The sequence below is a fragment of the Haloferax litoreum genome (assembly GCF_009674605.1).
GTDB classification, from domain to species: domain Archaea; phylum Halobacteriota; class Halobacteria; order Halobacteriales; family Haloferacaceae; genus Haloferax; species Haloferax litoreum.
In genome coordinates, this window is sequence record NZ_WKJO01000001.1 from 831,469 (window position 1) to 886,912 (window position 55,444).

A 55,444-nucleotide genomic window follows, 5' to 3' on the forward strand; every position below is an offset into this window, starting at 1 on the left:
AAGTCGGGAGACGGTTCGTACGCCGAGAACGTGGAGATGTTGACGACGCTTCCGCCGTCGCCCTCGCGCAAGAGCGGTGTCGTGAGTCGGGCCATGCGGACGACGTTGAGCAGGACGAGGTCCATCCCCTCGCGCCACTCTTCGTCGGTGATGTCGAGGAGGTCGCCGGTCGGTGGGTGACCGGTGTTGTTGACGACGGCGTCGAGTCGGCCGTACGTCTCCGAGGCGGCCTCGACCATCGCCGCGAGGTCGTCGGGGTCGGTCACTGAGCCTTCGAACCCGACGCCGCCGAGGTCCTCTGCGAGGTCGACGGCGGCACCGGATGTTGACAAGAGAACCGGCGTGTAGCCGTCGTCCGCGAGTCGACGGGCACACGCCGCGCCCATGCCGCGACTACTTGCAGTGACGAGTGCGACGGGAGAATCGTGCATACAGTGGCGTCACGCCGAGGTTGCAAAACGATTCGTGATGCAGAACTCGCTCGGAGTCGATTCTGGCCGGAACCGTGGGTCCCACCGCCACGATACGGTGGGAAGTGACGAGTCGGTACGTCACCTACTGAGAGAGTATATCTGGTGCGCCGCGATGAGTGCGACGAGGAACCCGACACCCCCGACGCCGAGGACGAACGGGTTGGTCCCGCCCGACGCGAGTTCTCCGAGTGCGGGGAACACGAGTCCGAGAAGCGTGATTCCGAGCGCGAAGACGAGAAACAGCAGGTACACCGCGGTTCCGAGTACGTCCCAGATGGCGTTCTTTGTGGCGTGATAGACGACGTCGTACTGTCGCCGTTCTTCTGGGGAGAGCGAGTCGGAGGGCATGGGCGGAGTTGTCGGCGTGGAATAATAAACGAGGGCGGTGAGTTCCATCCATGCCCGGTGCACGTATCACGAGTGGTGAGCGAATCACGCTCCGGACGGCCGAGACGGAGGATATCCCGTTTCTTCAGCGCGGTGGGGCCACCCCGGAGATACGGTTCCCACTCGGCAACCCGGTGATGAACCGCGAGCAGTACGAGATATCGGACGACAGAAACGCGCCAGACCGATTTCTCGTCTGTCTCGAAGACGACGACACGCCCCCAATCGAACCGGGCGAAGACGACGTGACGCCGATTGGATTCGTCGGCGTGAGCGACGCGCACTTCAAGCGCCCGGAACTCGGGTACTGGCTGATTCCAGAGGTACACGGCGAAGGCTACGGGAAAGCGGCCGTCTCGCTCGCCATCGACTACGTGTTTCGACAGTACGACACGCCCGCCGTGGAAGCAGAGGCCTTCGACTTCAACGACGCGTCGCGCGGACTCTTGGAGTCACTCGGGTTCACCGAAGAGGGCCGGAAACGCAAGTTCATGTTCGTCGATGGCGAGTACCGCGACATGATTCAGTACGGGTTGCTTCGAGAGGAGTGGGAGAGTGAGACGTAAATCGTCAGGAGAAGACACAACACGCCGGATGCTGACAGTCCGACGAGACACCACACACCCGCGTCACCCGGTTTGGACCCGCGTACCCGCTGTGCCCCGAAGACGAGTCTAAAAGTCGCCACGCCGGCGGATAATATCCGCTTAATTGAACGGTTGGGTGAGTAACTTTCCATCAAGCCATCGACAGGACACAGTATTCCTCGCGAGGCGAGGCGCGCGTCACGAGACGCCGTGTGGGGTGGCCATCGAGACGCGACGTATCCACCGCAACTCCGCATGTCCACGCAACTCTGCGGGTGAGCGTACGACTTCACAGAGGAGAATCAGGATTTCACCTGCTATGGCCCACGTAAGAGACATCCGTGACTTGGTCGGCTCAGCATTGAAGGTGTATAGCGAGGGCATCCGATGACCCTCGTCATCTCCATCGTGGTAGTCGTGACGCTCCTCGGACTGTCTGCAGTCCTCTATTCGAGTCGCGTCCAGAACTCGGAACAGTATCAGGCGACGGTCGTCCCGCTCGCCAACATCATGGACATCGGGTTCGTCGCGATGACGCCGATTATCGTGTTCATCATCGGACTCGAATCGCCCCTCATCATGTTCGGGCTCTGCGCGCTCGGGTACACCATGGGGTGGGTCATGCGATACAACATCCGAAAATACGAACCGATAGCCGGCGGGAAAGGCGCACTACACAACGTCGCGCGCCTCGGGCAGGCTTCGTTACTCGTCGCGTCGCTCGTGAACGTCGCCTACTACTTGCAGCTAATGGGTGGTGTCATCGTCCTCCTCATCGCAGTACCACTCGGCATCAGTCTCGACCCCGGCGTCTCACAGGGGTCAGGAATCGCGGTCCTCTCGCTCGTCGCCCTCGGGTTGATTGGCCTCACCAGAGGGCTGGACCAACTCAACAACCTGGGCGAAAAGACGACAGCGTTCAACCTCGCGGCCATCACGGCAATCATCGTCGGGTTCCTCGCGTACAACGTCGACGCCGTCCTGGCAGGGAGTTGGGCGCTCCCCAATTACAACCCACCTGTGGGCACCGAAGGACTCCGGAAGATTCTCGGCCTGTTCGCCATCGTTCAGGGGTTCGAAGCATCTCGGTACATCGGGTCGCAGTACAGTGCTGACCTCCGTATCAAGACGATGCGAATCGCGCAAATCATCGCCACGATTGCCTTCGTCCTCTTCCCGTTGACGGCTCTCCTCCTCTTTGCGGATTACCGCCCAGACACGGCCGACCCAATCTCGGTCGTTCTCATCGCGACGGTGGCGAGCCCCATCCTTCCGTGGCTCATCTTGCTCCTCGCGGTCGGGAGTCAGGCATCGGCAGCAGTCAACGCAATCTCCTCGCGGTCGGCGGTCCTGCTGGAACTCACCGAAGGGGGTGTCGAGCAGCGCTTCACCTATCCCATCCTCGCTATCGGGGCCATCGCCGTCGTTCTCGTCACCGACGTACTCTCGGCCGTCGCAATTGCCTCGCGGGTGTTCGCGGCGTTCTTCACCATCCAATGTGTCATCGCGCTCGTCATGGCTTCGCGCAACAACCAGTGGACGCGGTTCGTGGGCATCGGTCTGGTCGGTCTGGCGATGCTAACTATCGCCATCTTCGGACTTCCCACGTGACCACGAGGACGAGTTGAACCGCGAGCCTCGACCGTTAGCCTCGCTCGCGGGTTTCCCCTCCAGATTTTTACGCTGAGTGGGTCGCATCCGGCGACCCCGAACCGTAAAAAGTGGGGTTAGAACTTCTCCAGCAACCGCCCGTAGAAACTCGTCTCACTCTCGCCGGCCAACTTCTCGACAATCAACTCGGGCGTCGAACGCGCCAAGTGGTCCTTCACGGGCGACCGGTTGACGACGAGCTCGCCGTCTTCGAGGCCGACTGCTTCGATGCCGTCTACAGCGACATCGACGTCCGCGGCCTCCCGAATCCCGCCGGCGAGGTGGGAGACGAACACCGCCGCCGCACCCTGCTCGGAGAGTTCTTCGAGGATGCCGGCGATAATCTTGGCCGACGCGCCGGGTTCGGTGATGCTCTCTAACTCGTCGACGAGGACGAGGCGGTCCGCCGCACCGTCGGTGAGTGCGGCGAAGTCCCGGAGCGTGCTCTCGAACGCCCCGGCGTCGAGCGTCCCCTGCGACTTGGCGTAGTAGTGGAGTTCGGAGAACCGCGAGAGGCGGACCGACTCGGCCGGGACGGGCAGTCCCATGTGGGCGAGGACGACGACCAGTGCCACGAGGTCCAGCGTCGACGTCTTCCCACCGCTGTTGACACCCGAGAGGAGCGTGACACCCGACACCTCGTAGTCGACGGGGTCTACGTCCTCGAAGTCCACGTCGAGGAGCGGCGAGCGTCCTGCCTCGATGGTGAACGACCCGGTGCCGTCGTCGCCGGCCGCGCCGGTGAACTCGGGGAAGACGCAGTCGAAGTCGCGGGCGAACCGCGAGACTGCGAGGCGCACGTCGAGTTCGAGGGCGTCGCGAACGAGCGTCTCCACCGGGTCGCGGAGTTCGCCGAGGTCCGACGCGAGGTCGGCTTTCAGTTTGGCGGCCCTGCGGTCACGTGCGGCCTTCAGTTCAGTCCGTAGGCGGCCCACTGCCTCCTCGTCGTGACCGAGTGGGAACGACGGGTCCTCGGGGAAGATGCGTTCGGTCAGGTCGGCCTCGCCGGGGTGGAGCGCCAGTGCGTCGACGAAGTGGTCGCGGGCGGCGGCGAGTGCTTCGTCGAACTCGTCTTCGAGTTCCCGCGAGAGCAACGAATCGACGCGTGCGCCCTGTTCGACGAGCGAAAGGAAGTCGGTCCCCTCGATGGTCACGTCGCGTTCCCGAATCACGTCGCGGAGGTGGTCGTTGGCGACCGATTCGGCAGTCGAGACGGCGGTGTCGATGTCGTCGACGGCGTTCGAGAGTCGCTGGAGTTCGTCGTCGCCGACGATAGTGCCGTCGTCGTCGAGTCGAGAGAGTGCATCGCGCAGGGCGTCCACGTCGCACGGCGGGTCGATGTCAGCGACTTCGTGGACCTCGGCCGCGGCCTCCAACGCCTCGCGGTTCTCGGCGAAGAACGCGAGCAATCGCTCGGGAACGACTTCGTCGGTTCGCTCTGCGGCGTCCGGGAGGACGCGCACGTCGCCTTCGACGTCGATGCCGGCGAACGACTCGTCGAGGACGACGACTGTCGAGTACGAACGGGCGAGTTCACCGATGCCGCGCGCGTCTTCGACGACTTCGATAGAGAGTTCGGGAAACACCGCCTTCGCCTCGGCGTAACGCTCGGCGTCGGCAGTGGCGATACACCGCTCGCGGACCCGGCGCGTCCGCGGGTCGGTCAGTGGTTCGACACCCGAGAGTGCCGCGAGTACGTCCGGGTCTGGGTTGAGGTCCGTCGCGCTGGCGGCGAAGTCGCGGACTTCCTCGATGCGTGACTCCGACCCAGTCGGGAACAGCGTCTCCAACCGCTTTTCGGCGTACGTGGTGACGGTGCGCGACTGCAAGAGGCCGAGTGCGTCGCGGTAAATCTCCCGCGCACGGTCGGTGGCGAGGAAGTCACCAGTGTCGTCGTGGTCACGCCGAATCGCCCCGCGGGCGATGGCCGCGGCCCTGCCCTCCGTGAGACCCGGCGCTCGCGCGAGTGCGACTACGTCCCCCTCTGTGAGCGCTCGTTCGGCGTCGTCGAGTTCCGAGAGTGCGGCCGCCGTCTTCTCGCCGACGCCGGGGATGGTCTCGAAGTCCATTCGGCCGGACCTATCGCGGCATAGGACAAAAAGTCGCGGGGTCAAACCGGGGGACAAAGAGAGAATCCACACTTCGCGGTCGTTCGCGCCGGGGACGAGGGGCTTTTGACGGTCCACCGGGAAGAGAGGCCATGAGCGAGCGAGACGTCACGGCGAAGGCAGACGCGGCGCGCGAGGCACTCGCAGAGCGTGAGAGCGTCCTCGTCGCCTTCTCCGGTGGCGTAGACTCCAGTGTGGTCGCCGCACTCGCCCACGACGCCCTCGGGGACGACGCGGTCGCCTGCACGGCAAAGAGCGAGACGCTCCCCGAAGCGGAGTTGGACGACGCCAAACGCGTCGCCGACGAAATCGGCATCCAACACATCGTCGTCGAGTTCTCGGAACTCGACAACCCGGACTTCGTCGTCAACGACGACGACAGGTGTTACCACTGCCGGACGATGCGCCTCGGTCGAATGTACGAGGCCGCACGTGAGCGCGGTATCGAGACAGTCTGCGATGGAACCAACGCGTCGGACCCCGGCGAAGGCCACCGCCCCGGCCTCCGCGCAGTCGAGGAGTTGGAGGTCATCTCTCCACTACTCGCACACGGCATCACGAAAGACGAGGTCCGAGCCATCGCCGACGAGTACGACCTCTCTGTCGCCGATAAACCCTCGATGGCGTGTCTCTCGTCGCGTATCCCGACCGGCCTCGAAGTCACCGAGGCGCGTCTCTCTCGCGTCGAACAGGCGGAGAACGTCCTCCGAACGTGGGGCTTCGAGCAGTTCCGCGTCCGCGACCACAACGGCCTCGCCCGTATCGAAGTCGCCCCCGAAGAGTTAGAACGCGCACTCGACCCAGACTTCGTCCGCGCGGCCCGTGACCACATCAAAGACGTCGGCTTCGACCACGTCACGCTCGACTTACACGGCTACCGCACGGGAAGCGTCAGCCCCGCGGCCGAAGGTGACGACGACGAAGACGAGTTCCTCGTCGACGACGTGTTCGCACAGGACTACCCGATGCGGAAGTAAGCAGTCGGCGCGTTCGGACCGTCAGCTGATTTTGGTGCCGACGACGAGAACCCGAACACTCGTGAGCGCTGTCGCTCTCGCTGCCAGAACGGCCAGTGACGGACCGACAGGTCGAGTCGGTTACGCCGTCAGAAAGCGCGTCTCGTTCTCGACGACGACGTGAACCAACGGGTCGTCACCGTCGTCGCTGCGTTCGACTTCGAGTTCGCACAGGCCCCCGTTGTCGAGTGGTTGTGACTGCATCGCTTCGACGATGTCGAGTCCTCTCAGGTCACCGAGTGTGAGCCGAATCGGCGTCCCGTGTGTGACGACGAGGACAGTTTCGTCGGGTTCCATCGACGCAGTGAGTCCTTCGTGTGCGGTGAGGACACGGCGGCGAACCTCGACGAGGCTCTCACCGCTCGGCGGACGCTCACGCGCCGCGGGGGTTCCGACTGCCGAGAGGACGTACTGCGGGTACCGTTCGACGAGTTCGTCGAACTCGAACCCCTGGAGCGACCCGACGTCGCGTTCGCGCCACGACGGGTCGAGGACCGGTTCGACGCCGGCTTCGCGGGCGATTGGACGGGCAGTCTCTTGGGCGCGTTCGATATCCGATGTGACGAGGCGGTCGACCTCGTACGAGTCTGCGACGTGTCGAGCAAGCGCGTGCGCTTGGGTGCGACCACGGTCAGTGAGCGAGGTTGGGGCCCACCCCTGCACACGTCCTGCGTGGTTCCACGTCGTCTCGCCGTGACGGGCGAGAAGGAGGGTTGCCATACGTCCGTGTGTTCGTCACCAGCAATGAACGTTCCGCGCCGAGTACCACACGCGAGATTCACGGTCTTCGCCCGCGAATAGACGTGTATGGCACGTGAAATCACGACGAGCATCGAAATCGACGCCCCACCGGAACGAGTGTGGGACACACTCGTCGACTTCGACACCTACGACGAGTGGAACCCCTTCATGCGAATCGCTGGGCGGGCGAACGTCGGCGCGACACTCGTCGTCCACCTCAGACCACCTGGTGGACGCGAGTCCGTGTTCGAACCGGACGTGACGAAGTGCGAGAAGCATCGAGAGTTCCGATGGCTCGGCCACCTGTTCGTGCCCGGACTCTTCGACGGCGAACACCAGTTCCGCCTCGAACCACTCGACGGCGGGACGAAAACCCGCTTCGTCCACGCCGAGACGTTCTCCGGAATCCTCGCGGGCCTCGTCTTGCGGTTCATCGGCGACAAGACGAAGGCAGGATTCGAGGCGATGAACGAAGCGTTGAAGGTCCGTGTGGAGAGTCTCGTCGCCGCAGAGGAGCGAGAAGAAGCAGAGTCGGCGTAAGCGACTCACACTGGCAGTGTGTCCGATGCAATCGGGTCGGAGCAGCGTCGTCACAGCGGTTCGCCACAGACACGGCAGACCTCACGCTCGGTGTCCTCTAACGACTGACAGTTTGGACACGTGGTCAGCCCTCGCTGGGTGGGGAGGTCACTCGCCGCAGTGGTCTCTTCTCCGTACTGGTCCCTCCCGAGGTTGATGTAGAGAAGCAACCCGAGGATTCCACCGACGAAGACAGAGAGCGCCCAGATAAAGGCATTCTGTGAACTGTTCTTTCCCGCGTCGATGCCAGCCAAGACACTCACGATGAGCCAAATCGGGACGAACAACCAGAGCCACGCGGCGACTTCGACCATCGTATCAGAAAATTTACTTGTGTGGGATAAGCGTTCCGTACTCGGGTGAACGACGCCCACCGGTGGGTGTCCCCCAAACGACTAAATGAAACCTTGCCGACTGATTTGTCAGTATGCGCCGTCCCACCGAACCCCCGAGGTGTTGCGATGTCCGGTGACGAGAACGGTGTGTTCGTTCGCGGTGTGCGCCACGCAATCGAGTATCCGAACCTCACGTACCGATTACTGTTCTACCCGCTCGTCGGGTTCGTCTGTCTCGTGTTTCTGTTTCCCCTGTACTGGCTCATCGTCCTCTCGGTCACGCCGGACGCCGCAGTTGCCGAACTCGGCGTCTTGCCAACCGAGGTGACACTGAACAACTACCTCGTCGTCCTCTTCGGAACGTCCTTCCTCAGGCACCTGTTCAACGGCCTCGTCATCGCCGGTGGGACGACAGTCTTCGTCGTCTTCGTCGGGAGTCTCGCAGGGTACGCCTTCGGGAGACTCGACTTCCCCGGACGGCGACTCGTGATGTTGTTCACGCTCGGGCTGGCGTACGTGCCGCCGGTCGCGTTCTTCTTGCCAGTCTATCGCCTCTTGACGGGGAACGTCTCGGTGTCACTCGGCACTATCGCCGTCTCCAGTCCAAACCTCTACAACACTCCCTTTTCGGTGGGACTCCCGCTGAGTGCGTTGACGATGCCACTCGCCATCTTCATCCTCACTGCCTTCTTTCGGCAGATTCCAGACACACTGGAAGACGCCGCGCGAGTCGAAGGAGCGACCCGACTCGGCGCGCTCGTTCGGGTGGTGATGCCGTTATCGAAGCCCGGCATCGCAACCGCGGGCGTCTTTACGTTCATTCAGGTGTACAACGAGTTCTTCTACTCGTTTCTCATGACCGACGGCGACGCGTCGAGTTGGGCACCGCTCATCTGGGCGCTGTACGAACTGCGCCTCTCGCTGGCAGTCTTCGGTGCCGCGGGTTCCATACTCGGGTTGCTTCCGGTCGTAGTGATACTTCTCCTCGCAAACGAACGGTTCATCGAGAGCGCAGAAGCAGGGGTTGCGACGAGGCTCGAGTGACGGCAAAAAACGCGCGACTGCCGCTCAGTTCCCAGTCCACCGCAACACGGCGAGTGTCCCCTCGAAGAGGGTAATCATCGTCGCCGCGATGATGATGGGTGCCATCCCCGTCGGGTCGGGGCTGACGAGGAACGCGAGGCCGAGGAACGCGCCCCAGAACAGCAGGCGGCGGTTCTCAAGCCACTCGCGCGTGACCAGTTTCATCATGATGGCCAACTCCACGAACAGTGGAATCTGGAAGACGATGGCCATGTAGCCCATCAAGATGAGGATGAGGTTGAACGTCTCTTTGAGGCCGAACGCGATGACTGCCGTCCCTTCGGTGTACGAGGTGAAGTACGCGAAGATGGCCGGCAGGACCACGAAGTGAGCGAAGGTGACGCCGATGAGCGCGAGGATGAGACTCGTCGGCACCGCCGCGAGGTAGTACTTGCGCTCTTTGGGGTACAGGCCGGGGCGCATGAACAGGTACGTCTCGTAGACGAACACCGGAAGCCCGATGACCGTCCCGGCGAGGCCGGCGACTTTGAGTTTCGTCAAGATGAGTTCGAGCGGGCCGTAGAGGCGCGGACGACGGTCGGCAATCGCGTCGGCCGCCGGGATGTGCGTGTTCCAGAGGAAGTTGATGACGTCCGTCGCACTCGGAAGTCCCGTGTTCACGTACGCGTTGAGGATGTCGGCACCGGGGAAGAGAGTGAGCGTGATGAGGCCAGCGACGCCGAAGACGACGGCCAACCGACGAATCATCTCCTCGATGTGGTCGGTCAGCGGCATCTCCTGGTCGCTTTCGGGCGCGCTACCGGCGATGTCGTCGTCTAGCAGGTCGTCGCCACCGGGTGCCGTGTCGGCGTCGATAGCGCCAGTCGAGTCGCTCGTGGCGACGGGGGCGTCTTCTCCGTCGGTACTTTCGTCGGGGCCACCGTCGATATCTTCGTCGCGGTCACCGCCGTCTTCGGACTCGGCGTCTCCGTCCGCATCGTCGTCGTACGTGCCTTCCGGGACGTGCGAGAAGTGTTTGTCCTCCTCGAACGGAGCGTCAGGGTCGTCTTCGAAGTCGTCGTCGAAGATATCGTCAGCCGTGTCGACTTCCTCGTCGCCAGCGTCGTCGGATTCCGCGTCCGACGCCTCGTTCTCGTTGGCATCGACAGGTTCGTCGGAGACGGTTTCTTCGCGTGGCGTCACGCGACCGTACACGGGTTCTGTCGTCGCCGTCTGCGCGTCGTCGCCGCCGGAATCGCCTTCGTGAGACTCCTCACTGGTAGGTTCGCCGTCGGAGTCGTCACCGCGCGAGACCGAATCGGTGTCACCCGCGTCGTCCGAGACGTGCGTCTCGTCGGGTGGAGATGACTCCGCGTCGCGCTCCTCGTCCGCCATTCAGGTGACTTAGGCTTCCGGCCAGTTATAGGTCTTTTCGCATCGCTCCGGCGAACCGGGGTCCCCCACCCGAAAATACGGATGCGGTGAAAAAGATTGATAACCGCCAGACTGCTTTCCCCGCATACGTATGTCCAGCGCCCTCGACGAGGACACCCAAGAGACACTCGCGGCAGGCCGTGAAACCGCGGGCGCGATGCTCCGAGCGGCGCAAAAAGACCTCCAGAAGGTCTTCATCGTGTTCCTCGTCGGGTTCCTCGGGTCGTTCTACGCCCTCAGACTCTACATCTGGGACTTCTTCAAAGGCGTCACCGTCGCACAGATGGACGCCTCCGTCGAAGGCGTCCTCGAGATTATCGCTCAGACGCCCTTCGACGTCATCCTCCTCCAAGCGAAAATCGGTCTCGTCGTCGGGATACTCATGGCTATCCCACCGTTCATCTACTACGCGCGAGACGCGCTGAAAGCGCGCGGTGCGTGGCCACAGGCACCGATTGCACTGTGGAAACTGGCGCTCATCTTGGTCACGATGGTGGTGTTGTTCGCCGCCGGCGTCGCCTACGGATACTTCGTCTTCTTCCCGTTCACCTTCGCGTTCCTCGCGCAGAACGCAGACGCCGCCGGGTTCGCGCCGACGTACTCCATCGTGAAGTGGGCACAGTTCATCTTCCTGCTCACGCTCTCGTTCGGTCTCGCAAGCCAACTTCCGCTGGCGATGACCGGTCTCTCGTACGCGGAAATCGTCCCGTACGAGACGTTCCGAGACAAGTGGCGTCACGCTGTGGTCGGTATCTTCGCGTTCGGTGCGCTGTTCACCCCGCCGGACCCGTTCACGCAGATTATGTGGGCCGTACCGGTCATCTCGCTGTACGGGTTCAGTCTCTACCTCGCAAAGGTGGTCGTCACGGCCAAGCGCGGCAGCGCGAAGATGGATATCAAGGCCACGGCGACGGCCCACTGGAACGTCCTCGCGGGAACCGGCGTCGTCGCCGGACTGCTCGTCTACGCCTTCTACGAGTACGGCGGTCTCGCACTGGCGAACGCCGGCCTCGACGCCGTCGGCAGCGACTACGCCTTCCTCGTACCCGGGTCGCAGGCCGTCCTCGGCGCGTTCGTCGTCGCCGGTGGACTCGTCGGCGTCGTCCTCGGCGTCGCGTACTTCGTCTACCGGGACATCGAACGCCTCGAACGAACCGAAGTGGGCGTCGGCGACCCGTCGAAACTCGACCTCGGTGCACTCGACGTAGACGGCATCCGCGCCGCCCCGCCAGAGGCGTTCGCCGACCTCGACGAAGACGAAGCGATGGGCCTCGCGTCCACCGCAATCGACGACGGCGATACGGAGAAAGCACAGGCAATCCTCGACCGCTTCGACGAGGCAGAGGCGGACCGCGAGGCCGCCGCCGAAGCGAGCGACGACCAACCCGACGAACTCGAAGACCGGGCGACTCGCGCCGGCGGCGCGTTCTTCGACGAACTCACCGGCGGTGAGACGGACGAAGACGACATCGGTGGCTACTACAAAGATATCGCGTTCATCGTGGACTCGCTCACCTCACGGGCGTTCTGGCTCGTCGGGTGGTTCATGGCCGTGCTCGCGATTACGTTCGGGTGGCTCTACACTGGCGGTATCAAGGAAGTGTACGACGACTTCCTCCGTCGGTTGCCCGACGCAGTGACACCCGACGACGTGCTGAACGTCGTCGCCCTCCACCCGATGGAGGCGCTCATCTTCGAGGTGAAGTTCTCGACTATCTTGGCCGCCCTCGCGACGATTCCGCTCCTCGCGTTCTTCGCGTGGCCCGCACTCCGCGAACGGAACGTCGTTCGACAGCGTCGTCGGACTGTGTTCCTGTGGACCGGCGCACTCGCCGGTGGTCTCCTCGGTGGATTCGCACTCGGGTACAGTTACGTCGCCCCGACGGTCATCACGTTCCTCGTCGAGGATGCCATCGCGGCGAACATGATTATCGCCTACCGCATCACCAACTTCTTCTGGCTCATCTTCTTCACGACGGCCGGAATCGGCCTCCTCGCCGACGTACCCATCCTGATGGTGCTCCTCAACACGGCGGGTATCACCTACGACACGATGCGGAGTCGCTGGCGCGAGGTGACGGTGCTCATCCTCGCACTCTCTGCCATCTTCACGCCGGCGAGCATCACGACGATGTTCATGGTGACGATTCCACTGATGGCCGCCTACGGCATCGGACTCGGCGTCTTATTCGTGATAACGTTCGGCGGCCGACGCAACCTCGCACCCGCTCGCGGGGCCGCAGAATAGGCCGTACGACGGTCGTTCGCCCACATTTTGCCGCAGCAGACTGTTGAAAAGGCGTAAGTATTCTCGTGATAATCGCCCAGTATGGCCAAGATTAGTGTCGAGATTCCCGACGAACTGCTCGCCGACTTAGACGAGCACGTCGGCGACGACAAGAAGTTCGTGAATCGGAGCGACGCAGTCCGCTCGTCGATTCGCAAGAATTTGGACATCCTCGACGAGATAGACAAACGACACAATCGACTGGTCGACGATGAGTGAGGGGCACTCGAACGTCGGCCAAGTCGTCCTCGTCGGCCTGTTCGTCACCGCGCTGGCGACGGCGCAGTTGACGGCGTCGAAGTTGCTGGCGATTCCGGTCCCGTCCGCACTTGGCGAACTCCCACTCGTCGGCGCGACGATTATTCTCCCGGGCGCAGCGCTGGCGTACGCACTCACCTTCTTCGCGTCTGACTGTTACTCCGAACTGTACGGCCGGCGTCCAGCGCAGGTAATGGTGAACGTCGGGTTCGCGATGAACTTCGTCCTGCTCGGACTCGTCTGGAGTACCATCGCCGCACCCGCAGCGAACCCCGAATTCGCGGCCAATTTCGCAGACGTGCTCGCCTCGGGGACAAACATCGTCGCCGGCAGTCTCCTCGCCTACCTCGTGAGTCAGAACTGGGACGTCATCGTCTTCCACGGCATCCGCGACCTGACCGACGGCGCGTTCCTCTGGCTTCGCAACATCGTCTCGACGGCGACGAGTCAGGCTATCGACACGGTCATCTTCGTCGGCGTCGCGTTCTACGTCGCACCGACGGTGCTCGGCATCGGGCAAGCACTGCCACGGAACGTCCTCGTCGGACTCATCGCCGGACAGTACCTGTTGAAGCTTCTTATCGCGATTATCGATACCCCGCTCGTCTACGGCGTCGTCGCACTCTTCGGGAGCGAATCCTCGTCGTCCGACGACGGGTGGGTCGCCGACTGAAAACTGCATTTCGTCGCGCGGCTTATCTCTTTTGGTAGCATATCACACACGCGATGAGCGTTGAGCGCCGCGTCCGCCTCACCGAGCGCGACGGGATGGAGATGGGGGTTCGATGTCCGAACTGCGAGACGTACACATCGTTCGGCGACATCCTCGCGACAGGACACTGTCGCGGTGGGTGGAAGGGATGTCAGACCGAACTCCGAATCGACCTCGTGATACTGGACTAATCGAGTGGTGTAGACCGACAGTGCCGAATGGTTCTCCGTCGAGCGGAGCGTCCGAGCGTGGCGGCGCAGTCTGTGAGAGAACGGAGAGAGAATCGAGTACCGCAGCAGAGACGCGAGCGAGGCGCGTTCAGTCGTCTAGCGGTTCGGCGAACGCGAACCGTGGTTTCACGTCAGTGATGCGGACGCGCGGCGTGTCGCCAGCGTCGACGCCCGAGACGAATACGGTGAAGTCTTCCACCTTGGCGATACCGTCGCCTTCGCTGCCGACGTCGACGATTTCCACGTCGAGTTCGTCGCCTTTGCGGACCGGGGCGGTGAGGAAGTGCTTGCCGACGAGGTACTGCTCTGACGAACTGTCGCGCGACGCCTTCGGGCGAATCGACCGCACGTACTGGAACTCTTTTTCCATGTCGGCGCGGAAGTCCGCGAGGTCCTGTCCGTCGAACACCTTGACGGCGAAGTCCCCGCCAGTGGCGAGGAGTTCCTGTGCGACTTCGAACGCCTGTCGAGCGAGGTAGACGGACCGAGCGTGGTCCAGCGAGTACTCGCCGGTCATGTTCGGTGCCATGTCCGAGACGACAGCGTCTGCGCCGCGTTCACCGATTATCGCGGTCAGTTTCTCCTTCGTCTCGTCTTCGGTCATGTCGCCGCGGATGGTCTCGACGTTGTCGAGGTCGAGGCTGCGGATTCGCTGGAGGTCGACACCGACGACTTTGCCGTTGGCTTTGACTCGCTCGGAGGCGACCTGTAGCCACCCACCGGGGGCGGCACCGAGGTCGACCACCGTGTTCCCGGGGCCGAACAACCCGACTTCCTCGTCGAGTTGTTTCAGTTTGTAGGCCGAACGGGCGCGGTAGCCCTCCTGTTTGGCCTTGTTGTAGTAGTGGTCTTTGCGCGCCATGATTCGTTGCGCGTCAGTAGCGTATCAGGCCGTATACCGCCTTCGGCTTGCCGTGCAGGCCGTGCGGTTGTCTACCACGCTGTCGCGGGTGAGTCGCGTCAGGCCTCACCCACGAGTTCGTCGAACAGTGCCGAGACGCGGGCCTCGATGTCGTCGCGAATCTCGCGAACTTCGTCGAACGGTCGGCCGTCGGGGTCGTCGAGGTCCCAGTCACGGGCGTCGCCGCGCCACGTCATAGGACAGATGCCCTCCGCCGAACAGCCCATCGTGATGACGATATCCACGTCCATAATCTCGTCTTGACTGATGGCGCGCGGTGTATTCCCCGCTAGTTCGAATCCCTTCTCTCCCATCACCTCGACCACTTCGTCGTGGACGTGGTCTGCGGGGTCGGTACCGCCCGTGACGATGTCGATTTCCTCGCCGACGCCGCGTTCGTCGCGTTCGCGTCGGGCGAACGCCGTCGCCATCTGGCTTCGACCGGCGTTCTGGACACAGACGAACGCGACACGAGTCTGCTCGTTTCGGGCCATATCTACCCAATTATGCAATCACTCATATGAACGCATCGAAGCCTTAGGCACCCGAATTCGGGAGTTTCGGTATTTTGTGATACCATGTCAAGAGTAGTCATTGTGAGGCGTCGGGAGACGAATTACCGACCAGAGATTGGGTCGGGTGTCGGTCACTCGTTTCGGGTCGCGCACGCGAGAGGGCGTGCGGGAACATCATATGGTTAGTCCAAATCAGGAGTATTTTTAAGACGCCTGTCGTACGACGGCACATATGTTCAAGGCCATCGTGAGTGCCGCGACGCTCCGGGACGCGCTCGACTCAGTGAGCGTTCTCGTCGACGAGTGTAAAATTCGACTCAACGAGGAGGACCTCGCCATCCGCGCAGTCGACCCCGCGAACGTCGGCATGGTGGACCTCACGCTCGACGCTGCAGCATTCGAATCCTACGAGGCTGACGGCGGCGTCATCGGTGTCAACCTCTCGCGACTCGAAGAAGTCGCCGGCATGGCGGGTTCGGGCGACCTCATCCACCTCACGCTCGACGAGGAGACGCGTAAACTCAACATCCGCATCGACGGACTGTCGTACACGCTCGCGCTCATCGACCCCGACTCGATTCGACAGGAACCGGACATCCCGGACCTCGACCTGCCCGCGAACATCGTCCTCGAAGGCAACCACCTCGACCGGGGTATCAAGGCGGCCGACATGGTCTCCGACCACATCCGCCTCCGCGTCGACAGCGCCGAAGAGACGTTCCACGTCGAAGCAGAAGGCGACACCGACGACGTGGACCTCTCGCTTCCCCCGGCGGACCTCATCAGCATCGAGGCAGGGGACGCCGACTCGCTGTTCTCGCTCGACTACCTGAAGGACATGAACAAGGCGATTCCGTCGGACGCCGAAGTGACCATCGAACTCGGCGAAGAGTTCCCGGTCAAACTCCACTACCAGATTGCCGAGGGCATGGGCACCATCACGTACATGCTCGCCCCGCGCATCCAGAGCGACTAACGACGCGTTCCCACCTCTTTCAGCACTCGGACGCCGGTGAGCGGCGGCGCTCTCGCATCTCGGTCTCTCTATCGAGATGGTATCGAGGTAAACGTCAGGATGACGCCGAATCGGCGTGTCGAACGCCGTCGTCATCGTCGCCGCCGTCGTCGTCATCACCGTCGAACCGACACCAGTGCGGCAGTCGGACCGTGGCCGTCGTCCCCGAGTCGACGTCGAACGTCAGTCGGCCACCGAGTGCGTCGACGGTCCAGCGAACTGCCCACAGGCCGAGTCCGCTGCCGTGTTTGAGCGGAGACTCGCCGCCCGTCTCGACGACTGTTCGTTCGTAGTCTGGGACGCCGGGGCCGTCGTCGCTGACGCTGACGACTAAATCTGCGTTCTCCTCGCGGAGTGTGACGCGCACTGTCGGGTCGTCGCCGCCGTGTTCGAGCGCGTTCTCTACGAGTTCGCGCACGACGAGTTTGGCCGCAGGTTCACTGCCGGAGACCAGAAGCGAATCTGGGGCATCCACCGACACGGACCCACTGTCGAACTCGGACCGAACCGGTGTGATACACGACCGGACCGTCTCAGCGGCGTCGAAGCGTGCGCTGGCGTCGATGCCGGCCATGACACGTTCGACTGTCCGGGCCTTCTCTCCGAGCGAGAGCAAGGCGTTCGACCGCGTCCGAATCGTCTCGGTGATGTCCTGTTCGCCCGGTGGGAGTCTGTCTGAGACCATGTCTGCGTATCCCATCACGACGGTCATGTCGTTTCGGAGGTTGTGCCGGAGGACGCGGTTCAACACCTCCAGACGCTGTCGGCGACGCACCCTCCCCGTCACATCAGAGATACTGACGGTTCGACCGAGGCGACGGTCGTGTTGGTCTGTGACCGGCGACATCGTCACCTCGTACGTCCGGCGTCGACGGTCCACGGTCACGTCGACGAGTTGTCGGTCCTCGTCTGGGTCGACGCCGGGGAGGACCGTCGGGAGTGGGTCGAACAGGGCCGACCCGATGTCGAACCCGAGGAGCGAGGTTGCGGCGGCGTTGGCGTCCACGATACGGTTCTTCCGGTCGAGGACCAAGATGCCGATGGCCACGTCGTCGATGGCGGCACGTCGCCCCAGTCGCCCCGTCGCTGGCGAGAGGCCGAACAGTTGGAAGCGATAGAGTGCGTATCCGAACGTCACACCCGTCACCGAGAGGGCGATTGGCGTGAAGTTCACCATGGGAAACGGACCGAGTCCGAGCGTGTGTGCGACGTGGGCGACAGTCGGTGCAGTGGACCCGATGGCGAGTGCGACGGCTTGCTCACGATACCGAGAGAGTCGCTCGAGAAGCATCCCCACGACGAGGACGATTCCGGCACCGATGATGACGTATCCGTAGACTGCGTGGACGTAGTACCAGAGGTTCGGGTCGAACTGGACCGTCGCCGCGTCGAACACGGGAACGAGTCGGTAGTTCGACCACAGGAGGCCGTGTATCGGATTCGTCACGAGTGCGACCACAGTGACCGCCGGGAACAAGAACAACCCGACGACGAGGCGACGCGACGCGAGTTCGCCGCGACCGGTGTACGCCAGCGAGAAGGCGAGCCACGCCGGCGCGATGATTCCCTGTGCGATTTCGATAGGCACCTGAAACCAGATACGGAGGGCCGGGTCGAACGTGACCAGCGCGAGCGCGTAGGACCCCGCCCACAGCGTCGCGGCGAGCAACAGCACCGAGAACCACCTCGACCCGGGTTCGGTCCCCTCCCACCACGCAACCGTCGCGATAGACCCAGAGACGCTGGCCGCGATGATACAGAGTATCACCAGGGGTGAGACCGAAAGCACGGGTAGGTCTCAGTCTGCGCCAGCCTAACGTTTACGGGACTCGGTGGGCCGCACACGTCACCTGCCGACCACTCGGGGGCGTCGGGCCACCGACGCCAAGACGTAGATGACAGGCACGATGAGGACCGCCCCGACGACGAACGGTGACCAGTAGGTGAGGACGTACAGGGCGGCCATCGCAGGCGGGCCAATCGTCCGCCCGAGACTGCCAGCGCCCTGCGTGACGCCGAACGCGTTCCCCTGTTTCTCGGCCGACGCGGACGTCGAGACGAGCGTCGAGAGCGAGACGTTCAACATCCCGTTACCGAACGACAACAGTGCGCCGACGAGCAAGAGCGCCAACAGTTCGGGTGTGAACCACGCCGGGCCGTCGATTGTCGGGAGGTACTGCCCGATTTCCGGCGAGAACGGGAGCAGTGCCAACGAGAGCATGAGGCCAGTCGCGCCGACGACTGCCAGTTTCGCCTCCGAGTAGCGCCGCGCGAGTTGTCCGACGACGACTCCCTGATTCAGCGTGCCGAGCAGGCCGATGTACGTCAGAAACAGCGCCGTCTCGGTTTCGCCGTAGCCGTAGATGTCCGCCGCGAAGGGGATGAACATGACCTGAATGCCCGAGAACGCCACCGACACGACGAAGAAGGAGACGACCAGTCCGCGCAGGTTGTCGTCGGAGAGAGCGTCACGGAACTGCGTCACGAGCGTCGTCGTCGACGACCCGGCGGGCGCGCGCTGTCGGTCAGGTTCGCGGAGGAAGACGAACGCGAACACGAGGCTGACGAGACTCAACGCCGCCGCCGTGAAACTCGGCAACGAGAAACGCGTCGCCGGCACGACTGTTGGAAGTACGTCGCGGGCGGCGGTGACCACCGGGTCAGAGGCCATGAGGCCGCCGATTGCCGGGCCGAAGATGAACCCGAGGCTGAACGACGCACCGATGAGTCCGAGCGCTCCAGCACGGCGTTCTGCCGGTGTAATGTCGGCGATGTACGCCTGTGCCGTGGCGATGTTGCCACCCATCGCGCCCGCGAGCATCCGCGACGTGAAGAGCGTCGCCACCGCGAGCGTCGTTCCGAAGAGGAGGTCGATTTCGCCCGCGAGGCCGAAGACGGTCCACGCGAGGACACTCCCGACCAGCGAGAGCATGATGACGGGGCGACGGCCACGCTGGTCGGAGATTCGACCGAGGATAGGCGCGAAGAGGAACTGCATGATTGAGTACGACGCCGCGAGGAAACCGATGAACACGTCACTGACACCGAAACTGCGGACGTAGAACGGGAGAATCGGAATGACCACGCCGAACCCGAGGAGGTCGATGAAGACGATGGCGATGACGACGGCGAGGGCGCGTCGCGTGCCCTTCGCTGTCGCGTCAGGTGGGACAGACGCGTCAGAAACCGGTGCCGACTCGGGTGCACTCACGACTCACCAGACGCGCGACAAATCCCTAACCATTACGCCCGGGGCGCGGTGAAAATCGAGTGTCGTAAGCAGCAGGGACGAGTGCAGTCGAACGATTCAGGCCCGGTACCGGTCGATGATTCGCTTCGCCGAGGTGGCTTTCTCTTTCCACCCGTACCCGGCGTCGTAGACGTGGCGCTTCTTCTCGACGAGTTCCTGTGGCGTCGCCTCTTCGAACCCGCCGCGGTCCCACGTCCCAGTCTCGCGCAACCAGTTCACCACGTTCTCGCGCGTCTCTGGCCACGACAGGCCGACCATCTCGTACCACGCAATCATGGCGAAGACGGCGTTGTCGTGACATCCCGGGACGCTCCCGTAGCGGAAGAGCGTCCGCATCGGTTCGTGGGTCGGTTCGGACACTTCCTCTCTGAACTCTTCGGCGGTGAGGAGACGGAGGACGCCGGAGTTCGCCTCGGAGATTCGGTCGTCGCGCTTGAGTCGCGTGAGCGCAGATTGCTGAAGCGCACCCCACTCGCCCGGTGCCTCGCGGCGAAGCGTCTCCTCGTCGCACGGTCCGCCGGTGAGGACGGACACGATATCGACGTAGGCGCGTTCGACGTCCACCCACGGCGTCCCCTCGAACTGACAGTCGGCGTCGTGGAGGCTCGTCGTCGCGCGGCAGTCCGGGCACGGATAGTCGAAGTGCGGCACGTGAGAGGGTGAAGAAGCGGTCCGTAATAGGTTGTGTGATGCGTCGCCGCCGCGAGACTCATCGGCGCACCGACTCGGCAGCGACGACCCGACATCCGACCCACCGGGAGATTCGTCGCGTTTATCGGGTGGCACCCGGAACGTGGCGGTATGCGGATGCGCCCGCTCCACGCTCGATACCCGTTCTTCGCCACCGCCCGAGAGGCGGTCGAATCGGCAGACGTGGCTATCGCGACGCTCGTCGCCGAAGACGCCCCAGCAGTCGAGCGTGGGGTCGAGCGCGTCGAACGCGCTCTCATGGAGGGCACCGTCGAAGCCGAGTCCCCCTACTCGTGGGACACGAAGTCCGAACTCCTGTCGTACCCCATCGCCCGCATCATCGTCTCGCTGGTCGAGACACCGGCGGCGGTGGACAAGTACGCCCGCGCAGAGGCGGAGACGGCCTACGAACGCATGCTCGCCGACTTCGAGTCCGGCGACGACGACATCAACAGCGACGCTCGCGCGAGTCTCGACGACGTGCTCCGTGAGTTCGACTTGACCGACGCGGTACGAGCCGAACCGGCCGAGAGCGCCCATCGTGGCCCAGACCACTACTGGGTCGACGTCGGCCCGTACCTCACCTACTGTGACCCCGATTGGGGCGACGACTGGCGACTCGTCAACCGCGCACTCGCCGACGGCGCAGTTCGCGTCGCTCGCGAGGAACTCTACGACCTGCTCCGAGAGGCCACCCGCCGCCGCGTCGCCGAGGGCCTTCCGTTCACGGTCCGTGGAAGCGACGCGGGCGACCAACTCGCGTCTGCCCTCCAACCACACGTCGAGCGACTCCGAAACCTGCTGTCGGACCGAGGTTCGGTCAACGTCGTCTACACAGACTCGGTCGAACCCGACTTGTTCCCGCCGTGCATCCAGGCGCTCCTGACCCAGACGAGAGACGGCGACGACGTGCCGAACGAGGCGGCGTTCACGCTCGCGGCGTTCCTCGTCGGCGTCGGTCTCGACCCCCAAGCGGTCGGTAGCGTCGTCGGCGACGAACACGCCGAGTCGCTGGAAGCGCGCGCGACCATCCTCGCAGACTCCAGCGGGTCGCAGTACGCCCCACCGACCTGTGAGACGATGCAGGCGTACGACCTCTGTGTGAACCGCGACGACCGCTGCGACACGATTTCGCATCCGATGAAATACTACGAGACGGCGACCCGGGACGCGGCGGCGAACGACGCAGCAGCGAGCGACGACGACTGAGACACCCCGGGTGGCGACGGTCGAGAACGACCGAGAGCGACTGCTGTTGCTCAGAACCAGCGTGGAACGTGGTGGCGAGGACGCGGGTGACAGCAGTCACCTGAACCGTCGCCGAGAGACTTCAGGACGAACGAGAGAGCCAGACGCCGATACCTGCCATCACGAGGACGAACGCCGTGATAGCACCCACGAGAGCGAGGCCGCCCATCTCGACCAAGCCGCTCTGGTTGTAGGTCGCACCGATGCCGACGATGAGGGCGATGAACACCCCAACCGCGACCATGGAGACGACAATCTTCCGACGCATCTCCGCTTCGATAGCCATGCGACGACGTATCCGCGGCCGTTCTAAAAGGTCTTCGATGGGTCGATGACCGACGAGAGCCACTCACACGGTCGATTTCCCCACAGAACGAGGGTTTAGGTCGCTTCGGCACCTATATTCGCTGATGGAGACGGCTCCCGAATCGCCGTGCGACGAGGGGGTCGCCACCGCACCACCATGACGCACATTGCACACACACCCGCGTCGACTCGCCGCCCGGTGCGCCGGAAGACCACGCTCCCCCCAGATGGGTTGACTGGACGCGCACGCCGCGCGCGAGTCGAACCGATGGCCGTTCGCCCCCTCCGCGACGGCCGGTACGTCGTCGAGACGGACGGCGGCACCTACGTCGTCGACGTGGAGGCCAGAACCTGCACTTGCCCCGACAACGCCATCCGGCACGCTCGCTGTAAACACCTCCGCCGAGTCGCTATCGAGATTACGACTGGGTTGGTCCCGCCGCCAGGTCGCCGGCGCGCCACCTGTGCCGTCTGTGGCGACGAGACGTTCGTCCCGATGGACGCCCGTGGCCCGCAACTCTGTCACGAACACGAACACCACGCCGGTGACCTCGTCCACGACAGGGAGACGGGGAGTCTCCTCGTCGTCACGCGCGCACTCCACACCCGCGCCGACGAGACGCCGACAGACGTGGGGAGACTCGTCTCCGAGTTCGAGACCAACGCCGAGTACGGCGACCACGAACCGGTCTTCGAAGCGGTCTATCTCGGGTCGCTCCCCGTTGATATCGGTCTCTCCGAACTCGGTGGCTTGCAGGCGTACCGCTTCCCGGCGTCGCGACTCAGTCGCGTCGAACGAGGGTTCGTCGGCACGCGTTCGCTCGGCGAGCGACTCGCTCGGGCCTGAGCGGCGAGTCGCAGAGAAACAGCAGAAGACGGCCAGCGAGCAGTCGTCTCAGTCAGTCGTCCGCGTCGCCGAGTTTCGTCTGTGTCGGGCCGCCGACGAAGGAGTCGAAGTCTTCGCCGTCCGCCAGCGCCGTCTCTTTCTTCACGCGGTAGTTGCCGCCGTCGGTCACGTAGAGGTCGCCGGGGTGGAAGAAGTACCAGTCTTCACGGTCGAATCGAACCGCGATTCGCGCCTTGGCACCGAAGTTTCGAGAGAAGTAGACGAGTGCTTCGACCTCTTCGCCGCTGAGGTAAATCGGTCGGCCACTGGAGGCCTTCGCTTCGATTGCGTAGAACACGTCACCGTTGCCCGCGAGCACGTCCGGGAGTTCGCGCGTCGTCGCGCTTCCTGAGGCAGGGGCACGCATGACGGCGAACCCGGCCTCGTCCAGTTTGTTGACGAGTTCGCGTTCGCGTCGGTCGCCCTTCCTGTTCGAAGACATGCTCGTGACTCGGCCGTGGCCCTTCTTAAATGGGACGACCGGAGAACACTCTCCACAGTCCTCCACTGATTCGAGCCCGGTAACGTGGTTGTCACCAAAAGAATAAGTCTCGTCTCGAAGAACGTGAACCAGTTACATGGGTCGTCTCCGAGGGCACGGTGTCAAATACGGCGGGTTCGTCGTCGCTGCTATCGGCTTCTTCGCGACACGATACACGGTCCTCGAATCGATAGACGCCGGCGCGAGTCTCGGAGAGTTCCTCCTCGGGCAGGCGACGTTCCTCACGCTGGGACTCGGATTGACCGTCTTCGGAATCGGCTTGGCCGTGAGTTCCTACGAGGAGTCGTTCGTCGACACCGTCGCCGCGTGGAGCGTCCTCGGGACCATCTCGATGGTCCTCGTCCTCGGTTTGACGTTCGTCGGTATCGGGGACACCGGCGAGGTGAGCGCAGTCACGCAATCGACACTCGTCGCGAACGTCCTCATCGGCGGGTCTATCGGTGGCGTCCTGACCGGGGTTCGGGCAGCGATGAACAGTCGCCACCGCCGTGAACTCTCGAAGCAAGCAGACCGACTGACAGTACTCAATCGTATCCTCCGACACGAAGTCCTGAACAAAGTCAACGTCATCAGAGGGTACGCGGACCTCGAATCCGGGGAGACAGCGTCGGGCGCGTCGAGTCTGCAGGTCATCCAGCGAAACGCCGACCGTATCGACGACTCCATCACCGAGTTGCGGGCCATCGTCGGTCCGGCCGGTGAACGCCCGGTGCCGACAGACGTCCCCGCGGCCCTTCGGACTGCCATCGACGACGTTCGCTCGACCCACGAGACGGCGACAGTGTCACTCGATATCGACGCCCCCGAGGGTGTGCAAGCGCTGGCCGACGCGCACGTCGACACTGCACTCCAGCACTTGATAGAGAATGCGGTGGTCCACGCCGGCACGGCGGCTCCGCACGTCTCGGTCCGTCTCGAAGCGCGGGCAGACCGGGTCGTGGTCCACGTCGAGGACGAAGGCCCCGGCATCCCCAACGACGTTGCAGCAGTCGTCGAAGAACGACACCTCCCCGAGTACGACGACCCGACGACCGGATTTGGCCTCACGCTCGTTCGCCTCCTCGTCGTCGACAAGTACGGCGGCGTCATCGACGTCGAGGCCGGTGACAGCGGGTCCGTCGTGTCCGTCACCCTCGCACGGCCGAACGACGATGGCGTCGACGACACGACTGGGTACGGTGTGCCACCGTGGGTGCTCGGCGTCACCGTTATCGCGGCAGTCGTCGCTGGCGTCGTGATGGGCCTCGTGTCGCAAGCACTCACGGGGTCACTCGCCATCATCGGCGCACTCTACGGCGTGATGAACGGCGGCGTCGGGTGGGTCCTCCACATCTTCCACAGCGTCGTCTTCGGTATCCTCTTCGCCGTCGTCGTCACCCGTCGTAATCCGTGGCAGGTTCTCCAACGACCCAGTGCAATGACGGGCCTCGGCGTGGGGTATGGCCTGTTCCTGTGGGTCTTCGCCTCCGGGTTCGTCATGCCAATTTGGCTCAACGCCGTCGGCATCCCCGCACCCGTCCCGAACCTCTCGACACCAATCTTGGTCTCCCACGGCGTCTGGGGCGCCGTGTTCGGGGCGTTGTTCGCGGCGGGGGTCGGACGCCGTCGGTAGCCCGAGGCCACCACCTATTTGCCAACATGGCAGATTTGAAACCATATGAACCGCCAGAACTGGCGTGGGTTCGTCCTCCTCCTCCTCGGAGTCGCGCTTCTGGCTAACCCGCTGTACCTCTACCCCGAGAACGTCTCCTACGAGACGGAGTACACCTACGAAGCATCGACAATCGACCACCTTCCGCACACCAGTCACGTCACCTACCGCTTCACGTCGTGCGGCTGGAACCCTCTCCAATCGGCCGAGTGTGCCGTCGTCAACGATATGGCACGCGGCGACGCTGTCGAACTCCGTCTCGACCCAGACAGGGGCGTAGATGACGAACTCTGGTCGTTCGAGTACGTCCGGGCGGATGGTCGGTACTTCGAACCGAACGCCACGCTCGACGGACGCACGCTCACCCTCTCACTCGACCCGGTATCGGAAGAGACGGTCAAACGCGCCCTATCCCAGGACATCGACGAGGTGCCACAGCACGTCCGGCGGGCAGTTCAGAACGGCAGGAGTACCGTGACAGAAGAAGGCGTGTACGAGGCGGAGACGTACTACGTCGAACACGGGGGACAGTACTATCTGGTCGAACCTGCTCAAAGCGAGCGCGTCCCGACCGGATGGGGGTGGAAGGAGCCATCTACCATCGCCATCGATGCGATGCGACTCGCCGGCTGGATAGGCGGTGTCGCACTCATCTGGCGGGGCGGTGAGTGGACAGAACGCGGTCGCTGACGGCGTGAAAAAAGAGAACCCGAGAAAAGCGGGAGTTCGCTTACGTCCCGTGGGCCCAACTGCCCATGTATTCGCGCTGTTCGTCGGTCATCGAGTCGAACTCGATACCTTCCGCGTCGAGTTTGATTTCGGCGACTTCTCGGTCGAGTTCGTCCGGCACGTCGTGGACACCGGCGTCGTAGGCGTCGCCGTTCTGGACGATTTCGCGGACGACGACTGCCTGGACGCCGAACGACTGGTCCATGACTTCGACGGGGTGGCCGAGTGCGATGGGCGACGCGAGGTTGACGAGGCGCCCCTCTGCGAGGACGTTCAGGCGGCGGCCGTCTTCCATCTCGTAGGCGTCGACACCGTCGCGGGCCTCGTACTGGTCCACGGCGAGGTCAGACAGTTCTTCGAGGTTGATTTCGATGTCGAAGTGGCCGGCGTTGGCGAGGAGGACGCCGTCTTTCATGTTCTCGAAGTCCTCGCGGGTGATGACGTCGCGGTTGCCGGTGGTCGTGATGAACACGTCGCCGACTTTCGCGGCCTCTTCCATCGGCATCACGTCGTAGCCCTCCATGTGGGCTTCGAGGGCGCGACGCGGGTCGACTTCGGTGACGATGACGTCCGCGTTCTGGCCGGCGGCCTTCTTCGCGACACCCTTGCCGCAGTAGCCGTAGCCACCGACGACGACGTTCTTGCCGGCGTACGAGAGGTTGGTCGTCATGGCGATGGTCGCCAGCGACGACTCACCAGTTCCGTGAACGTTGTCGAAGAGCGTCTTCATCGGCGTGTCGTTCACGGCGAAGACGGGGTACTGGAGTTCGCCGTCTTCGTCCATCGCGCGCAGGCGGTGGACCCCCGTGGTGGTCTCTTCTGCGCCGCCGAGGATGGTGTCGATGAGTTCGGGGTACTCCTCGTGGATGGTGAAGACCATGTCCATGCCGTCGTCGACGGTGATGGTCGGTTCGTGGGCGATGACCGCATCGATGGCGGCGTAGTAGTCGTCGTCACCGACGCCGCGGACGGCGTAGGAGGTGATGTCGTCGTTCGCGTCGAGGGCGGCGGACACGTCGTTGTGGGTCGAAAGCGGGTTGCACCCGGTGATGGCGACTTCCGCGCCACCGAGGGCCAGCAGTTCGACGAGGTTCGCCGTCTTGGCTTCGACGTGCATGGCCATCCCGATGACCTCGCCGTCGAGCGGTTTGTCGGCCTCGAACTGGTCACGCAGTTCCTGCAGGATGGGCATGTGCTGGAGTGCCCAGTCCATCTTGCGGCGTCCCTCGTTCCGGGCGGCCTCGACGTCGTCGAGATGCTCGGAGACAGGAGCGTAGTGTTCGCTCATGGAGGATGCTTCGGCGAGGTGTCCGAAAACCCTACCGAAGGCGGATGCGGCGAGCGCCCCCGAATCTACAAGTGTCAATGGAGCGATTACCATAGCGAGGCGCGATGCTCGTTATAGACAACGGCACCACGATGGCCGAGCAAGAGCTGTTCGCCCTGATGAGCGCACCGGCAGTTCCCGACCTGTTACGCGTGGCCGACGAACCACTGACGGTCAAAGAGCTGAGTTGCCGCGCTGGCGTTCCACTCTCGACAGCCTACCGGGAGGTCAAACGCCTCCACGAGGCGTCCCTCCTGGAGAAGACCATAATGGTCGACCACAGCGACGGCCGACACGTCGCGCAATACTGCCGGACGTTCGAGACGATGGAGGTGCGCGTCACCGACGACGGCCTTCGTATCGAACTCGCCGGGTGACACCGCTGACGTGGGAGCGGGGTTCGTTCGCGAGAGGGAGGGGAGTCCCAGTTAGACGCGTTCGTGAAGCGCGTCGACCGTCGACCGAGCGCGGTCCACGACGGCCGATTCGTCGAGCGTTAGAACCTCACGGTCGCGCATCAACACTTGCCCGTCGCAGATAGTGTGTCGAACGTCCGACCCGCGGGCGGCGTAGACGAGGTGACTCACGAGGTTGGTCGCGGGCGTGAGGTGCGGCGCGTCGAAGTCCACGACGGCGATGTCGGCGACGCCACCGACTTCGAGCGTACCGCCCGGAAGTCCAATCGCGTCGGCAGAACCGGCCGTGGCCATGTCGAGTACGTCGGGCGCAGCGACTGCGCTCGCGTCGTCTGCCGCGAGTTTGCCAATCATCGCCGCGTCGCGCATCTCGTCGAACATGTCGAGGTCGTTGTTCGAGGCGGCCCCGTCGGTGCCGATACCGACGGTGACGCCGGCGTCGAGCATGTCCTGAACAGGTGCCATCCCAGAGGCGAGTTTCATGTTCGACGCCGGGCAGTGGACGACACCCGTCCCCGCGTCGGCGAGCAGGGAAATCTCTTCGTCGTCGACGTGGACGCCATGGGCGACGAAGTCGGCGTCCGTGAGCATACCGAGGTCCTGTGCGTACGCAAGCGGACGCTCGTCACGTTCCTCGACGATTGGGTCGACTTCGTTCGTCGTCTCGTTGGCGTGGTAGTGGACGGGGATACCTTCGTCGTGAGCCTCGGCGGTTGCCTCGCGGAGGTACTCCTCGTCGACCGTCGTCAGCGAGTGGGGCATGACCGCCGTCCGAATCCGGCCGTCTGCGGCACCGTCGAACTCACGGGCCACGTCGAAGCTCTCTTCGATGTCGTCCCACGCGTCTTCCTCGTCTTTGCCGATGGTGACGACGCCGTGTCCGACGCGGGCGCGGATGCCTGCCTCCTCGATGGCGGCGACGACTTCGGGGACGTGGAAGTACATGTCCGCGAACCCGGTCGTCCCCGATTTAATCATCTCGACCAGTCCGAGTTCCGCGCCGACGCGCACGTCCTCGGGAGTGAGCGCCGCTTCCGTCGGCCAGATGTCCTCTTGAAGCCACGCGTCGAGTGGCTTGTCGTCGGCGTAGCCCCGGAGGAGCGTCATCGAGACGTGGCAGTGGGCGTTGACCAACCCGGGCATGACGAGACAACCGTCGGCGTCGAGCGCTTCGTCCGCCTCGGCGTCGATATCGGACCCGATATCGAGGATGGTTCCCTCGTCGCGGTCCACGAGAACGTCCGCGTCTTCGACTGTCCCGTCGGGACGGAGTACCCGACCGTCCGTGATTCGCAGCGTGTCCATGTCGGGCGTTCAGTTCGGGTCCGTCGTGAATCCACCGTCTCGTCGCGGCACACGTTCGTCGGCACGAAACCCCGTTCTTCACCGTCGTTGGCCACCCGTTGGTCCGATTCCCGAAATTCGAGAACGAGCGAGCCCTCTTACCTACACCCCCCAATTATGCAGGTACATGGAGCCCCTGTTACGGTTCGCGTTCGTTCCGGGGCACGTCCAGACCGCAGAGAGTCCGTTCATCACTGTCGTCGTCGCCCTCGCAGGCATCGCCTCGGTGACGCTCGCGGGTCTCGGCGTCGCGGTGTTCTACCGCCGACAGACTCGGTCGCACCTGCTCATCGCGTTGGCGCTCCTCGCCTTCGCGTCGCGGGCGGCTATCGCGGCCCTCTCGTTCGGCGGCGTCCTCTCGGACTTCGACCACCACGTCGTCGAACACGCCCTCGACCTCGTGATGGCCGGACTCGTCCTCGCGGCCATCTACTACGCCCGGACTATCGAGCGCGAAGCAGGGGTAAACGAACCATGAGCGAGACACGAATCCGCGTCGCAGACCACATCAAGCACAACCCGGGAGTCCACTTCAACGAGCTCGTGCGCGCGCTCGACCTCGCACCCGGCCAAGTACAACACCACATCCGTCGCCTCCTCTCTGACGAGACGGTTCTTCGAACCGAATTCTACGGACGGACCCACTACTACCCGCCCGAGTTCGACGACTGGGAGCGCGGGGCCCTCGCACTCGTCCGACGAGAGACCGCTCGCGACATCCTCGGCCACCTCATCGAACACGGTGACGCCCGCCCCGACGACGTGGCCGACGCAATCGGCGTCGCCCGAAGCACGCTGGAGTGGCACCTCAACCACCTCACCGAACGCGACGTCGTCCGCAAAGAACGCGACTTGCACAACCGCGTGACGCTCGTCCTGACGCACCCCAACCGGACGGCCAAACTCTTGGGCGAGGTGTCACCGTCGCTCCCCGAACGGTTCGTCGACCGGTTCGACCGCCTCATCGACACACTCGTCGAAGGCTGACCACTGACTCGCGTCGCCTCGGCCGGTCACGTTCGCTGTCGTTTGCACCGGTCGAAAGCCAATTAGCCCCAGAGTGTGAGGTGTCGGTATGCGAATCGCCGTGCCCAACAAGGGTCGCCTGCACGAACCGACCATCGACCTCTTGGAACGTGCCGGACTACACCTCGACAACGGTGCCGAGCGGAAACTCTACGCCGACACCGTCGACCCCGACGTGACGGTTCTCTTCGCCCGCGCCGCGGACATCCCCGAGTACGTCCGCGACGGGGCCGCCGAAATCGGTATCACTGGTCTCGACCAGGTCCGCGAGTCCGGACATCGACTCGCAGAACTTCTCGATTTGGGGTACGGAAAGTGCCGCCTCGTCCTCGCCGCCCCGGAAGACGGCGACATCGAGTCGGTCGCCGACGTGTCCGGGAAAGTCGTCGCCACCGAGTTCCCGAACATCGCCCGCACGTACTTCGACGAACAAGGCATCGACGCTGAGGTGGTGGAAGTGACGGGGGCGACGGAACTCACCCCGCACGTCGAGATGGCCGACGCCATCATCGACATCACCTCGACGGGGACGACGCTCCGCGTCAATCGCCTCGGCGTCGTAGACGAGGTGCTCTCGTCGTCCGTCCGCCTGTTCGCCCACCCCGACGCCGTCGACGACCCGAAAGTCGCCCAACTCGTGATGGCGCTCGAATCGGTCCTGTCCGCAGAGGGCAAGCGCTACCTGATGATGAACGCGCCCCGCGAGAAACTCGACGACGTGCGCGAAGTCATTCCGGGACTCGGCGGACCCACCGTGATGGACGTCGCCGGCGACGACACCGTCGCCGTCCACGCCGTGGTGAACGAACGCGACGTGTTCGAAGTCGTCAGCGACCTCAAGAAAGTCGGTGCGAGCGGTATCCTCGTCACCGAAATCGAGCGACTCGTCGAATAGCGCTCGCGCTCACTTCTTCTGCCATCGTAACTCTGGCACCGTCACACCCGGGTCGAACTGGACTTCGCCGTACCTGAACCTGACGTACAGCGCGATAGCCGCCATGCCGACGAGCATCGCACCGACACCGAGGAGTCCCGCCTCGGGGCCGAACGCACCGCCGGTGACGAGGTCCGGTCCGCGTTCCGTCGTCTCGACGAACGACGACCCGAAGTCGAGGCCGCTGACGGCGAATCCGTAGACGCCGCCTTGCACGAAGTTCCACGAGATGTGGATGCCGACGGGAATGGCGAGGTCACCCGTGAGGACGTACCCGAGGCCGAGCATGACGCCCGCGAGCGTGATGCTGAGGGTGCTGGTGAGACTCGCGTTCGGATTCTGTAGGTGGGCGAGACCGAAGAGCGCCGAGGAGACCACGAGGGCGACGGTCAGTGCGGTCGGCACGTCGAATCGCCAGCGCATCCCTTCGGCGATGTCCGTGAGGACGACACCTCGCAGGAGAAGTTCCTCCGCGATGCCGACGGAGATGAAAAACAGGAACAGTGCGGCAGCGCCGGTGAGACGGTCCACGCCGAAGCCAACGCCGTCGACGACGACCCACCCAGTGACGAGACCGATAGCGAAGATACCTGACATCAAGACGCCGCCGAGGACGAGTCCGAACACGAGGTCGACCGCCCAGTCGCGGTCGACGCCGAACCCGAGGTCCGCAATCGTCCGCCGGTCGACGTATCGGGCCGCGACGAACCCGCCAATTCCGGTCGCACCAGTCAGGACGACCGAGACGAAGAGGCGGGCAAGTGCGCTCGTCTCCAGCAGGTCGGTGAGGGCGACACCGACGCCGACGCCGATGGCCAGCGAGACGAAGACGACGACGACGACAGTCGCGAGGAGTCGAACCGGTGCGCGCGGGCGTCGTTCGGCGTCGTTCCAGACGAGTCTGCGGGGAGACACGGGAGTCGGTTCTCCGCCATCGGTTAAGAATGTACGCCGGGGATGCGGCGAGCGCTTAAATTGGCGCACTCGTCAAGATGACGAGAAGGCCGAACAGGATGACGCCGAGAATGACGGTCACGACGAAGTGGATGAACACCACGTAGGCGGAGAGTCGGTTCGACCGGCCGTAGAGGTACTTGACGAGCGTGAAGTCGAGACCGATTGCGAGGGCCAACGCGACGAACGAGTTCCACCCGAACGTGGTGAAGACGACGGCGATTGCCGCCGGAACCGGGCCGACGGCGAACGCCTTCTTGAGTTCGACGTCACCGAGGACGTTCCGCACGGCGATGTGTGCAGTGAGAGAGAGAAACAACGCGAACAGCGCGAAGGTTCCGGCGACGGCGGTGACCGGTGCGCCGGAAGCGGCCGTCTGCAAGATGAGCGCGTCCATATCGGCGCATCGGACGCGACGAACTTAGGTTCGGTCGATTCGCGACGTGACAAACGCGACGAGACGAAACAGAACGAACCGAGTTAGAGCGACCCAGACAGCAACCCGAGTTCGGAGAGGCGCGAGATGATGACGTCCACTGCCGCCTCTGCGTCTTCGGGTTTCTTGCCACCCGTGATGACAAGTTTGCCCGACCCGAAGAGGAGTGCGACCACGCTCGGTTCGTCCAGACGGTAGACGAGACCGGGGAACTGCTCGGGTTCGTACTCGATGTTTTCGAGGCCGAGGCCGATGGCGATGGCGTTGAGGTTCAGATTCTCGCCGAGGTCGGCGCTGGTGACGATGTTCTGGACGGTGATTTCGGGGTCGTCGTCGACGGGAATCTGGAGTTCACGAAGTTTGTCGAAGACGATACCGAGACTCTCGTGTACGTCGTCGGTCGATTTCGCGCCGGTACAGACTATCTTCCCCGAGCGAAAGATGAGCGCCGCAGACTTCGGATTCTGTGTCCGATAGACGAGTCCCGGGAACTGTTCCGGGTCGTAGTCGGCACCTTCGAGGTCCATGGCCACACTCTGGAGGTCGAGTTCTTGGCCGATTCCCGTGGAGGCGACGACGTTCTCGATGTTGATGGTGTCCTTGGGGTCGGTCATGCAACAATTTAAGTCACGTATTTAAGGTTTAAAAAGATTGGTGCAAGAGTTTGACAATTTAGACGCGCCGTCGGATAATCTGGACGTTCCGGGCCGTGACGACGGTCCCAAGTAATGTCAGTGCAGTGGGAACAGCGAGCCGAGCAGTCGTGGGGCTGAGCGTCCAGTACGCGGCCACGAAGAGCGCGACTGAGACGAGTTTCAACACGGCGAACGACCCCGGTCCGGGGTCGCCGCCAGAGATAAATCGAACGAGTGGGTTCCCCTCCTGTACACCTGCCATCCTGACCCCGACGATGGTCGTGACGTAGTCACCGAGGCCGTAGGCGAGTGCCGCCGCGCCCCAGAGGATGGCGTCGAGCGAAGCCATGGGGGTGGATTCGGACCATCCGTCATAAATCTCGCCGTCCGTCGTCGGACAGGAGACCCCACTCGTGGCGGCACGCTGGCACCCCCGAAACCCGTACGAACGCAGACAGACTCGCCGGCGACCGATACCCTCATTTTTCCGCCCCGTTAGGTCCGAGCGTGTACGGATTGGAACTCGCCGGCGAGGAAGACGCGTTCGCCGCGCGCGAGGCAGAGGCGGCGGCGACGGCAGTCGAAGTGGTCGCCCCGGGTCTCGCCACCGCCCGCGGCGTCGACATCGAGCGAGCGACACTGCTCGCGTACACCCGCCGCGTCGTCGAACTCGTCGGGAAGTGCGACCCCGACGTCGACGCCGCCCGCGCACTCGTCGAAGCCGCGAGCATCGACCGCGAAGGGACCGTCGCCGTCCGCGCCCGCGACGTGCGCGGCCTGACCGGTGTCAGTACGAGCGACGCCGAGCGAACTGTTGGGTCCGCCCTGGTGGAGCGCGGATTCGACGTGGACCTCGACGACCCAGACCACGAACTCCGCGTCTACTTCACCGAGGGAACGTGTCTCGTCGGGTGGGCCGTCGCCGAGAGCGTCCGAGACTTCTCGGACCGAAAACCGACCGACCGACCGTTCTTCCAACCGGGGAGCATGGCCCCCGTGGACGCCCGTGCCTTCGTCAACATCGCCGGCGCGGAACCCGGCGCACGCATCCTCGACCCGATGTGCGGAACTGGCGGCGTGTTACTCGAAGCGGGTCTCGTCGGGGCCGACGTCGTCGGCGTCGACGCACAGGAGAAGATGGCCCGCGGTGCGCGGGTGAATTTGGACCACTACGTCGACGGCGGGCACGTGGTCCGCGGCGACGCGACTGCACTCCCGTTCCGCGACGACACCATGGACGGTGTCGTCTTCGACGCGCCGTACGGGAGACAGTCGAAAATCGAGACGCATTCACTGGCAGACTTGGTCGGCGGCGCGTTAGAAGAGGTGTATCGAGTCGCCCCGCAGTGTGTGATGGTCGCCGATAGGTCGTGGGTGGACGAGGCCGAGGATGCGGGGTGGGACGTCGAACAGGTGTTCGAGCGACGAGTCCACCGGTCGCTCGTTCGGTACGTGCACATTTTGACGCGGTGAGAGAACAGACGTTCAAAGCGAGGCCATGTTCAGGAGTTTTCTTTTGAGACCTCGGTAATCCGTAATACAGCCCCTTCTACGAGCTCCTGAAATTCACTCTGGTCAATTACTCTAATCCCGTTGGTAGAGGTGGTACTGACCAGACTGGTGACGACATCCGATTCCACGATGACGACGAACACACTGGTGACAGACTCGTTCTTCATCAGTGACCGGCACAGCGAGAGATCGATGTGGTCTACCTCCTCTCGATAAAAGACGCGAGCCGCGATGTTACGCTCTCCTTTGGTCGCAGTCAGTGGTGTGGCAGACTCGCCAATACCTTGTTCGGGAATACTGTAACCGAGAACTTGAAAAATTTCTTTCAGAAGTTCACTGACAAGTCGACTGTCATTCGCCTTTCGAACGTACGAATCGAATCGCTTCTGCGAGTAATACGAACCAGACTCAAAGATTGCAGACAGTTCTGGGTAGGAATTAGCGACGGGAGACGGGATGGAGCGTTTGGTTGTGGGTTTGAGGGGAGAACCCTCGCTGTTGGCACTAGTCCTACCTTTGGACTGACCCACATCTCTCGCCGTCGTACCATCGTCAAAGACGAGTTCGATAGAATCGAGGTTGGCAAAGATATCAGGGACTTTGCTTCCTTCGGTCATGACCCGTATCTCGTTGTTGTGAAGAGTAACTTCGCCGCTGCGAGAAGTGTCTGGGTCGACTTTGTGTGGCGGACGCGTGTTGACTCGCTTCGTGAGTTTGACTCTCGGTTGCCCGCGGACACGGCGGTCGGCACTCTGGTCCAAATTTTTCCAGTAGCTACGCTCCGTGATGGATTTGAGACCCACGTTCCGTTCGTGGACCATACGCCAGCCATCGAATAGGAGTCGCCGACCGTCAGGCGTCTTCACACCAATGAGGGCCGTGCCACCCGTTGTGAATAGTTCGAAACCATTCGATCCACCAATATTTAGCGTGTACGGGCCACGGTGAGTGGAAAACCCATCTGCGTTCGGAAGGTGATTTTTGTGATTGTCGTACCACCGGTCGAAAAGTCCCATAAGTCCGTAAGACACGTGTCTCTGGTTCGCAATTCAATCTTTCCTCGAAGTTATCCGGTAGTCGGTTCGTTCGGCACATTCAGACACTGCACCGATTGTCTCGTCGGGAGAGTACCAACTCCCGACCAACTATAGGTGCAGTGAATTGAGGGAGATTGACTACCCTCTACTCCAGCACGTACCGATTTTCCCGATACGAGGTGCCCCCGATAGTCGTCTGACTCTCGTCGACGTACTCGAACCCGAACTGTTGGTAGAAGGTGTTTCCCGGGTCGTTCTCGGCGAGAACCATCGCGTTGATTCGTTCGACACCCTCACTTGCGAGTTCGGAACGGGTGTGATTGAGCAACTCGTGGCCGACGTTCTGGCGGCGGTAGTCGGGATGGACGTAGAGGCGAAGGATGTAGCCCTCACTCTCGTCGCTGCTCCACGTCGCGTGGGCGAACCCGACGACTACGTCGTCGCGTTCGGCGACGAGGACGAGTGACCGGGCCGGAAAGAGCGCATCTGCAATCTGCTCACGTGCGTACCAGTCGTTGAATCCTTCCTCGATAGTTTCACGTGTCAAAACCTCCGGGTAATCTGTCTCCCAGGACGCTTTCGCGACGTGTCGAATCGCGTCGATATCCTCCTCGGTCGCCACACGAACTGTCATGTGTACACACACCACTCGTGTGCCGATATTCCTTCCCCTGCACAGGGCGCGTCAGGGAGACTCTCGCCGCGCCAACACCGTCTCGCCCGCCCGCACCGACTGCCCCTTCTCGACGACGACGTCCTCTGACCCGTACTCCGGCGGCAGGAGCACGTCCGCCCGAGAACCGAAGTCGATATGGCCAATCTTGTCGCCGCGTGCCAGTTCGTCACCGGGAGCGACGTACGGGTGGATTCGCCGGGCGAACGCACCCGCAATCTGGGACACTTCGTACTCGCCGTCGTCCGATTCGACGACGATATCGACGCGCTCGTTCTTGTCCGAATCCTTCGAGAACGCGGGTTTGTGCGCGCCGGGACGGTGGGTCACGTCCGCGACTGTCCCCGCGACGGGGGCACGGTTGACGTGCACGTCGGTGACGTTCATGAACACGCCGACGCGGACACGCCCGTCTTCGACGCGGACGACAGAGACGTGGCCGTCGGCGGGCGAGACGACACCGGGCGCGTCCGGCGGAAAGCGTTCCGGGTCGCGGAAGAACCACAGGACGAACGCGCCGACAGCGAGGAGGACGGCACCCGCTGGCGGGAAGACGAACGCGGCGACTGCCGCGCCCAGAAATGCGGGCACGGCGAACCGTCGATAGCCGGGGGCGAACTGCATTCAGGCCTCGCCTCTGACGTCGGCACCCCAACTCGTGAGGAGGTGGGTGACGTGCAAGCGGTCGTCGATACCGACCGAGAGGTCCAAGTCGACCTGTCCGGCGATTTCGTGGAGACGTGCGAGTTCGCCGTCGGCGAAGCGTTCCGGGGTGGCGTCGGCGACGCGGAGGATGTCGCGAAGGAGTTCCTGTCCCTCGTAGCCCTCGTCGTCGAGGAGCGTCGTAATCGTCTTGCGGGCGTCTTTGATGTCGCCGTCGCGGGCGTTGATGAGGAGCGTCTTCAGTTCGTCGTCGAAGCCGACGTCGCCGAGGGCGGCGTGGACCGTAGACATGGTGACTTCGTCCGCCTCGATGGCCGTCCGCTGGGCGGAGAGGATTGCCTTCCGGATGTTTCCGGCGGACGCGTCGGCGAGGAACTGGAGGCCGCCGGCGTCGTAGTCGACGCCCTCAGCGTCGAGGATGTCCGCGACGAGTGCTTCGAGGGCGTCGTCGTCCGGCGCGGGCATCGGAACGGGGAAACACCGCGAGCGAATCGGTGGGATGAGTTTCGAGGGTTGTCGCGTGGTGATGACGAACTGCGTCGTCCGGTGGTGTTGTTCCATCACGCGGCGAAGCGCCTGCTGGAAGTCTTCGCGGATGGCCTCGGCGTTGTCGAGGACGATGGTCTTGTACTCGCCCGACATGGGGGCGTAACTGGCCGACTCCTTGAGCACGCGGTTTATCATGTCGCGTTTGGCCATGCGACTCCGTCCGTCGAGGAACTGTTCGAAGCGCGGGTCTTGCCGAATCTGCTTTTTCGTCCGGTTGAAGAAGTCCGCGACGTTGAGTTCGATGAGGTCGTTCTCCGGGTCGGCGTGTGCTTCTTCGGCGAGGGCGCGGACCGCGGCAGTCTTGCCGACGCCCGGGGGGCCCTGCACCACGAGGTTCATCGGTTCGTCAACGGCGCGGCGAAGGCGCTCGCGAACCTCCTGCTGTGGGAGGTCGTCGAGTGTCGGCGCGTGCGTCTCGGTCCACAGCGGCGCGTCCATTGGACTGCGGTAACAGTCGGTCGGGTAAGAATCGGTCGGTCCGTCGCGTCACTCACTCGTCGGTCGTCGCGTCAGCCACGGACCGCCGTCGTGACGGCGAGAGTGGGTGTGAGTAGAGCGAGACGATTCGACGCACGTTTAGCCCCGCCGCTATCAGTATGTGGCATGTCCATGCGTGCGACCTTCCTCGGGACCGGCGGGGCCGTTCCCACCACGGCGCGAGCGCCGAGCGCGTTTCTCGTGAACCGCGACGGCGAGCGCCTACTGTTCGATTGCGGGGAGGGGACCCAACGACAGATGATGCGATTCGGTACCGGGTTCGGCATCGGCCACCTGTTCGTCACGCACCTCCACGGTGACCACATCCTCGGCATCCCCGGCCTGATTCAGACGCTCGACTTCAACGAACGCGAGGGGCCCCTCGCAATCCACGGCCCGCCGGGGAGTAAGCGTCACCTCGAAAAACTCGTCCACGCCGGGGGCTACCAACCCGGGTTCCACGTCTCGGTCCACGAAGTCCAACCGGGGAACGTCGCCTACAGCGCCGACGAGTACGACGTCCGCGCCTTCGAGACCGAACACCGGACCTCCTCGGTCGGGTACGTCCTCGTCGAAGACGACCGACCCGGCCGATTCGACCGGGAGAAAGCCGAGGAACTGGGCGTCCCCGTCGGCCCCGCGTTCGGCCGCCTCCACAGCGGCGAAGACGTGGAACTCGAAGACGGGACCGTCGTCCGCTCCGAACAGGTCGTCGGCGACCCCCGACCCGGTCGAAAAGTCGTCTACACGGGTGACACGCGCCCGCTCGATACGACCGTCGAAGTCGCCGAAGACGCCGACTTGCTCGTCCACGACGCGACGTTCACCGACGAGGAATCCGACCGCGCGAAGTCCACCGCACACTCAACTGCCCGCGAAGCGGCACGCGTCGCCCGCGACGCCAACGTCCGTCGGTTCGCACTGACCCACATCTCGGCACGCTACGCCGCGAACCCGAACCCGCTCCTCGAACAGGCCCGAGAGGTCTACCACGGCGACGTGTTCGTCGCCGAAGACGGACAGAAAGTGGACGTTCCGTTCCCAGACAGTGAAGTCTGACTGAAAATTAGAGTACGGTCGTTGCCGAAATCCACGGCTCAGACCATTCGAACGCGCTCGACGTGGAGCTGAACGACCGGTGAACAGTGGTCGGACATCTCGGTCGCGAATTTGTGGCCGTTCTCACAGAACGTGTTTGGTTTTCGACCCGTCGGCCCACAACATCCAAAGAAGGAGGCGTACTCCTTGGGAGGGGCGGCCTCTAGCCGGTCCATCATGATGATGTCGTCAGGGTTCAACAGGTAATCTCCCTCGACGTCGTAAAATATGTGGTCCGGCGAACCGACCACGTATCTCCCCTCAGGCACGTACCCTTGCTGCTTCTCGCGGTGAACCGACCACCCGTCTTCGCAGAGTTGGCTCTCGTCCCGAAGAAGAGCTACGTCGTTCGAGACTCGAACACCACACTCCTCGCAGACGAAATGGACCATTTGTTGTGGAGTTGAGATAATCGTGCAAATATGTTTTGCTGGGTTCGGCCAGCGCGTTCACCGCAGTGCCGTTGGGACGTTCACCCACGGAGCAGGCACGCTTTTCTCGTCGCCACACGCATCGCCCGACGTGCCAACCAACGCCTTCCACATCGTGGACGTGTTCGCGACGGCGACGTACGCTGGGAACCAGCTCGCCGTCTTCGAAGACGCCCATTCGCTCACAGACGACCAGATGGCCGCGCTCGCAAAGGAGATGAACTACTCCGAGACGACGTTCATCGAAGGCGGCAACCCGGACGACGGCTTCGACGTTCGCATCTTCACACCCGGCGGAGAGATTCCGTTCGCCGGCCACCCGACGCTGGGAACCGCCGCGGTCCTGCGTGAACACTTCGACGCCGGGGACGAGGTGACGCTGAACCTCGGCGTCGGTCCGATACCGGTCGAAGTCCGCCACGAGAACGACGACGACGTGTACTGGATGACGCAGAACACCCCCGAATTCGGCGACGAACTCGACCACGAGACGCTCGCTGAGGTCCTCTCACTCGACGCGTCCGACCTCGACACCGACTGGCCGGTGCAGGTCGTCTCGACTGGCCTGCCCGCGGTGATGATTCCGGTCCGCAACCGCGACGCACTCGCTCGAATCGAAGTCGGCCTGCCCGCGTACAGAGCGTTCTACGACGACGTGGGCGTGGAGAACCTCTTTCCCTTCTGCCCGGACCCGCGCGACGAGGCTAACGACTTCGCGGCGCGGATGTTCGCTCCGGGACACGGCGTCCCCGAGGACCCTGCGACGGGGAGCGCGAATGGGTGTTTCGCGGGGTACCTCGCTCGGCATCAGTACTTCGGTGACCGAGAAATCGAGGTGACCGTCGAACAGGGGTACGAGATGGGTCGTCCCTCGCACCTCTCCCTCGAAGCGGAAGACGAGGGCGACAAGATAGCCGTCCGTGTCGGTGGATGCGTCGAGTTCGTCGCGGAAGGGAATCTCGTCTGAACAGGGTGGCAAAAGGAGATGGTCAGTCTCGATGGTCGTCGCAAACCGGGTTGAACCCATCGTCAAGGAGGACGACGGGTACGCCGAGGACGACCCACTCGCGGACGTAATGGCGGACTGTCGTCGCGGGCGCGTCGCACTCGACGCAGGTCACATCGGGTTCGGCCGCGTCCGATTCGAGTATCCGTGTCCGCGGCCCGAACGTCGTCCGCGAGTACGCCGGTCGTTTGCGGAGCAGGAGGCCCATCCCCACGACGACGACGAGGGCGACCAGCGGGAAGACGAACCGGCCCGCACTCGTCCGTGCGAGTGCGCCGACGAAGGCCAAGAGAACGACCACGACGACGAGTTCGCGTCGGAGTCGCATCAGGCCGAACTGGTGGTCGTCTGCGACCTGTTCGCCGACTCGGTGGAAGACGAGGACGAAGAGGACGAAGACGATGTCGAGGCCGACCCGTCACTGTCGAGCGACCGCACGAACTGCGGGTAGCCGTCCCCACCGACCGGGATGTACACCGTGTCAGTCTCGTCTAACTTCTCGATGTACTTCTGGGCGAGCACCTCGTCGGACAGCGACTCCGAGACGATGCGATTCGCGTCCGCTTCACCCTGCGCCTCGATTCGTTTGCGCTCTGCTTCGAGTTCTTCGACGGCCAGTTCGTCTTGCTTCTGTTGGCGACGCTGTTCCGTGATTTCCTTCTGTTCGACGGCCTGCGCGTACTCGGCGGGGAGTTCGACGTTACGAATCTGGACCGCTTCGAGGATGAGGCCGGCCTCTTCGAACTCCGCACCGAGTTCTCGTTCGGCGGCGGCCTTCAGTTGTGTCTGGCCCTCGCCAGTGTAGATGACGGTGACCGGGAGACGGCCTGCTTCAGTGCGGAGGACAGACCGAATCGACGGCCGGATGAGACGCTCTTCGGCAGATTCGACCGTCCGGTAGTTCTGGTAGAACTTGACCGCTTGCGCGGCGTCGACACGGTAGCGGACCGTCACGTCGATGTCGGTTCGAAGGCCGTCCTGTGTGAGGACGGTGATGGCGTCGTCACCCTGTCGTTCACCTTCGCTGGTGGACGAGGACATGGTGTACGACTGCGGGCGAACCGAGAGGGAGACGGTGGACTGCGAGACGGGGTTGACGAGGTGCGCGCCGGGGTCGAACACGGTTCCGGTCGTCGCCCCCCACTTCTTGACTACCTTCACGTTCCCCTCTTCGACGGGTTCCCACGCGAGGAGGCCCGCAACGGGGGCAGCGACGAGGAGGAGGGCAATGCCAGCAATGAGGACGATTCGCGTCAGCGACCGGGGGGTCACCGACGGCGGGTCGGGGATATCAGCACTCACGTGTCGATATTATGCTCACTTGATTTGTTACTTTCGTGTCAACCCCGGTCACAATCGACAGCCGAGGTCACGAATCGGTGGTGTCCAGCGCGAGACACCCCGGCGTGGAGTATATATTCGGTGCGTCCCTAGTCGCCGTCGTGAACGACCGGACGAGTGCGCTCGACTCGGTCGTCTTCGGCGTTGACATCCAGAGCGGTGACGTGCGCGGCGACGCCCCGTCGTACGCCCTCGTCGTGTTGGATACCCGAGACACCGAGTCAGACGAGGTCCGAATCGAACGAGACGTCGTCTCCTTCCGCAAGTTACGTCGCCTCATCGAGCGCGACGAACCAGCCATCGTCGCGACGGACAACATGTACGAACTCGCGACGGACAAAGACGATCTCGTTCGCTTCCTGCGATGGCTCCCCCACGAGACCAGACTCGTACAGGTCACGGGGGCCGAACGGCCCGAGCCACTCTCCCGAGTGGCGTCGCGGCACGGCGTCCCCTACGGGAAAGAGCCGATGAAAGAAGCCGAAGCGGCGGCCAGACTCGCCCTCGCGAACGTGGGCTACGAAGTCGCCGCCTTCGAGAACACGACCACAGTGAAGGTCTCCCGCGGTCGGTCGACTGGCAAAGGTGGCTGGAGCCAAGACCGCTACACGCGACGGATTCACGGGTCTGTCAAACAACAGTCTCGCGAAGTCGAGGCGGCACTCAAGGAGGCGAACCTCGACTTCGAACACGACGTGACCGAGAAGTACGGCGGGTACTCACAGGCATTGTTCACGGTCGAAGGCCGGCCACAGGATATCCCCGTCTCCTCGCGTCGCTCCGGTGACACCCGCATCGAAATCGAACGTGAGCGTCGCGACGGTATCGAGTTCGAACCACTCGTCAAACGGCGTGACCGCGTCATCGTCGGCATCGACCCCGGAACGACCACCGCCGTCGCCGTCGTCGGACTGAGTGGCCGCGTCCTCGACGTCCATTCCACCCGAACCGCCGACACCGCCGCCATCATCGAATGGCTCATCGAACGCGGCCGACCGAGTCTCGTCGCGGCCGACGTGAATCCGATGCCCGAAACCGTAGAAAAATTCCGCCGGAGTTTCGACGCCGCCGGGTGGGCCCCACCGAGCGACATCCCGGTGGACGAAAAACTCCACCGCACCCGTGAGGCGAACTACGAGAACGACCACGAACGCGACGCCCTCGCGGCCGCACTGTTCGCCTTCGACGCCCACGAAGACCAGTTCGAACGCATCTCGCGGAAGGTGCCTGCCGATGTGGACCGCGAAGAGGTCATCTCGCGCGTCCTCACGAGCGAGGAGTCCGTCGAGGCCGTCCTCCGCGGGATGAACGACGACGGGGGAGACACGGGCACCGACGACACCGACGACACCCCCGAACAACCTGAAATATCCCCCGAAGAACGGCAGATTCGCGACCTGAAGTCGCGCGTGAATCGTCTCGAATCTCACGTCGAAGACCTCAATGAGACCATCGACGAGAAGAACGAAATCATCGAGGAGTACAAGAAAGAACTCTCAGACGCCCGCCGCGAAGAGCGCCGTGAGGCCCGCGAACGCCGTGAGGTGAACCGCCTCGAACGCGAAAACGGGAGACTCGAACGAGAAATCGACTCGCTCGAAGCCGAGAACGAAGAACTCGCAGAGAAACTCGACCGCCTCAAATCGCTGTGGAAACTCGACCACTCGAACTTCGCGGACGTGAACACCGATGGTAACCTCGTGCCGGTGAAAATCGTCGAACAGTTCACCAACGGGGCGCTGGACCACACCGTCGAAGAGTACGGTATCGCCAGCGGCGACGTGGTCTACCTCCGCGACGCCAGCGGGGCGGGCCGGACGACGGCCGAACGACTCGCCGAGTTCGACCCTCGCGTCGTCCTCCGGTCTGGAAACCTCTCGGACGCCGCAGACAAAGTGCTCTACGAGGCAGAGATTCCGGTCGCACCCGCCGACGGCACGACGATTCAAGAGATAGACGAACTCGCCGTCGCCCGCGAGTCAGAGATACAGGCGGCTATCGACGACTGGGAGACCCGCGTCGAAGAACGCCGGAAGGAAGACAGAAAGTCGATGGTAGACCAGATTATCTCCGAACACCGGGCAGAAAAGCGGTGAGACGCGTCGAATCCGGTTTCGATTGAATCGGGTGGTGCTGTTGAAGTTACAAGTAGCTAATAGTTTGGTGAGGCTGTGCTGAATAGAGAGAGTATCTTTTGCACCTTCCTATTTCTATCTTCAGTAAACGCTGTACTATGGGGTTTGAGCTAATCTTGAAAGCGTGCAACGGGCTACCGTAATTCTTACTTACCCACGATGTGGTTGTTGACCCGAATTAGAGAAGACCAATAATGACAGACGATAGACTCCCCAACTTTCTCCATATCGGGGCACAGAAGGCTGGATCAACCTGGATACATTTTGCTCTGAAAGAACATCCAGAGATCTTCATGCCAGATAATGATAATGTTGGCTTCTTCGATACCTATTACCACCGGGGTGACAATTGGTATCAAAAACAGTTCGATGAGTACGACGGAGAAAAAGTAATAGGAGAGGAATCACCGGGATATATCAAGCACCCTTTGGCTCCTCAACGAGCTGCAGATTTGATTCCAGACGCCAAGATCGTATTATGTGTTCGGAATCCAATGGATCGTGCGTACTCTCAATGGTGGCACGCGCAGAAAAATTGGACAAACACTCCTTTTGAATATACCATGAATTATCATGCGGCAAATAGTGCAATCATAGTACCTGGGTTTTATGATTATCACATTTCTCGATGGGAAGAATACTATCCATCTGATCAGATAAAAATCGTTTTCTTCGACGATTTTACCTCAGATAACAAATCATTTATTCAGGATATTTACGGATTCCTTGACGTAGACGACAAGTATTCTCCCTCTATCGTTGGGAAAAGAATCAAAGCGGGTGAAGACCTCAACGAGCCAGGTGCCTTGTATCGTTCTCGTAGGCGTATCCGTAACAGCATTTCTGAACATAGCCCAGACATAATCAGGGACAACATTTTACGCCCAATGTATAACAGATTTGCCGGTACTGTGTTTGATGGCTATCAAAAACTAATCACCCCGATCGGTAGATCAGGTTACCAAGAGGGAATGGATCCTGAAACACGTCAGGAGTTAGAAAAGATATATTACGAATCTATAAAGAATCTAGAAGAACGGACGGGGAGAAACCTCGACCACTGGTTTGAATATGCGGTATAGGCACACCGTGGGTCATGCCAGAGATGCATAGTTATTAAGTGGCACTGGTGGCTGTCGTCCTCTTTCAAACCAATTAACTGGATCGGCCAAAGCTAATCTAGTCAGAATGATTCGACCACATGGAAATGGCCTCGTCGATAGAACCGTTGAGCAGGATCGGGGGGAGGATCTCTGGGATGATATTGACGGATCTACTACGGTAACGCTCGACAAAAATCTCCTTTTCGACTTCGTCAATATCGCCCACGGCGTGTACAGCCCCCTACGTGGTTTTATGTCGCACAATGATTTCTTGAAGGTCGTAAACGATCTGACGCTCGAAAGTGGTGTGGTATGGCCACTACCTGTGGTTCTCGATATTGGAACTGACTTAGCCAATGAGATAAAGCCGGGTGACAGGATAGGTATCCGCCGTCCAGATGGTACGCCACTGGGTGTGATGGATACTGACAGCGTCTACAGGTACGACAAGACGTCTGTCTGTGAAAGTCTGTTCGGCACAACCGACCAAGAACACCCGGGCGTGCGCACGATTCAGAATAAAGATCCGTTCTTTGTAGGTGGCCCTATCAAGGCATTCTCAGACGCTATCCCACGGAACGGTACGCATGACATCACCCCGAAAGAAGCTCGTGTCCTTTTCAATAAACGTGGGTTTGATACTGTCGTCGGGTTCCAAACCAGAAACGCCCCTCATCGTGCACATGAATACCTGCAAAAATCCGCACTCGAACATGTTGATGGGTTATTTATCCAACCGAAAATAGGTGAAAAGAAACCGGGCGACTACACTAACGAAGTGATTATTCAAGGGTATGAATCACTGATCGAGAACTACTATCCTACAGAATCTGTCGTCCTCTCAATGTTCAAATCCAGAATGATGTATGCTGGTCCACGCGAGGCGATCTTTGACTCTATCGTGCGGAAAAACTACGGATGTACCCATTTCATCATTGGACGTGATCATGCCGGAGTCGGTAACTACTATGATGATTTTGCAGCCCAGGAATTATTCGATGCAATAGGTAACATCGGAATCAAACCCCTCTATTACCACTACGCGTTCTACTGTACGAAATGTGACGGTATCGTTTCTGAGAAGGTTTGTCCTCATGACAGTGACCATCACATGGAGCCTAGTGGGACAAAACTGCGAGAAATGCTTTCAGAAGGGACCCAGCCTCCATCGGAGCTTATGCGTCCAGAAGTTGCCGAAAAGGTATTGAGCCTCAACAAAATACTAGTTGAAGAATAATATGTTCACGCTCTGGTTTATGGGCCGGCCGGCCTCCGGGAAGTCCACACTCGCAAGTCGCATAGAGGACAGGCTAATTGAGAGAGGTCTCTCAATAGAGAACTTAGACGGTGACGATATCCGTAAGAACCTTCATCCTGATCTCGGATTCTCCCGTGAGGATCGGCGGACGAACAACCGTCGTACTGCATACATTGCGAAGTTACTCAACCGAAGCGGGATTCCTGTTAGTGTTGGTATGATTACACCCTTCCGAGACTCCCAAGAACAAGCTAGAGACATTGTCGAAGATGAAGGCGAATTCATCCTCATTTATGTCAAATGCTCAGTGGATGCTGCTGAAGAACGGGATCCGAAAGGGCTCTACGAAAAAGCTCGGGAGGGTAAAATTGAAAAGTTCACTGGCATCAACCATCCCTTCCAAGAGCCGCTGAATCCAGAAATTGTGGTTGACACTGAAGAACACTCCACCGACGAAGCAGTTGAACACATCATGACTCAACTGGAGGAGATGGGTATATTGGATGAGCGCCTCGATGACGAATATAGTTTCCCGATCACTCACAAAGAAGAACAAAGAGTAATTGAACGTCTCAACAAGCTCGGATATTTGGACGAATAACAGTTTAGATACAGCAGTTATAATTGGCGATGTTCGTTGGCACGCTTTCGGAGTGCTTCTAATTGCGTGGACGTAATCCGCACTTCCCCGATTCGATACTTACCCGAGTTAGGCCCGTGACAATCCGATCCGCCAGTCGTCAGTAGATTATATTTCTCTGCAAATTCAGAAGCATCTTCTGAGGTGACGTCGGCATAGCCCTCACTTGGCGCCTCATCATATGGGTATGGTACCTCGATAGCATCGAGTCCGTCGGCGACGAGTTCTTCGAGAATCGTCTCGATACTATCAGTTCGAACCCGTCCGGGGTGAGCAAAGGAGACGACACCGCCAGCATCCTGTATAGTCTCAATAACCTCTTCTGCAGGGACTCGTTTCATTGGTACAAAAGCTTCCCCATCACTTCCGAGATAGATTTCAAACGCCATACCGACGGAATCAACAATACCTGCGTCGATCAAAACGTTCGCGATATGCGGTCGGCCGAGGATGCCTTTGACATTAGTTCGAACCTCGTCATACGAGCGGTCAAGATTAGATACCATTTGGAGTTGGTCTATTATCTTGCGATTGCGATCACGGCGGTATGAGCGAACTTTTTCAAGAAGGTTGAGAAGATTTTCATCTAAAGGATCAACGTAGTACCCTAAAAGTTCGACTTTTGTATCTAGAACGTCAGCTCGAACTTCGACGCCTGTAATGAGTTCAAGATTATTTTGGTTGGATACTCGCTGACTAAAATAGTCTGCTATTGTATCGTGGTCAGTGATCGCAATCGCTTCGAGAGCAAGTTCTTGAGACTGTCGGATACGCTCCTCAACAGAGCATGTCCCATCTGAGGCTGTCGTATGTAAGTGTAAATCAGCCACACCTTCGCTGGTGTTCATAACTACATCACCATACTATCTCTTTTCATTATATCGTTTTGATGTACAGATTTCCACCGATAGACGGGTTCAACAAGACTCTCAAAACGAATGCGAGAGATCCATAGCCCGGGTGTAAAACAAACGCACGGACTTCTTTGGTCGTACCAAGGAAGTGGTTCATTTCGACGCGGCTTCGTCGGCCTTCATGACGGTCCCACCCTTATTCGTACGAACGATATCAGTATCACCATGCTCGTCTGTGGGTTGCGGAATTCCCACGTATAGATGCGACACATCTACAAGGTATTTCTCAGTCAAAGTCTCGCAGGTTCTGGCTTGACTTCGCCGTGGTCATTCACTCGGGGGAGTCCAGTATCACGCCAGGTGAACCCACGCCCCTCGTGGCAGGCCTCGAGGTAGACGCACTCTTGGAGTATGTAGAGGTTCACGCACTTGTCGTTTGATGACAGAAACCGACGGGCGACCTCATCCGTGTAGCCAATTTTTCCTAACTAGAACTCACCGCGTGTCCTGAACGCACCCTCTGTCTGTGTCACGCGAATTCTGTCGAATCCTGATGAGTTCAACAGAGCGAATCAGGTCTCCTCCAGTCGGACCTCGTCGTTAACTCGCCACGTCGTCGTCGCTCCCAGTCAATCCGCCGACCACGAAGTAAAGTGCCGCTCCGAGCAGTGGTGCGAAGAAGGCGAAGGCCGCCCAGAACGTCGCGTTCCGCCCTTTGAACGTCGCGTCCTTGTGGACCCGATAGGGAAGGTAGACGTGGAAGACGAGGAAGTAGACGGCGAAGCCGAAGATGTACGGGAGTAAGTCGCCGCCGCTGACCGACGCCCACATCACCGCCAACAGGCCGAAGACGGCGAGCATGAGCGCGATGAAGATGAAAATCGGCGCTCGCGTGCGAGTTCCAGAGTCGGACATCACCCGGAGTTAGGACCGGGACGTGTTGTCCGTTTCGCCCGCGAGCGGGTTTCATAGGGAGTATCGTAGCCAGCCGGAAGATTTGCGAACCCGGACTGGCGAGGAGAACCGATTCGCCCGGAGAGATGACGAACTTCTACGATAATCCCTATCAGAAGTCATATCCCACATCCCCGTCACCGAACACGTATGGACGCATACGACCTGATCACTCGGAACGCCTCCGAAGTGGTCACGGAGGACGAAGTACGCGCGCTGGCCGACGACTCAGAGGGCAAGCGAGCGTACGTGGGCTACGAGCCCTCCGGTGTCCTCCACATCGGTCACATGCTCACCGCCAACAAGCTCATCGACCTCCAAGAGGCGGGCTTCGAGGTAGTCGTGCTGCTGGCCGACGTACACGCTTACCTCAACGGCAAGGGCACCTTCGAGGAGATTCGACAGACGGCCGAGCGAATGAAAGCGCAGTTCATCGCCTACGGCTTAGACGAGAGCCAGACCGAGTTCGTCCTCGGGTCGGAGTTCCAACTCGACGAGAGCTACGTCCTCGACCTGCACGCGCTCGAACTCGAGACGACGCTCTCGCGGGCCGAACGCGCCATGGCCGAAATCAAGAGCGGCGAGAGCGTGACAGTCGCACAGGCAGTCTACCCCATCATGCAAGCGTTGGACATCGTCTACCTCGACGTGGACCTCGCCATCGGCGGGATGGAACAGCGCAAGGTCCACATGCTCGCCCGCGACACGCTCCCGAGCATCAACGAGGACGCGCCGACCTGTCTCCACACCCCGCTCATCGCGGACCTCGCGACGGGTATCGGGAAGATGTCCTCCTCGAAGGGCGTCACCATCTCGATGGAAGACACCACCGAGGACATCGAAGAGAAGGTCAACGACGCCTTCTGCCCGCCCACGGCCGACCCCGACCCGACGGACGACGGCGACGCGCGCGACAACCCCGTCCTCCAAATCTTCGAGTACCACGTCTTCCCGCGCTTCGAACGCGTCGTCGTCGAACGCCCCGACAAGTACGGTGGCAACCTCGAATACGACGACTACGAGTCGCTCGAAGCGGACCTCGAATCCGGCGAACTCCACCCCCTCGACGCGAAAGGTGCCCTCGCTGGCTACCTCGACGAACTCATCGCACCGGGCCGCGAGAAGATAGACGCGTAAGCAGACGTTTCGTCGGGAATCGACAGGACAGCCGACTCAGGCCATCCCGAACATCTTCATCACGTTCTCTGCCAGCCCCCCAGCGACGAGTCCCATCCCGGCGACGACGAGTGCGATACCGGCCGCGACGATGGGTGCTTGGACGGCGACGAGGACGATTCCAGCGAGGAGACAGACGACGCCAGCGATACCTTTCGTTCCGAGTTTGTCGAGCATACCACGACGGCGGGCCGGGAGTCCCCTAAACTCGTCGTTCCGTAGGACAGTCCGCTCGGGCAAACGTCGGCGGGTTTAAACATGACGACGTAGAAGCGTCGCTCATGAGCGACGACGAGAACGAGCGCCGCCGAGACCTCCGAATGCCGAACGACGACGAAGTGTTCGCCGTCGTGACCAACATGCTCGGTGCCAATCGTGTCCGCGTCCGCTGTGCCGACGGCGTGGAGCGGACCGCTCGCATCCCCGGCCGAATGCAGAAGCGTATCTGGATTCGAGAAGACGACGTAGTCCTCGTCGAACCGTGGGACTGGCAGGACGAGAAAGGCGACATCACGTGGCGCTACGAGAAGTCCGAAGCGGACCAACTCCGCCGCGAAGGACACATCCAGTAACCTGATCCGCCTGCGTCCTCGGTCGTGACCGAACTACACGAAGACAGAGCCTGTGGCCTTTTCATCTCGCCTCTCGTAGCCCTAGTCCAATGAGTGACGAGTTCGGCATGGTCGAACCCCAGGAGGGCGAGGCGTTCGGCGACGAGTGGGAAGAGATAGACCTCTCTGAGGACGAAGCAGACCGCATCGCCAAGCGGCGTGACCGCGACTTCGACGAGTTCAGGATTCGGATGAAAGACGCCGACCAGTTCAAAGTCGAGCAGTCGGTGTTCGACGACGCCACCTTCGCGGCGATATACAAACTCGTCCAAGACGGGTACATCGACGCGTTCGGAGGACCCATCTCGACGGGAAAGGAAGCGAACGTCTACGAGGCGCTCGGTGACGACAGCGAAGTCGCCGTCAAGATATACCGCATCAACGCCTCCGACTTCCGTCACATGCGCGACTACCTCGAAGGCGACCCGCGATTCGAGGGCATCGGCCACGACAAAGGGCAAGTCGTCCGCGCGTGGGTGCGAAAGGAGTTCGCCAACCTCGAACGCGCCCAGCGTGCCGGGGTTCGCGTTCCGGACCCAATCGCCGTCCAGCGAAACGTTCTCGTGATGGAACTCGTCGGACTCGCCGAAGACCGGGCACGTCGCCTCTCGGAAGTCAACGTCGAAAACCCACAGACTGCCTACAAAGTCGTCCGCGAGTACATGCGTCGCCTCCACCGCGCCGGCCTCGTCCACGGCGACCTCTCGGAGTACAACCTCATCATCCACGGGGGCGAACTCGTCGTCATCGACCTCGGACAGGCGGTGACGATTCACCACCCGAACGCCGTAGATTTCCTCCGCCGAGACTGTCGTAACGTCGCCAACTTCTTCCAGCGACAGGGTGCCGACGCCGACGCCGACTCTCTCTATGAGTTCGTCACCGCCGACGAAGACGACGAGAACGCCGAGGAGTAGGCGGTGTCGGAAAGTGTCTCCCGCCAGTTCGCCGTATTCACTGGCCTCGCCGCCGCGTGGGCGTGGCCACTCTGGATTCTTACGACTGTCCTCCCCGATGCAGTCGATATCGTCGCCATCCTCGCCGGCGCGTGGGGCCCGACAGTCGCCGCCGTCGTCCTGACGTGGCGTTCGTCGGGGCGCGACGGCGTACGTTCGCTCCTGAAACGATACCTCGCGTGGCGAACAGGGCTGTTTCCCGCTATCGGGGTCGTCGTCTCTGTACTCGCCACGACTGTCGCCGCCGTCTGGGTCACGTCGCTCGGGGGCGTGCCCCCCGGTTTTCCGGGACAGGCCCCACCACTTCCGTTCCTCCCACTCGTCATCCTCGTGAACGTCTTTCTCGGCGGCCCACTCGCAGAGGAGGCGGGGTGGCGTGGATTCGCCCACCCGCTTCTCCGCGAACGAGTCGGCACGGGAACCGCTGGTGTCGCAGTTGGACTCGTCTGGGGACTGTGGCACGCCCCATTATTCTTCCTGCCCGGACAGGCGTTCGTCGTCGGCGGAACCGACCCACTCGCGTTCGCCGCACTGACCATCTCGTGGTCGGTGCTATTCGGCGTCGTCACCGAACGGGCCGACTGGAGTCTCCTTCCGGCAGTGTTCGGACACGCAACGGTCAACACGGCACTCGGGACGTACGGCGTCCTCTCGGCGGCGTTCTACCGCCCAGCGGTTGTCGTCGGATTTGCCGTCGTCGCTACCGGGGTTCTCGCCGTCCATCTCGTCGGCACTCGCCTGTCCGACTCCACGACCCCTACCGTGTGACAGAAGCGCGCTTCTGTTTCGACTTCGACAGAACAGTCATTCTGGAGACATTTATCATGAACTCGGGCGACTGACCGAGTGTGAACTTCGACGTACGCGACTCGCTGTTGGTCCGCAACGCGAACGTTCGGCGGTTGATTCTCGGCCGCCTCGTCACGAACGCCGGCGACAGCGTCTACGCTATCGCAGCGATGTGGTTAGTGTACGACCTCACCGGGTCGTCGGCGTACACCGGTCTCGCCGGATTCCTCACGATGGCCCCGCAAGCGATGCAGGTGCTGGCAGGACCACTCGTGGACCGCTGGTCGATACGCCGTATCCTCGTCGGCACGCAACTCACGCAGGCAGTGCTGGTTCTCGTGATTCCCCTCGCTGACTTCCTCGGCCACCTCTCCGTCTGGGTCGTGCTCACCGTGATGCCACTCGTCTCGCTTCTGAACCAACTCGTCTACCCGGCGCAGTCGGCAGTGGTCCCTCGTCTCGTGGACGACGACGACCTCGTGGCGGCGAACTCCCTCCTCTCGTTGTCGTATCAGGGCGTCGATTTAGCCTTCAACGCGGTCGCCGGCGTACTCATCGCCGCGACGAGTGCGGTGACGCTCTACCTCGTCGATTCGGTGTCGTTCGCCATCGCGGCGGGCTTGTTCGTTCGACTCTCGATTCCGTCCACTGCCGACGGCACGGTCGGTGAAAACCGAAACGAGGCTGAGGCCGCAGTCGATGCCGTCTCCGATGGGGGAACAGACGAATCCGCTGGCGACGACGAAGCGGTGCAGACGGGATACGTGTCCGACCTTCAGGCCGGACTTGGATTCGTCCGCGGAAGCATCCTTCTCCCACTGCTCGTGAGCGGACTCGTCGTCAACGGAGTCCTCGGTGGTGTCTGGGCGACGATGCCCGCGTTCGCCGACGCACGAGGTGGCCCAGAAGCGTACGGATTCCTCATGGCGGCCATCGCAGGCGGGATGCTCGTTGGCGCGGTGGGTGCCTCGACGTTCGACCACCTCCCGTTCGGGTCGCTCACGATTGGACTGTTCGTCTTCAGCGGCGTGGGATGGCTCGTGGCTATCGCTGTGCCCTCGCTCGCCGGAACCGTCGCCTTCCTCGCACTCGCGACGGTCCCTCTCGGTATCTCGAACGTCCTCTCGGTCGCGATGATTCAATCACTCGTCCCCGAATCACTCCTCGGACGGGTGATGGCCACCGTCGGGAGTCTCTCGACGCTGATGATGCCCGTCGGGTCAGCACTGGGTGGGTTCCTCGGCGACTACGTGGGTTCCACGAGTGTCGTCGCCGCGGGTGGTGTCGGACTCCTGTTCGTCGCCGTCTACGTCGTCGCTCTCCCGACGCTCAGACGACTCCCACCAATCGGAGATATCGAGACGCTCTCGGCGTGACGACCGGGTGCAGGTACGTCGGCGCGTGCGACTGAGGCACGTAGCGCCCCTGCGAGCGAACGCTTAAACCGCTCCACCGGGTATCCACCCCTATGCAGCACGTCAAGGTGCCGCAGGACCGTATTGGTGTTCTCATCGGCGAAGGTGGCTCGACGCTCCGAGAAATCGAGAGTCGAGCGGAGGTTCGACTCGACGTCGACTCCGAAAACGGCAGCGTCGCAATCGACAGCGTCGGCGACCCCGTCCTCGGGATGGTCGCCCCCGACGTCGTCCGCGCCGTGGGCCGTGGCTTCGCCCCCGAGGATGCCATGTCGCTCCTCGACGACGAGATGATGATGTTCGAACTCATCGAAATCGACCGGCACACCCGAAACAAGAACGACATGCGTCGCCAGAAGGGCCGACTCATCGGCGAGAACGGTCGCACCCGCGAACTCATGGAAGAACTGACTGGCGCGGACGTAGTCATCTACGGGTCGACGCTCGGCATCATCGGCCAACCCGAGGAAGTCGAAGTCGTCCGCCGCGCCGTCGAGATGATTCTCGACGGTGCGCCACACGGCGCCGTCTACTCGTACCTCGAACGCAAGCACAACGAACTGACCCGCGACTTCAGCGTTCGCCAGAACAACTGAGACGCCACCGCTGTGGGGCCATTCGGCCACCGCAATATCACCCGAGGGCACCGCTCCCGCGGTCCTGACCCACCGTATCGTCTTTTCCAAGACTTCGTACCGAGAACCACGTCTCCACAGTTCGAGACGAGAGACGTGGGACCTACCGTCGACATCGACGGCGGACCCGTCATCGACGACGCCGACCCCCTTCGCTGGCACACGCCGAGGCTGACTTCGTATTCGTTGATAAACCCACGTAATCGACCGGCGTCGGAGGGGAGTGACTGCGCCACCGTGTTGCGTTTTGACATACCACTAAACACAACCTTTTTATAGAATCACAAACAATCAGGCGATGACTATGAGCCAGCGAATGCAGCAGGGTCAGCCCATGATCATTCTGGGCGAGGACTCGCAGCGCACATCCGGTCAGGATGCGCAGTCGATGAACATCACGGCCGGAAAGGCCGTTGCCGAGGCCGTACGCACCACGCTCGGCCCCAAGGGGATGGACAAGATGCTCGTCGATTCGTCGGGCCAGGTCGTCGTCACGAACGACGGCGTCACCATCCTCAAGGAGATGGACATCGACCACCCCGCGGCCAACATGATCGTCGAAGTCTCCGAGACGCAGGAGACGGAAGTCGGAGACGGCACGACGACGGCCGTCATCATCGCGGGTGAACTCCTCGACCAGGCCGAGGACCTCCTCGAGTCTGACGTTCACGCGACCACCATCGCACAGGGGTACCGTCAGGCCGCCGAGAAGGCCAAGGAAGTCCTCGAATCGAACGCTATCGAGGTCACCGAGGACGACCGCGAGACCCTCACGAAGATTGCCGCCACGGCGATGACGGGCAAGGGCGCAGAGTCCGCGAAGGACCTGCTCGCCGAACTCGTCGTCGACGCCGTCCTCGCAGTGCAGGACGACGACGGCATCGACACGGACAACGTCTCCGTGGAGAAAGTCGTCGGCGGTTCCATCAACAACTCCGAACTCGTCGAAGGCGTCATCGTCGACAAGACGCGCGTCGACGAGAACATGCCGTACGCAGTCGAAGACGCGAACGTCGCTATCCTCGACGACGCACTCGAAGTCCGCGAGACCGAAATCGACGCCGAAGTCAACGTCACGGACCCCGACCAACTTCAGCAGTTCCTCGATCAGGAAGAAAAACAGCTGAAAGAGATGGTCGACAAACTCGTCGAGGTCGGCGCAGACGCCGTCTTCGTCGGTGACGGCATCGACGACATGGCGCAGCACTACCTCGCCAAGGAGGGCATCCTCGCGGTCCGCCGCGCCAAGTCCTCCGACCTCAAGCGTCTCGCCCGCGCCACGGGCGGCCGCGTCGTCAGCAACCTCGACGACATCGAGGAAGACGACCTCGGCTTCGCCGGGTCCGTCGCACAGAAGGACGTCGGTGGCGACGAGCGCATCTTCGTCGAAGACGTCGAAGACGCCAAGTCCGTCACGCTCATCCTCCGCGGCGGCACGGAACACGTCGTCGACGAACTCGAACGCGCTATCGAGGACTCCCTCGGCGTCGTCCGCACGACGCTCGAAGACGGCAAGGTCCTGCCCGGTGGCGGTGCCCCCGAGACG

Annotated in this window: 61 protein-coding genes (2 of these 61 running past the window's edge); 32 read left to right on the forward strand and 29 right to left on the reverse strand. The window is 62.0% G+C overall.

Annotation, left to right across the window (positions count from 1 at the left end):
* Both GJR96_RS04340 and GJR96_RS04345 read right to left on the reverse strand, forming a co-directional pair.
* On the reverse strand, positions 1-431 hold the 5' portion of the coding sequence (locus GJR96_RS04340; RefSeq protein WP_151161811.1) for an SDR family oxidoreductase. The gene continues 274 nt to the left of window position 1, outside the view; 431 of the gene's 705 nt are visible here — the first part of the coding sequence; its start codon is at positions 429-431; its stop codon lies off the left edge, out of view.
* Between the two features lie 120 nt (positions 432-551).
* Positions 552-821, reverse strand: a complete 270-nt coding sequence (locus GJR96_RS04345; protein ID WP_151161812.1) for a hypothetical protein — start codon at positions 819-821, stop codon at positions 552-554.
* A 50-nt stretch (positions 822-871) separates the two neighbouring features.
* On the opposite strand from GJR96_RS04345, the gene GJR96_RS04350 reads away from it, so the two are divergent.
* Together GJR96_RS04350 and GJR96_RS04355 are read left to right on the forward strand one after the other, a co-directional pair.
* Positions 872-1,426 (forward strand): GNAT family N-acetyltransferase, encoded by a 555-nt coding sequence (locus GJR96_RS04350; protein ID WP_151161813.1) that lies wholly within the window; start codon positions 872-874, stop codon positions 1,424-1,426.
* 408 nt (positions 1,427-1,834) lie between these two features.
* Complete coding sequence (locus GJR96_RS04355; RefSeq protein ID WP_151161814.1) at positions 1,835-3,058, forward strand: hypothetical protein; 1,224 nt, start codon at positions 1,835-1,837, stop codon at positions 3,056-3,058.
* 116 nt (positions 3,059-3,174) lie between these two features.
* Here the strand turns inward: GJR96_RS04355 and GJR96_RS04360 are convergent, their stop codons facing one another.
* Positions 3,175-5,166: a MutS-related protein gene (locus tag GJR96_RS04360; protein WP_151161815.1), complete on the reverse strand. Its 1,992-nt coding sequence runs from the start codon at positions 5,164-5,166 to the stop codon at positions 3,175-3,177.
* 131 nt (positions 5,167-5,297) lie between these two features.
* Between GJR96_RS04360 and larE the strand changes: the two genes are divergently transcribed.
* Entirely contained in the window at positions 5,298-6,182 is an 885-nt protein-coding gene (gene larE / locus GJR96_RS04365) for an ATP-dependent sacrificial sulfur transferase LarE (protein ID WP_151161816.1), read from the forward strand.
* 120 nt (positions 6,183-6,302) lie between these two features.
* Here larE and GJR96_RS04370 read toward each other — a convergent pair whose 3' ends face one another.
* Entirely contained in the window at positions 6,303-6,941 is a 639-nt protein-coding gene (locus GJR96_RS04370) for a histidine phosphatase family protein (RefSeq protein ID WP_151161817.1), read from the reverse strand.
* 87 nt (positions 6,942-7,028) lie between these two features.
* On the opposite strand from GJR96_RS04370, the gene GJR96_RS04375 reads away from it, so the two are divergent.
* Positions 7,029-7,502 carry an SRPBCC domain-containing protein gene (locus GJR96_RS04375; protein WP_151161818.1) on the forward strand — a complete coding sequence of 158 codons (474 nt, stop codon included), beginning with the start codon at positions 7,029-7,031 and terminating at the stop codon, positions 7,500-7,502.
* A 50-nt stretch (positions 7,503-7,552) separates the two neighbouring features.
* Here GJR96_RS04375 and GJR96_RS04380 read toward each other — a convergent pair whose 3' ends face one another.
* Entirely contained in the window at positions 7,553-7,855 is a 303-nt protein-coding gene (locus GJR96_RS04380; RefSeq protein ID WP_151161819.1) for a hypothetical protein, read from the reverse strand.
* Positions 7,856-8,002: 147 nt separating this feature from the next.
* Here GJR96_RS04380 and GJR96_RS04385 point away from each other — a divergent pair, with 147 nt between their 5' ends.
* Positions 8,003-8,920 carry a carbohydrate ABC transporter permease gene (locus tag GJR96_RS04385; RefSeq protein ID WP_151161820.1) on the forward strand — a complete coding sequence of 306 codons (918 nt, stop codon included), beginning with the start codon at positions 8,003-8,005 and terminating at the stop codon, positions 8,918-8,920.
* Between the two features lie 24 nt (positions 8,921-8,944).
* Here the strand turns inward: GJR96_RS04385 and GJR96_RS04390 are convergent, their stop codons facing one another.
* Positions 8,945-10,294: a twin-arginine translocase subunit TatC gene (locus GJR96_RS04390; RefSeq protein WP_151161821.1), complete on the reverse strand. Its 1,350-nt coding sequence runs from the start codon at positions 10,292-10,294 to the stop codon at positions 8,945-8,947.
* A gap of 130 nt (positions 10,295-10,424) precedes the next feature.
* Between GJR96_RS04390 and tatC the strand changes: the two genes are divergently transcribed.
* From tatC to GJR96_RS18035, 4 genes are all read left to right on the forward strand, one after another.
* On the forward strand, positions 10,425-12,581 hold the full coding sequence (tatC, locus tag GJR96_RS04395) for a twin-arginine translocase subunit TatC (protein ID WP_151161822.1): 2,157 nt from the start codon (positions 10,425-10,427) through the stop codon (positions 12,579-12,581).
* Between the two features lie 81 nt (positions 12,582-12,662).
* The gene (locus tag GJR96_RS04400; protein ID WP_058571466.1) at positions 12,663-12,839 is read left to right on the forward strand and encodes a ribbon-helix-helix domain-containing protein; all 177 of its coding nucleotides are present in this window, start codon (positions 12,663-12,665) and stop codon (positions 12,837-12,839) included.
* Positions 12,832-13,551 (forward strand): queuosine precursor transporter, encoded by a 720-nt coding sequence (locus GJR96_RS04405; protein WP_151161823.1) that lies wholly within the window; start codon positions 12,832-12,834, stop codon positions 13,549-13,551. Before GJR96_RS04400 ends, GJR96_RS04405 begins: the two co-directional genes overlap by 8 nt.
* Positions 13,552-13,604: 53 nt before the next feature.
* Positions 13,605-13,781, forward strand: coding sequence for a hypothetical protein (locus tag GJR96_RS18035; protein WP_191965808.1), 177 nt, complete (start codon positions 13,605-13,607; stop codon positions 13,779-13,781).
* Between the two features lie 127 nt (positions 13,782-13,908).
* On the opposite strand, the gene GJR96_RS04410 is transcribed toward GJR96_RS18035, so the two are convergent.
* Positions 13,909-14,682 (reverse strand): 23S rRNA (uridine(2552)-2'-O)-methyltransferase, encoded by a 774-nt coding sequence (locus tag GJR96_RS04410; RefSeq protein ID WP_151161824.1) that lies wholly within the window; start codon positions 14,680-14,682, stop codon positions 13,909-13,911.
* A gap of 98 nt (positions 14,683-14,780) precedes the next feature.
* Positions 14,781-15,215, reverse strand: coding sequence for an arsenate-mycothiol transferase ArsC (locus GJR96_RS04415; RefSeq protein WP_151161825.1), 435 nt, complete (start codon positions 15,213-15,215; stop codon positions 14,781-14,783).
* A gap of 253 nt (positions 15,216-15,468) precedes the next feature.
* On the opposite strand from GJR96_RS04415, the gene GJR96_RS04420 reads away from it, so the two are divergent.
* Entirely contained in the window at positions 15,469-16,212 is a 744-nt protein-coding gene (locus GJR96_RS04420; RefSeq protein WP_151161826.1) for a DNA polymerase sliding clamp, read from the forward strand.
* Positions 16,213-16,306: 94 nt separating this feature from the next.
* Here the strand turns inward: GJR96_RS04420 and GJR96_RS04425 are convergent, their stop codons facing one another.
* The 3 genes from GJR96_RS04425 to GJR96_RS04435 form a co-directional block, all read right to left on the reverse strand.
* Positions 16,307-18,019: a histidine kinase N-terminal 7TM domain-containing protein gene (locus tag GJR96_RS04425; RefSeq protein ID WP_225317699.1), complete on the reverse strand. Its 1,713-nt coding sequence runs from the start codon at positions 18,017-18,019 to the stop codon at positions 16,307-16,309.
* A gap of 78 nt (positions 18,020-18,097) precedes the next feature.
* Positions 18,098-19,462, reverse strand: a complete 1,365-nt coding sequence (locus GJR96_RS04430) for an MFS transporter (RefSeq protein WP_151161828.1) — start codon at positions 19,460-19,462, stop codon at positions 18,098-18,100.
* A gap of 96 nt (positions 19,463-19,558) precedes the next feature.
* Positions 19,559-20,152 (reverse strand): DUF7474 family protein, encoded by a 594-nt coding sequence (locus tag GJR96_RS04435; RefSeq protein ID WP_151161829.1) that lies wholly within the window; start codon positions 20,150-20,152, stop codon positions 19,559-19,561.
* A 156-nt stretch (positions 20,153-20,308) separates the two neighbouring features.
* Here GJR96_RS04435 and GJR96_RS04440 point away from each other — a divergent pair, with 156 nt between their 5' ends.
* On the forward strand, positions 20,309-21,400 hold the full coding sequence (locus tag GJR96_RS04440; RefSeq protein WP_151163902.1) for a DNA primase large subunit PriL: 1,092 nt from the start codon (positions 20,309-20,311) through the stop codon (positions 21,398-21,400).
* A gap of 121 nt (positions 21,401-21,521) precedes the next feature.
* On the opposite strand, the gene GJR96_RS04445 is transcribed toward GJR96_RS04440, so the two are convergent.
* Positions 21,522-21,725 carry a DUF7472 family protein gene (locus tag GJR96_RS04445; RefSeq protein WP_058571475.1) on the reverse strand — a complete coding sequence of 68 codons (204 nt, stop codon included), beginning with the start codon at positions 21,723-21,725 and terminating at the stop codon, positions 21,522-21,524.
* 219 nt (positions 21,726-21,944) lie between these two features.
* Here GJR96_RS04445 and GJR96_RS04450 point away from each other — a divergent pair, with 219 nt between their 5' ends.
* The gene (locus GJR96_RS04450; protein ID WP_151163904.1) at positions 21,945-22,592 is read left to right on the forward strand and encodes an SWIM zinc finger family protein; all 648 of its coding nucleotides are present in this window, start codon (positions 21,945-21,947) and stop codon (positions 22,590-22,592) included.
* A gap of 52 nt (positions 22,593-22,644) precedes the next feature.
* Here GJR96_RS04450 and hjc read toward each other — a convergent pair whose 3' ends face one another.
* On the reverse strand, positions 22,645-23,073 hold the full coding sequence (hjc, locus tag GJR96_RS04455; RefSeq protein ID WP_151161830.1) for a Holliday junction resolvase Hjc: 429 nt from the start codon (positions 23,071-23,073) through the stop codon (positions 22,645-22,647).
* A gap of 136 nt (positions 23,074-23,209) precedes the next feature.
* Here hjc and GJR96_RS04460 point away from each other — a divergent pair, with 136 nt between their 5' ends.
* Together GJR96_RS04460 and GJR96_RS04465 are read left to right on the forward strand one after the other, a co-directional pair.
* On the forward strand, positions 23,210-24,745 hold the full coding sequence (locus GJR96_RS04460) for an ATP-binding protein (RefSeq protein ID WP_151161831.1): 1,536 nt from the start codon (positions 23,210-23,212) through the stop codon (positions 24,743-24,745).
* Positions 24,746-24,790: 45 nt separating this feature from the next.
* On the forward strand, positions 24,791-25,474 hold the full coding sequence (locus GJR96_RS04465; RefSeq protein WP_151161832.1) for a hypothetical protein: 684 nt from the start codon (positions 24,791-24,793) through the stop codon (positions 25,472-25,474).
* Between the two features lie 40 nt (positions 25,475-25,514).
* On the opposite strand, the gene GJR96_RS04470 is transcribed toward GJR96_RS04465, so the two are convergent.
* Positions 25,515-26,801, reverse strand: a complete 1,287-nt coding sequence (locus GJR96_RS04470; protein WP_151161833.1) for an adenosylhomocysteinase — start codon at positions 26,799-26,801, stop codon at positions 25,515-25,517.
* A gap of 104 nt (positions 26,802-26,905) precedes the next feature.
* On the opposite strand from GJR96_RS04470, the gene GJR96_RS04475 reads away from it, so the two are divergent.
* Positions 26,906-27,217: a helix-turn-helix domain-containing protein gene (locus GJR96_RS04475; RefSeq protein WP_151161834.1), complete on the forward strand. Its 312-nt coding sequence runs from the start codon at positions 26,906-26,908 to the stop codon at positions 27,215-27,217.
* 51 nt (positions 27,218-27,268) lie between these two features.
* Here GJR96_RS04475 and GJR96_RS04480 read toward each other — a convergent pair whose 3' ends face one another.
* Positions 27,269-28,561, reverse strand: coding sequence for an amidohydrolase (locus tag GJR96_RS04480; RefSeq protein ID WP_151161835.1), 1,293 nt, complete (start codon positions 28,559-28,561; stop codon positions 27,269-27,271).
* A 166-nt stretch (positions 28,562-28,727) separates the two neighbouring features.
* Between GJR96_RS04480 and GJR96_RS04485 the strand changes: the two genes are divergently transcribed.
* The 3 genes from GJR96_RS04485 to hisG all read left to right on the forward strand — a co-directional run bounded on the left by GJR96_RS04485 (position 28,728) and on the right by hisG (position 30,521).
* A complete protein-coding gene (locus GJR96_RS04485) occupies positions 28,728-29,078 on the forward strand; it encodes a DUF7471 family protein (RefSeq protein ID WP_151161836.1) in 351 nt (116 codons plus the stop codon).
* Positions 29,075-29,587 (forward strand): winged helix-turn-helix transcriptional regulator, encoded by a 513-nt coding sequence (locus tag GJR96_RS04490; RefSeq protein ID WP_151161837.1) that lies wholly within the window; start codon positions 29,075-29,077, stop codon positions 29,585-29,587. Before GJR96_RS04485 ends, GJR96_RS04490 begins: the two co-directional genes overlap by 4 nt.
* 88 nt (positions 29,588-29,675) lie before the next feature.
* Complete coding sequence (gene hisG / locus GJR96_RS04495; RefSeq protein WP_151161838.1) at positions 29,676-30,521, forward strand: ATP phosphoribosyltransferase; 846 nt, start codon at positions 29,676-29,678, stop codon at positions 30,519-30,521.
* A 9-nt stretch (positions 30,522-30,530) separates the two neighbouring features.
* On the opposite strand, the gene GJR96_RS04500 is transcribed toward hisG, so the two are convergent.
* The 4 genes from GJR96_RS04500 to GJR96_RS04515 form a co-directional block, all read right to left on the reverse strand.
* Positions 30,531-31,475: a CPBP family intramembrane glutamic endopeptidase gene (locus GJR96_RS04500; RefSeq protein WP_151161839.1), complete on the reverse strand. Its 945-nt coding sequence runs from the start codon at positions 31,473-31,475 to the stop codon at positions 30,531-30,533.
* A gap of 55 nt (positions 31,476-31,530) precedes the next feature.
* Entirely contained in the window at positions 31,531-31,911 is a 381-nt protein-coding gene (locus GJR96_RS04505; protein WP_151161840.1) for a DUF7473 family protein, read from the reverse strand.
* Positions 31,912-31,994: 83 nt separating this feature from the next.
* Entirely contained in the window at positions 31,995-32,564 is a 570-nt protein-coding gene (locus GJR96_RS04510; RefSeq protein WP_151161841.1) for a TATA-box-binding protein, read from the reverse strand.
* Between the two features lie 58 nt (positions 32,565-32,622).
* Entirely contained in the window at positions 32,623-32,934 is a 312-nt protein-coding gene (locus GJR96_RS04515; protein WP_151161842.1) for a DUF5658 family protein, read from the reverse strand.
* Between the two features lie 167 nt (positions 32,935-33,101).
* On the opposite strand from GJR96_RS04515, the gene GJR96_RS04520 reads away from it, so the two are divergent.
* Positions 33,102-34,058 (forward strand): TIGR01177 family methyltransferase, encoded by a 957-nt coding sequence (locus GJR96_RS04520; protein ID WP_151163906.1) that lies wholly within the window; start codon positions 33,102-33,104, stop codon positions 34,056-34,058.
* Between the two features lie 29 nt (positions 34,059-34,087).
* Here the strand turns inward: GJR96_RS04520 and GJR96_RS04525 are convergent, their stop codons facing one another.
* From GJR96_RS04525 to GJR96_RS04540, 4 genes are all read right to left on the reverse strand, one after another.
* On the reverse strand, positions 34,088-34,714 hold the full coding sequence (locus GJR96_RS04525; RefSeq protein WP_151161843.1) for a hypothetical protein: 627 nt from the start codon (positions 34,712-34,714) through the stop codon (positions 34,088-34,090).
* Between the two features lie 565 nt (positions 34,715-35,279).
* Positions 35,280-35,768, reverse strand: coding sequence for a GNAT family N-acetyltransferase (locus GJR96_RS04530; protein ID WP_151161844.1), 489 nt, complete (start codon positions 35,766-35,768; stop codon positions 35,280-35,282).
* 51 nt (positions 35,769-35,819) lie between these two features.
* Complete coding sequence (locus GJR96_RS04535) at positions 35,820-36,431, reverse strand: protein sorting system archaetidylserine decarboxylase (RefSeq protein ID WP_151161845.1); 612 nt, start codon at positions 36,429-36,431, stop codon at positions 35,820-35,822.
* The gene (locus GJR96_RS04540; protein WP_151161846.1) at positions 36,432-37,457 is read right to left on the reverse strand and encodes an AAA family ATPase; all 1,026 of its coding nucleotides are present in this window, start codon (positions 37,455-37,457) and stop codon (positions 36,432-36,434) included.
* A gap of 165 nt (positions 37,458-37,622) precedes the next feature.
* Here GJR96_RS04540 and rnz point away from each other — a divergent pair, with 165 nt between their 5' ends.
* Entirely contained in the window at positions 37,623-38,555 is a 933-nt protein-coding gene (rnz, locus tag GJR96_RS04545) for a ribonuclease Z (RefSeq protein WP_151161847.1), read from the forward strand.
* 38 nt (positions 38,556-38,593) lie between these two features.
* Here the strand turns inward: rnz and GJR96_RS04550 are convergent, their stop codons facing one another.
* The gene (locus GJR96_RS04550; protein ID WP_151161848.1) at positions 38,594-38,986 is read right to left on the reverse strand and encodes a hypothetical protein; all 393 of its coding nucleotides are present in this window, start codon (positions 38,984-38,986) and stop codon (positions 38,594-38,596) included.
* Positions 38,987-39,116: 130 nt separating this feature from the next.
* Here GJR96_RS04550 and GJR96_RS04555 point away from each other — a divergent pair, with 130 nt between their 5' ends.
* Complete coding sequence (locus tag GJR96_RS04555; RefSeq protein WP_151161849.1) at positions 39,117-39,992, forward strand: PhzF family phenazine biosynthesis protein; 876 nt, start codon at positions 39,117-39,119, stop codon at positions 39,990-39,992.
* Between the two features lie 22 nt (positions 39,993-40,014).
* Here the strand turns inward: GJR96_RS04555 and GJR96_RS04560 are convergent, their stop codons facing one another.
* Together GJR96_RS04560 and GJR96_RS04565 are read right to left on the reverse strand one after the other, a co-directional pair.
* A complete protein-coding gene (locus GJR96_RS04560; RefSeq protein ID WP_151161850.1) occupies positions 40,015-40,359 on the reverse strand; it encodes a hypothetical protein in 345 nt (114 codons plus the stop codon).
* On the reverse strand, positions 40,359-41,333 hold the full coding sequence (locus GJR96_RS04565) for a prohibitin family protein (RefSeq protein ID WP_151161851.1): 975 nt from the start codon (positions 41,331-41,333) through the stop codon (positions 40,359-40,361). Before GJR96_RS04565 ends, GJR96_RS04560 begins: the two co-directional genes overlap by 1 nt.
* A 140-nt stretch (positions 41,334-41,473) precedes the next feature.
* On the opposite strand from GJR96_RS04565, the gene GJR96_RS04570 reads away from it, so the two are divergent.
* The 4 genes from GJR96_RS04570 to cysC all read left to right on the forward strand — a co-directional run bounded on the left by GJR96_RS04570 (position 41,474) and on the right by cysC (position 46,469).
* A complete protein-coding gene (locus GJR96_RS04570) occupies positions 41,474-43,468 on the forward strand; it encodes a DUF460 domain-containing protein (RefSeq protein WP_151161852.1) in 1,995 nt (664 codons plus the stop codon).
* A 233-nt stretch (positions 43,469-43,701) separates the two neighbouring features.
* The gene (locus tag GJR96_RS04575) at positions 43,702-44,589 is read left to right on the forward strand and encodes a sulfotransferase domain-containing protein (RefSeq protein WP_151161853.1); all 888 of its coding nucleotides are present in this window, start codon (positions 43,702-43,704) and stop codon (positions 44,587-44,589) included.
* A gap of 106 nt (positions 44,590-44,695) precedes the next feature.
* Positions 44,696-45,847: a sulfate adenylyltransferase gene (gene sat, locus GJR96_RS04580; RefSeq protein WP_151161854.1), complete on the forward strand. Its 1,152-nt coding sequence runs from the start codon at positions 44,696-44,698 to the stop codon at positions 45,845-45,847.
* A 1-nt stretch (position 45,848) separates the two neighbouring features.
* Entirely contained in the window at positions 45,849-46,469 is a 621-nt protein-coding gene (gene cysC / locus GJR96_RS04585; RefSeq protein ID WP_151161855.1) for an adenylyl-sulfate kinase, read from the forward strand.
* Between the two features lie 17 nt (positions 46,470-46,486).
* On the opposite strand, the gene GJR96_RS04590 is transcribed toward cysC, so the two are convergent.
* Together GJR96_RS04590 and GJR96_RS04595 are read right to left on the reverse strand one after the other, a co-directional pair.
* Positions 46,487-47,356 (reverse strand): PHP domain-containing protein, encoded by an 870-nt coding sequence (locus tag GJR96_RS04590; protein WP_151161856.1) that lies wholly within the window; start codon positions 47,354-47,356, stop codon positions 46,487-46,489.
* A 606-nt stretch (positions 47,357-47,962) separates the two neighbouring features.
* A complete protein-coding gene (locus GJR96_RS04595; RefSeq protein ID WP_151161857.1) occupies positions 47,963-48,277 on the reverse strand; it encodes an ATPase in 315 nt (104 codons plus the stop codon).
* Between the two features lie 189 nt (positions 48,278-48,466).
* Here GJR96_RS04595 and GJR96_RS04600 point away from each other — a divergent pair, with 189 nt between their 5' ends.
* Positions 48,467-49,453, forward strand: coding sequence for a tyrosine--tRNA ligase (locus GJR96_RS04600; RefSeq protein WP_151161858.1), 987 nt, complete (start codon positions 48,467-48,469; stop codon positions 49,451-49,453).
* A gap of 36 nt (positions 49,454-49,489) precedes the next feature.
* Here GJR96_RS04600 and GJR96_RS04605 read toward each other — a convergent pair whose 3' ends face one another.
* Positions 49,490-49,669, reverse strand: coding sequence for a DUF7470 family protein (locus tag GJR96_RS04605; RefSeq protein ID WP_058571502.1), 180 nt, complete (start codon positions 49,667-49,669; stop codon positions 49,490-49,492).
* A gap of 104 nt (positions 49,670-49,773) precedes the next feature.
* On the opposite strand from GJR96_RS04605, the gene eif1A reads away from it, so the two are divergent.
* The 6 genes from eif1A to thsA all read left to right on the forward strand — a co-directional run.
* A complete protein-coding gene (gene eif1A / locus GJR96_RS04610; RefSeq protein WP_058571503.1) occupies positions 49,774-50,064 on the forward strand; it encodes a translation initiation factor eIF-1A in 291 nt (96 codons plus the stop codon).
* A gap of 89 nt (positions 50,065-50,153) precedes the next feature.
* Positions 50,154-51,020, forward strand: coding sequence for a serine/threonine-protein kinase Rio1 (rio1, locus tag GJR96_RS04615; RefSeq protein ID WP_151161859.1), 867 nt, complete (start codon positions 50,154-50,156; stop codon positions 51,018-51,020).
* A 3-nt stretch (positions 51,021-51,023) separates the two neighbouring features.
* Positions 51,024-51,827 carry a type II CAAX endopeptidase family protein gene (locus GJR96_RS04620; RefSeq protein WP_151161860.1) on the forward strand — a complete coding sequence of 268 codons (804 nt, stop codon included), beginning with the start codon at positions 51,024-51,026 and terminating at the stop codon, positions 51,825-51,827.
* Positions 51,828-51,907: 80 nt separating this feature from the next.
* Entirely contained in the window at positions 51,908-53,224 is a 1,317-nt protein-coding gene (locus GJR96_RS04625) for an MFS transporter (protein WP_151161861.1), read from the forward strand.
* A 92-nt stretch (positions 53,225-53,316) separates the two neighbouring features.
* Positions 53,317-53,859, forward strand: a complete 543-nt coding sequence (locus GJR96_RS04630; protein ID WP_151161862.1) for a KH domain-containing protein — start codon at positions 53,317-53,319, stop codon at positions 53,857-53,859.
* Between the two features lie 373 nt (positions 53,860-54,232).
* Positions 54,233-55,444 carry the 5' portion of a thermosome subunit alpha gene (gene thsA, locus GJR96_RS04635; protein ID WP_151163908.1) on the forward strand. The gene runs 438 nt beyond the window's last position, so the window shows 1,212 of its 1,650 coding nt (coding positions 1-1,212); the start codon lies at positions 54,233-54,235; the stop codon falls past the right edge of the window.

Excerpts from the sequence above, each read along its gene's own strand:
- GJR96_RS04485 (WP_151161836.1), top strand. The coding sequence starts at position 28,728 with ATGGAGCCCCTGTTACGGTTCGCGTTCGTTCCGGGGCACGTCCAGACC.
- rio1 (WP_151161859.1), top strand. The coding sequence starts at position 50,154 with ATGAGTGACGAGTTCGGCATGGTCGAACCCCAGGAGGGCGAGGCGTTC.
- GJR96_RS04420 (WP_151161826.1), top strand. The coding sequence starts at position 15,469 with ATGTTCAAGGCCATCGTGAGTGCCGCGACGCTCCGGGACGCGCTCGAC.
- GJR96_RS04605 (WP_058571502.1), bottom strand. The coding sequence starts at position 49,669 with ATGCTCGACAAACTCGGAACGAAAGGTATCGCTGGCGTCGTCTGTCTC.
- larE (WP_151161816.1), top strand. The coding sequence starts at position 5,298 with ATGAGCGAGCGAGACGTCACGGCGAAGGCAGACGCGGCGCGCGAGGCA.
- GJR96_RS04400 (WP_058571466.1), top strand. The coding sequence starts at position 12,663 with ATGGCCAAGATTAGTGTCGAGATTCCCGACGAACTGCTCGCCGACTTA.
- GJR96_RS04345 (WP_151161812.1), bottom strand. The coding sequence starts at position 821 with ATGCCCTCCGACTCGCTCTCCCCAGAAGAACGGCGACAGTACGACGTC.
- GJR96_RS04510 (WP_151161841.1), bottom strand. The coding sequence starts at position 32,564 with ATGACCGACCCCAAGGACACCATCAACATCGAGAACGTCGTCGCCTCC.
- GJR96_RS04445 (WP_058571475.1), bottom strand. The coding sequence starts at position 21,725 with ATGGCTATCGAAGCGGAGATGCGTCGGAAGATTGTCGTCTCCATGGTC.
- GJR96_RS04350 (WP_151161813.1), top strand. The coding sequence starts at position 872 with ATGCCCGGTGCACGTATCACGAGTGGTGAGCGAATCACGCTCCGGACG.
- GJR96_RS04380 (WP_151161819.1), bottom strand. The coding sequence starts at position 7,855 with ATGGTCGAAGTCGCCGCGTGGCTCTGGTTGTTCGTCCCGATTTGGCTC.
- GJR96_RS04525 (WP_151161843.1), bottom strand. The coding sequence starts at position 34,714 with ATGACCGAAGGAAGCAAAGTCCCTGATATCTTTGCCAACCTCGATTCT.
- GJR96_RS04540 (WP_151161846.1), bottom strand. The coding sequence starts at position 37,457 with ATGGACGCGCCGCTGTGGACCGAGACGCACGCGCCGACACTCGACGAC.
- tatC (WP_151161822.1), top strand. The coding sequence starts at position 10,425 with ATGTCCAGCGCCCTCGACGAGGACACCCAAGAGACACTCGCGGCAGGC.
- GJR96_RS04595 (WP_151161857.1), bottom strand. The coding sequence starts at position 48,277 with ATGTCCGACTCTGGAACTCGCACGCGAGCGCCGATTTTCATCTTCATC.
- GJR96_RS04370 (WP_151161817.1), bottom strand. The coding sequence starts at position 6,941 with ATGGCAACCCTCCTTCTCGCCCGTCACGGCGAGACGACGTGGAACCAC.
- GJR96_RS04550 (WP_151161848.1), bottom strand. The coding sequence starts at position 38,986 with ATGGTCCATTTCGTCTGCGAGGAGTGTGGTGTTCGAGTCTCGAACGAC.
- cysC (WP_151161855.1), top strand. The coding sequence starts at position 45,849 with ATGTTCACGCTCTGGTTTATGGGCCGGCCGGCCTCCGGGAAGTCCACA.
- GJR96_RS04480 (WP_151161835.1), bottom strand. The coding sequence starts at position 28,561 with ATGGACACGCTGCGAATCACGGACGGTCGGGTACTCCGTCCCGACGGG.
- GJR96_RS04360 (WP_151161815.1), bottom strand. The coding sequence starts at position 5,166 with ATGGACTTCGAGACCATCCCCGGCGTCGGCGAGAAGACGGCGGCCGCA.
- GJR96_RS18035 (WP_191965808.1), top strand. The coding sequence starts at position 13,605 with ATGAGCGTTGAGCGCCGCGTCCGCCTCACCGAGCGCGACGGGATGGAG.
- sat (WP_151161854.1), top strand. The coding sequence starts at position 44,696 with ATGATTCGACCACATGGAAATGGCCTCGTCGATAGAACCGTTGAGCAG.
- GJR96_RS04375 (WP_151161818.1), top strand. The coding sequence starts at position 7,029 with ATGGCACGTGAAATCACGACGAGCATCGAAATCGACGCCCCACCGGAA.
- GJR96_RS04470 (WP_151161833.1), bottom strand. The coding sequence starts at position 26,801 with ATGAGCGAACACTACGCTCCTGTCTCCGAGCATCTCGACGACGTCGAG.
- GJR96_RS04460 (WP_151161831.1), top strand. The coding sequence starts at position 23,210 with ATGGGTCGTCTCCGAGGGCACGGTGTCAAATACGGCGGGTTCGTCGTC.
- GJR96_RS04490 (WP_151161837.1), top strand. The coding sequence starts at position 29,075 with ATGAGCGAGACACGAATCCGCGTCGCAGACCACATCAAGCACAACCCG.
- GJR96_RS04465 (WP_151161832.1), top strand. The coding sequence starts at position 24,791 with ATGAACCGCCAGAACTGGCGTGGGTTCGTCCTCCTCCTCCTCGGAGTC.
- hjc (WP_151161830.1), bottom strand. The coding sequence starts at position 23,073 with ATGTCTTCGAACAGGAAGGGCGACCGACGCGAACGCGAACTCGTCAAC.
- GJR96_RS04440 (WP_151163902.1), top strand. The coding sequence starts at position 20,309 with ATGCGCCCGCTCCACGCTCGATACCCGTTCTTCGCCACCGCCCGAGAG.
- GJR96_RS04390 (WP_151161821.1), bottom strand. The coding sequence starts at position 10,294 with ATGGCGGACGAGGAGCGCGACGCGGAGTCATCTCCACCCGACGAGACG.
- GJR96_RS04560 (WP_151161850.1), bottom strand. The coding sequence starts at position 40,359 with ATGCGACTCCGACGCGAACTCGTCGTCGTGGTCGTTCTCTTGGCCTTC.
- GJR96_RS04515 (WP_151161842.1), bottom strand. The coding sequence starts at position 32,934 with ATGGCTTCGCTCGACGCCATCCTCTGGGGCGCGGCGGCACTCGCCTAC.
- GJR96_RS04535 (WP_151161845.1), bottom strand. The coding sequence starts at position 36,431 with ATGCAGTTCGCCCCCGGCTATCGACGGTTCGCCGTGCCCGCATTTCTG.
- GJR96_RS04590 (WP_151161856.1), bottom strand. The coding sequence starts at position 47,356 with ATGAACACCAGCGAAGGTGTGGCTGATTTACACTTACATACGACAGCC.
- GJR96_RS04415 (WP_151161825.1), bottom strand. The coding sequence starts at position 15,215 with ATGGCCCGAAACGAGCAGACTCGTGTCGCGTTCGTCTGTGTCCAGAAC.
- GJR96_RS04530 (WP_151161844.1), bottom strand. The coding sequence starts at position 35,768 with ATGACAGTTCGTGTGGCGACCGAGGAGGATATCGACGCGATTCGACAC.
- GJR96_RS04405 (WP_151161823.1), top strand. The coding sequence starts at position 12,832 with ATGAGTGAGGGGCACTCGAACGTCGGCCAAGTCGTCCTCGTCGGCCTG.
- eif1A (WP_058571503.1), top strand. The coding sequence starts at position 49,774 with ATGAGCGACGACGAGAACGAGCGCCGCCGAGACCTCCGAATGCCGAAC.
- hisG (WP_151161838.1), top strand. The coding sequence starts at position 29,676 with ATGCGAATCGCCGTGCCCAACAAGGGTCGCCTGCACGAACCGACCATC.
- rnz (WP_151161847.1), top strand. The coding sequence starts at position 37,623 with ATGTCCATGCGTGCGACCTTCCTCGGGACCGGCGGGGCCGTTCCCACC.
- GJR96_RS04575 (WP_151161853.1), top strand. The coding sequence starts at position 43,702 with ATGACAGACGATAGACTCCCCAACTTTCTCCATATCGGGGCACAGAAG.
- GJR96_RS04355 (WP_151161814.1), top strand. The coding sequence starts at position 1,835 with ATGACCCTCGTCATCTCCATCGTGGTAGTCGTGACGCTCCTCGGACTG.
- GJR96_RS04410 (WP_151161824.1), bottom strand. The coding sequence starts at position 14,682 with ATGGCGCGCAAAGACCACTACTACAACAAGGCCAAACAGGAGGGCTAC.
- GJR96_RS04475 (WP_151161834.1), top strand. The coding sequence starts at position 26,906 with ATGCTCGTTATAGACAACGGCACCACGATGGCCGAGCAAGAGCTGTTC.
- GJR96_RS04600 (WP_151161858.1), top strand. The coding sequence starts at position 48,467 with ATGGACGCATACGACCTGATCACTCGGAACGCCTCCGAAGTGGTCACG.
- GJR96_RS04505 (WP_151161840.1), bottom strand. The coding sequence starts at position 31,911 with ATGGACGCGCTCATCTTGCAGACGGCCGCTTCCGGCGCACCGGTCACC.
- GJR96_RS04630 (WP_151161862.1), top strand. The coding sequence starts at position 53,317 with ATGCAGCACGTCAAGGTGCCGCAGGACCGTATTGGTGTTCTCATCGGC.
- GJR96_RS04385 (WP_151161820.1), top strand. The coding sequence starts at position 8,003 with ATGTCCGGTGACGAGAACGGTGTGTTCGTTCGCGGTGTGCGCCACGCA.